This is a genomic window from Methylobacterium dankookense (assembly GCF_902141855.1).
GTDB lineage: Bacteria > Pseudomonadota > Alphaproteobacteria > Rhizobiales > Beijerinckiaceae > Methylobacterium > Methylobacterium dankookense.
Genome location: NZ_CABFVH010000042.1, coordinates 1 through 50735, shown reverse-complemented (window position 1 = coordinate 50735; position 50735 = coordinate 1). Strand labels below are relative to the sequence as shown.

Here is a 50735-nt window from a genome sequence, read left to right as displayed (position 1 = left end):
CTCGAACTCGGCCGTTAAACGCACCAGCGCCCATGGTACTGTGTCTCAAGACACGGGAGAGTCGGTCGCCGCCAGGCCTGCCCAACGCAAGACACACACCCTCGACACGAAACGTCACAGATCGAAAAGGCCGCTTCCGCAAGGAGGCGGCCTTTCGTCATTTCAGCTTCCCTTACCGATTCGTCATGCGCCGGGAAGCCTCTGGCAAGCACGGCTCGTCCAACCTGCCCGCTTTCGAGAGGGGAGGGGGCCTTGGCCGTTCCGCAGACGCACCGTTCTCAGGCCGCCCCGCCCGCTGTATGGACGGAATCCATGCGGCTTCTGATCATCGAGGACGACCGGGAGGCGGTCGCCTATCTCGCCAAGGCCTTTCGCGAGGCCGGGCACGTGGCCGACCAAGCCACCGACGGGCTCGACGGCTACGCGCTCGCCCGCGAGGGCGGCTACGACGTGCTGATCGTCGACCGCATGCTGCCGAAGCTCGACGGGCTCTCGCTGATCCGGTCGCTGCGCGAGCAGGGCGTCACGACGCCCGTCCTCATCCTCTCGGCCCTCGGCCAGGTCGATGACCGGGTGAAGGGCCTGCGCGCCGGCGGCGACGACTACCTGCCGAAGCCCTACGCCTTCTCCGAACTCCTCGCCCGCGCCGAGGTGCTGGCCCGGCGCGGCGCGCCCGCGCAAGGGACGGCCGAGGCCACCGCCTACCGCGTCGGCCAACTCGAACTCGACCGGCTCTCGCACCGGGTATCGCGGGCGGGCCAGGAGATCGTGCTGCAGCCGCGCGAGTTCCGGCTGCTCGAATACCTGATGCGCCATGCCGGGCAGGTGGTGACCCGCACGATGCTGCTGGAGCATGTCTGGGACTACCATTTCGACCCGCAGACCAACGTCATCGACGTCCACGTCTCGCGCCTGCGCGCCAAGATCGACCGCGGCTTCGAGCATCCGATGATCCACACCGTGCGCGGGGCGGGCTACGTGCTGCGGACGGATGAGCGCTGAGTTCACCGCTCCCGAGAGCGTCTTCGCCCGGTTCCAGAAGCTCTTCCGGACGACCGCGTTCAAGCTGTCGCTCGCCTATCTCACGATCTTCGCGGCCTGCGCCTTCCTGGCGCTGGGCTACGTCGCCTGGAACGCGCGGCAGGTGCTGGACGACCAGATCGTCTCCACCATCGATGCCGAGATCAACGGGCTCTCCGAGCAGTACAATGCCGGCGGCCTGCGCCGGCTGATCACCGTGGTGGAGCGGCGCTCGCGCGAGCCCGGTGCCTCGCTCTACCTCGTCACCACGGCGCTCGGGGAGCATGTCGTCGGCAACGTCTCCGAGGTGCCGGCGAGGATCCTCGAACGGCCCGGCCAAGTGGAGATCGCTTATTCACGCGGCAGCGCGGAGAGCGCCGAGCACCGGGCGATCGTGCGGATCTTCACGCTGCCCGGCGGCTTCCGCCTGCTGGTCGGGCGCGACACCGAGGAGCGCGACCGCCTGCGCGCGGTGATCGGGCGGGCCTTCGCCTCGTCCCTCGCGGTGGTGGTGGTGCTCGGCGTGGTCGGCGGCTGGCTGGTGGCGAGCCGGGTGCTCGCCCGGGTCGACGCGATGACGCGCACGACGCGGGCCATCATGGCGGGCGACCTCGACGACCGCCTGAGCGTGGCCGGCAACGGGGACGAACTCGACCGTCTCGCCCTCAACCTCAACCTGATGCTGGAGCGCATCGGCGAATTGATGCGCGGCCTGCGCGAGGTCTCCGACAACATCGCCCACGACCTCAAGACGCCGCTGACGCGTCTGCGCAACCGGGCCGACGAGGCCCTGCGCGGGGCGCGCGCGCCGGACGAGCTGCGCGCGGCCCTCGAAGGGGTGATCGAGGAGAGCGATGGGCTGATCCGGGTGTTCAACGCGCTGCTGATGATCGCGCGGCTGGAGGCCGGCAATGCCAGCGCGGTGGTCGCGCCCCTCGATCTCGGGCCGGTGGTGCGCGGGGTCGGCGAGCTCTACGAGGTGCTCGCCGAGGAGCAGGGCCTCGCCCTCGACGTGCAGGCGCCGGACGGGCTCGTCTGCACCGGCAACCGGGAGCTGATCGGCCAGGCGCTCGCCAACCTCATCGACAACGCCATCAAGTACGGGGCGGAGGGCGGGCGCATCGCCGTGTCGGCCTCGCGCGGCGAGGGGATGATCCGGCTCAGCGTCGCCGATCGCGGGCCGGGCATCCCGGAGGCCGAGCGCGGCCGCGTGCTCGACCGCTTCGTGCGGCTGGAGGATGCCCGCTCCCGGCCGGGCTTCGGGCTGGGCCTCAGCCTCGTCAACGCGGTGGCGCGCCTGCACCAGGGCGATCTCGCCCTGGAGGACCATGCGCCGGGCCTGCGGGTCGTGCTAAGCATCCCCGCAACCAACGAGGGAGGCGCGCCATGACAGCGGACGCCCTGCACGCCCGGCTGAACGCCGCGCCGGTCCTCGCCGACGCGAAGGGCGCCGAGGCGCGGCTCGCCGAGATCGCCGCCGAGCTGCCCGCCGCCTTGCGCAAGGGCCCGGCGCGGGACCTCCTCCTCGGGCTCGCCGACCATTCCCCCTTCCTCTGGGGCATCGCCCAGCGCGATCCCGCGCGGCTCGCCCGGCTGCTCGCCGATCCGCCCGAGGACAGCCTCGCCCGGCTCGTCGCCGACCAGCGCGCCGCCGGGCGGCCGGGGCCCGGGGGGCGCGTCGATCCCGACGCGGTCTCGGCGCGCCTGCGGCTCAACCGGCAGGCCCTCGCCCTCCTCGTGGCGCTCGCCGATATCGGCGGGGTCTGGCCGCTGGAGCAGGTGACGGGCGCGCTCTCGGACTTCGCCGACGCGTCGGTCGCCGGCGCCCTCGACGCCTTGCTCCTGCAGGCGGCGGAGCTCGGGCGCTTCCTGCCGAAGGATCCGGCGGACCCGCAGAGGGATTGCGGCCTCGTGGTGCTCGGGCTCGGCAAGCACGGGGCCGGCGAGCTCAACTATTCGAGCGACATCGACCTGGTGGTCTTCTTCGATCCCGAGACGGTGCCGCTCAAGGAGGGCACCGAGCCGACGCCCTTCTTCAGCCGTCTGGCGCAGGGGCTCGCCAAGCTCCTCGAAGGGCGCACCGGCGACGGCTACGTCCACCGGGTCGATTATCGCCTCCGGCCCGATCCCGGCTCGACCCCGACCGCGATCTCGCTCAACTCGGCCTTCGGCTATTACGAGACGGTGGGGCAGAACTGGGAGCGGGCGGCCTTCATCAAGGCGCGGCCGGTGGCGGGCGACATCGCGGCGGGCGAGCGCTTCCTGGCCGAGCTCAGGCCCTTCATCTGGCGCAAGTATTTCGATTTCGGCTCGATCGCCGACGTGCACGCGATGAAGCGGCAGATCCATGCCGTGCGCGGGCACGAGACGCTGGGGGTGGCCGGCCACGACATCAAGCTCGGGCGCGGCGGCATCCGCGAGATCGAGTTCTTCGTGCAGACGCAGCAGCTCGTCTTCGGCGGACGGCGCCCCTCCTTGCGCGGCCGCCGGACGCTCGAGATGCTGGCGGGGCTGGAGACCGAGGGCTGGATCGACGCCGAGGCCCGCGACCAGCTGGCCGAGGCCTATCGCTTCCTGCGCGGCATCGAGCACCGCCTCCAGATGGTGGACGACGCGCAGACGCAGCGCCTGCCGGACGACGCCGACGCCCTCGACCGCTTCGCGAAATTCGCGGGCTATGCCGACCGCGCGGCCTTCGAGGCGGCGCTCCTCGCCCAGGCCCGCCGGGTGCAATCCCACTACGCCCTGCTGTTCGAGGCCGAGCCCGATCTCTCGGCGGGGATCGGCGACCTCGTCTTCAGCGGGACGGGGGACGATCCGGGCACGCTCAAGACCCTGCGCCAGCTCGGCTTCCGCGAGCCGGAGCGGGCGGTCGAGACCGTGCGCGGCTGGCATTTCGGCCGGCGCCCCGCCGTGCGCAGCCCGCGCGCCCGCGAAGTGCTGACCGAGCTGGTGCCGATGCTGATCCAGGCGCTGTCGGGCACGCCGGACCCGGACGCGGCGCTCGCCAGCCTCGACCGCGCCTTCGGCCAGATGCCGGCGGCGGTGGAGCTCCTCACCATCCTGCGCTCGCACGAGCGACTGCGGTTGCTCTTCGCGGACCTGCTCGGCACCGCGCCGCGGCTCGCCGACACGGTGGCCTTCAGCCCGCACGTGCTCGACGCGGTGATCGATCCGGCCTTCGTCGAGCCGACGACGGATGCGGCCGTCCTCGACACGCAGTACCGGGCGCTGGTGGGCAGCCCCGCCGCGCACGAGGACTTCCTCGACCGCAGCCGCGACGCCGCCCGGCAGATGCGCTTCGTCACCGGGGCGCGGCTCCTCTCCGGCATCCTGCCGCCCTCCGGCGCCGGCCGCGCCTTCTCAGGGATCGCGCAGGCCGCGGTCGCCACCAGTCTGGAGGCGGTGATCCGCGCCTTCGAGACCGATCACGGCCGGATCCCCGGCGGGCGGATCGCGGTGCTCGGCTTCGGCCGGCTCGGCTCCTGCCAGCTCACCGCCGATTCCGACCTCGACCTCGTGGTGCTCTACGATTTCGACCCGGAGAACCGCACGAGCGACGGGCGCCGGCCCCTCGACGCGGCGGTCGCCTACAACCGCCTGACCCAGCGGCTCGTCGCCGCGCTCACCGTCCCGACCCGCCGCGGCGGCCTCTACGAGGTCGACCTGCGCCTGCGCCCCGGCGGCGGCCAGGGCATGATCGCCACGCAGCTGAAGAGCCTGCGGACCTATCTCGCCGAGGAGGTCGAGCTCTGGGAGGAGATGGCGCTGACGCGGGCCCGTGTGCTCTGCGGCGACTCCACCCTCGGGGACGAGGCCGCCGCCGCGATCCGGGAGCGGCTGGCGCAGCCGCGCGACCGGAAGGCCGTCAACCGCGAGGTCCGGTCGATGCGCGACCTCGTCGCCCGCGAGAAGGGCGATCACGGCCCGCTCGACCTGAAGCTCAGCCCCGGCGGGCTCCTCGATCTCGACTTCCTGGCGCAGAGCCTCGTGCTCGGCCACGCCGCCGAGCATCCCGACCTGATCGGCCGGGATGGGCCGGAGGTCTTCGCGCGCTCCGCGGCGCTGGGGCTCTTGGAGGCGGATGCGGCCGAGCGCCTGGGGCAGGCCTACCGCCTGTTCGACGACGTGCACCATTGGCAGCGGCTGATGGTGGAGGGCGATCCTGCCGAGGCGCCCCCCGCGGCGCTCGCCCGGCTCGCCGTCGCCGTGGGCCTGCCGGATGCGCGCACCCTGTCGGCCCAGCTCGACGCCGAGCGGGCCGGCGTGCGGGCCCTGTTCCAGGCGCTGCTGCGCTGAGACCGCTGCGGCGCAGGCCAGGTTCGAGAGGGACCGATATGGGCAAGCTTCAGCCTGGCGACGGCGCCGGTCTCGGAGGGCCGCGCGCGGACCGGCCGCGTCCGTGAGCGCGCTCCTCCTCTCCTGGCGCTTCTGGGCGCTGCTCTCGGCGGTCTTCGCGGCGCTCACCGCGATCCTGGCGAAGCTCGGCGTCGCGGGCGTGCCCTCGGAGGTGGCGACCTTCCTGCGCACCCTCGTGGTGGCCGCGCTCACCGCCGCGATCGTGGTCGCGACGGGACAGGCGGCCGCGCTCGGCCAGGTCTCGGGCCGCAGCGCCCTGTTCCTGGTCCTGTCGGGGCTTGCTACCGGCGCGTCCTGGCTCTGCTACTTCCGCGCCCTGTCGCTGGGAGATGCGGCTCGCGTCGCGCCGCTGGACAAGCTCAGCGTCGTGCTGGTCGCCCTGTTCGGCGCGCTGCTCCTCGGCGAATCACTCGGGCCGGTGAGCTGGCTCGGCGTCGGGCTGATCGCCCTCGGCGCCGTGCTGGTCGCCTACGGGGGATGATACCGCGCAGCGCCTGATGCCGCGTCCGGTTGATCGGACCGGACGCGGTATCAGCCAGCCCGCGCGGCGCCTGAGCGAAGGCGACATCCGCCATCCCGAAGGGATCGACCGGATGCCGCATGAGAGGTCGTTAACGAGTCCGCCGGATCATGGAACCCTCATACGGGAGGGATTCGGATGGACCGGCTGTATCGCGGCATCGAATCGGGCCTGCTCGGCCTCGGCTTCTGCCTCAGCTTGGCCGCCTTCGTGGCGCTGAGCGCGCCGCGCGAGATGGGGCTGCAGGTCGCCGTCACCCTGCCGATGCTCTCGGTGACGGCCGATATCGCCAACTGATACCGCGCAGTGCCTGAGCGAAGGCGACATCCGCCATCCCGAAGGGATCACCCGGATGTCGTATGAAGAGCCCGCCGCGACGGGCGCGGCGGGCTCTTGATTGCTCCCGGTGATGCCGCCTTACGAGGCGGCCCGCGCCGGCTTGCCCTGTGCTGTGGCCGACTTGCCCCGGGCGAGGTAGGTCGCGAGGCAGGCGAGCGCGATCAGGGCCAGCGCGGCCTGCGTGCCGAGCGCCTCCCAGCTCCCGTTGAAGCCGATGCTGCTGACGAAGCCGGGTACGCCCTCGTCGTGGAACGGGATGATCGTCTGCTCCTGGAATTCCTGGAAGGCCTCGCCGACGAGCTTCAGCCCCATCACGAACAGGAAGGCCGAGGTGATGACGAACATCGGCCGGAGCGGCAGGCGCAGCGCCAGCCACTGCATGGCGACGAACATCGCGGCGAGCGCCAGGGCCGCCACGCCGAGCCCCGCGAAGAGCGAGCCGTCGAAGCCGCTGTTGCTCTTGGCGAGGGCGTGCAGGAACAGGATCGTCTCGGCGCCCTCGCGGAAGACCGCCAGGAAGGCGATGCCGGCGAGCGACAGCACCGTGCTCGCCCCGAGCGCCCGCTCGGCCAGGCGGTTCAGGTCCGCCTGCCAGGCCTTCGGATCCTGCCGCACGAAGAGCCAGCCGCTCATGTAGAACATCAGCACGGCGGCCGCGAGCATCACCGCCGCCTCGAACAGGTCGTTGTGGTTGCCGTCGAAATAGGTTTCGAACACCCAGGCCATGCCGAGGCTCGCGACCACGGCGGCGCCCGCGCCGGCATAGACGGGCGTGATCTTGTCCGCGGCACCGGCCCGGCGCAGGAAGGCGGCGAGCGCCGCGATGATCAGCAGCGCCTCCAGCCCTTCCCGGAACAGGATGGTGAAGGCCTGAACGAACGTCGAGCCGTCCGCCATGATGGATCTCCAGATTGGAAGCGTTAAAAACAAGACCGGCGACGACGAGGACGGTCTTTCAAAGATTGGAACTGTTCTGAAGAGCGCGTTCGACCGCCCGAAGACTTGAGGTCCGCGGACGATCTGCTTGTCGACGCCTGCCTAGTCCCAACCCGATGCTGCGGCAAGGTGCGGGCGCGCGGGGCCCATGCGAAAAACCGGCACAGGGCGGCCATGCCGCCGCATCGCGGCCTGGAATCCGGCAGGCCTCTTGCCAGGGGAGAGAAAACCGACTATGCGCCGGCCCTCACGTTCGCTCCGGCCGGGGGCTGAACGGACGGTGCCGTCCGCGGCACAGGGTCTTCCCGATCCGTCGTCCCGTGTCTCCGCCTTCGATCAACCGCTCGGGCCATCATCACGGCTCGAAGGGCTTGGCGCCGGGCAGACGTGAACGAACCGGCCCGGCCAGCGCGCATCGTCACGCAATCTGGGCCTCATCCACGATGAAAGGCCCGAAATGCCTCTCTACGAGCACGTGTTCCTGGCGCGCCAGGACGTGACGTCCCAGCAAGTCGAAACGATGATCGACGCCTACAAGGGCGTCATCGAGCAGAACGGCGGCAGGCTCGAGAAGATCGAGATGTGGGGCGTCAAGTCCCTCGCCTACCGTATCAAGAAGAACCGCAAGGCCCACTTCACGCTCCTCAACATCGATGCCCCGCCGGCGGCCCTCGCCGAGATGGAGCGTCAGATGCAGATCTCCGAGGATGTGCTGCGCTTCATGACGATCCGCGTCGAGGAGCTGGAGCAGGAGCCGTCCGCGATGATGCAGAAGCGCGACCGCGACGACCGCAAGGATCGCGAGCGCGGCCGTCGCCGTGACGACGAGGGCTTCGGTGGCGGCTTCGGCGGCGACCGCGACCGTGGTGACCGCGACCGCGGCGATCGTGGCGACCGGGGCGACCGGTCCGAGCGCAACTTCGGGGAGAACTGAGCCATGGCTTTCGGTGCTGGTGGTGGCGGCGGCCGTCGTCCCTTCTTCCGTCGTCGCAAGACCTGCCCGTTCTCCGGCGCCAATGCGCCGAAGATCGACTACAAGGACGTGAAGCTCCTGTCCCGCTACGTCTCGGAGCGCGGCAAGATCGTGCCGAGCCGCATCACCGCGGTCTCGGCCAAGAAGCAGCGCGAGCTCGCCCAGGCGATCAAGCGCTCCCGCTTCCTGGGCCTGCTGCCCTACGTCATCAAGTAAGCCTTCTCCCTCCCCCTTGCGGGGAGGGGCCGGGATGGGGGTGGCGCAGGCGGCACCGCGACGCTCGATCCTGCACCATCCCCACCTCCAACTCCTCCCCGCAAGGGGAGGAGAGCTTCCTCGGCGGTCCCCCCGGGCCGTCATCGTTGGGGCGCAGAGCGCCTCTAACCCCGGCCGCGACGCGGATCGGCGGGACAGCGGAACCCATGACCCAGTATCTCGGAATCGGCATCGGCGCGGGCCTCGTCTCGGCCCTCCTGTTCGGCGTTCTCCTCAAGGGGACGCTGCTCGCCTTCGTGCTGAACCTCGTCTCCCCCCTCCCGATCCTGATCGTCGGCCTCGGCTGGAGCCATCGCGCCGCCCTCGTCGCGGCGGTGACGGGCAGCCTCGCCCTGGCGCTCGCGGTCTCGGCGCCGCTGGGCCTCGGCTTTGCCGCCTATCTCGCGCTGCCCGCCTGGTGGCTCGCCTATCTCGCGCAGCTCGGCCGTCCGACCGAATCGGGGGCGATGGAATGGTACCCGACCGGGCGCCTGCTCGCCTGGGTCGGCGGCACCGCCGGCATGGCCGTCGTCGTCATCGCGCTCCTGTCCTCGCCGAATCACGCGACCTACGAGGCGCAGATGCGCGAGCTCGCCGGCACCATGGTCCGGATGCAGATGCGCGAGCCCGCGGCCCAGGCCGACACGTCCAAGCCCGACACGAGCAAGACCGACGAGGCCAAGCCCGGTGCCGGCACGGGCGGCTCCGGCGAGCGGGCGCCCGGCCCGGCCGAGCTTCAGGCCGAGCTCGCCGACGCGATGGCCCGGCTGATCCCGGGGATCGCCGCGACCGGCCTCGCGCTGCTCCTCGTCTTCTATCTCTGGGCCTCGGCCCGGATCGTGCGCGCCTCGGGCCGGCTGCTGCGGCCCTGGCCGGACATCCCGGCGACCGCCATGCCGCGGCAGGTGCTCGGCCTCCTCGCGGGCGCCGTGATCCTCAGCTTCGCGCCGGGCTATGTCGGCGTGCTCGGCACGGCGCTGATCGGCTCGCTCTGCGCCGTCTTCGCCCTCCAGGGGCTCGCCGCCTTCCACGACCGCAGCCGCGGCCGGCCGGGGCGCGGGGCGCTGCTGTTCGGCCTCTACCTCATCCTCTTCGTGACCCAGGGCATCGCCCTCGTCGCGCTGACCCTGTTCGGCCTCGCCGATACCGCCCTCAACCGCCGCCGCCCCCGGGGCGGCACCGCGACCTGAGATCCTCGACAACGCAAGACAAGGACTAGACCCATGGAAGTGATCCTCCTCGAGCGCGTGGCCAAGCTCGGCCAGATGGGCGAGACCGTGAAGGTCCGCCCGGGCTTCGCCCGCAACTTCCTCCTCGCCCGCGGCAAGGCGCTGCGCGCCACCGAGGCCAACAAGAAGCACTTCGAGACGCAGCGCGCCCAGCTCGAGGTGCGCAACCTCGAGCGCAAGAAGGACGCCGAGGCCGTCGCCGAGAAGCTCAACGGCCAGAGCTTCGTGCTGATCCGCCAGTCGGGCGAGACCGGCGTGCTCTACGGCTCGGTCTCCACCCGTGACCTCGCCGAGGTGGTGACCAAGGAGGGCTTCACGGTCGAGCGCGGCCAGTTCGTGCTGAACCAGCCGATCAAGACGCTCGGCCTGCACACCGTCCCGGTGGTGCTGCACCCCGAGGTCGAGGTGTCGGTCACCGTCAACGTCGCCCGCAGCCCCGAGGAGGCCGAGCGCCAGGCCCGCGGCGAGACCGTGACCGAGCGCGAGACCTTCAACCTCGACGACCTGGGTCTCGAGGTCGGCCAGGCGCTGGCCGAGGCCGGCGAGGGCGCCGACGACCGCGGCTGAGTCTTCTCCGTGGTGCGAGGGCGCAAGCGCCCTCGCGTCCCGGCGCATGGGCGCCGACGCGCGGTCGCGCTTGCGCCCTCCGGGCGGGAGCCGCGACACGAGACGTCGGCGCCAGGGGCAATCCACAGCGATCCCGTCCCGGCCGGTGGAGAACGGGGACCGTTGCCCGCGAGGGTTGACAGGTTCTTAATTTGTTCCAGCATGAATGCCCGTCGCTTCCCCGAGCGGCGGGCGTTTTTTTGGCGTTCGGGTCCCGGGGGCCGCGGCTAAGCATCGGTCAACCATGCCGGTGCCATGGTCGGCGGATAACGCCTCAAACCGCGCGGCCCGCATGGGCCCGCCTGATCGGAGCGAGCCGATGGCCCTGCCCAATGCCCTGACGGCCAAGCTCGAAGCGGTGCAGGCGGAGTACCGCGTCCAGCCGCACAACATCGATGCGGAGCAGGCGCTGCTCGGCGCCATCCTCGTCAACAACGACGCCTATTACCGCGTCTCCGACTTCCTGCTCGCCGAGCACTTCATGGAGGATGCGCACCAGCAGATCTTCCAGGTCGCGGTGTCGCTGATCAAGGCGGGCAAGCTCGCCACGCCCATCACCATGAAGACCTATCTGGGCGATGCCGATTTCGGCGGCCAGACGGTGTTCCAGTACCTCGCGCGGCTGGCCGCCGACGCCACCACGGTCATCAATGCGGGCGAGTACGGCCGCACCATCTACGACCTCGCCATCCGGCGCCGGCTGATCACCATCGGCGAGGACCTCGTCAACGGCGCCTACGAGGCGCCCGTCGAGCTCTCGCCGCGCGACCAGATCGAATCGACCGAGCGCCGGCTCTACGAGCTGGCGGAGGCGGGCCGGTACGACGGCGGCTTCCAGAAGTTCTCGGAGGCGCTGACCACGGCCATCGACATGGCGGCCAAGGCCTACCAGCGCGACGGCAAGCTCTCCGGCATCGCCACGGGGCTGACCGACCTCGACTCCAAGATGGGCGGCCTGCAGCCCTCCGACCTGATCATCCTCGCGGGCCGGCCCGCCATGGGCAAGACCTCGCTCGTCACCAACATCGCCTTCAACATCGCCAAGGCCTACCAGGGCGAGAAGGCGCCGGACGGCAGCACGAAGACCGTCAACGGCGGCATCGTCGGCTTCTTCTCCCTCGAAATGTCGGCCGAGCAGCTCGCCACCCGCATCATCGCCGAGCAGTCCGGCGTGCCCTCCTACAAGATCCGCCGCGGCGACATCCGGCCGGAGGACTTCTACAAGATCACCGACGCCGCCCGGGACATGCAGACGATCCCGTTCTACATCGACCAGACCGGCGGCATCTCGATCGCCCAGCTCGCCGCCCGGGCGCGGCGCCTCAAGCGCCAGAAGGGCCTCGACCTCCTCATCGTCGACTACCTGCAGCTCCTCTCCGGCTCCTCCAAGAAGGGCGACAACCGCGTGCAGGAGATGACCGAGATCACCACCGGCATGAAGGCGCTCGCCAAGGAGCTCGCCGTGCCGATCATCGCGCTCTCGCAGCTCTCCCGTCAGGTCGAGAACCGCGACGACAAGCGCCCGCAGCTCTCGGACCTGCGCGAATCGGGCTCGATCGAGCAGGACGCCGACGTGGTGATGTTCGTGTTCCGCGAGGAGTACTACGTCGGCAACAAGAAGCCGCGCGAGGGCACCGAGGAGTTCTTCGCCTGGGAGGCGGAGATGCAGCGCGTGCACGGCAAGGCCGAGGTCATCATCGGCAAGCAGCGCCACGGCCCCACCGGCACGGTGGAGCTGCAGTTCGACGCCAACATCACGCGCTTCTCGAACCTCGCCCAGACCGACCGCCTGCCCGAGCATATGTGAGCGCGACCGGGCCGAATGCTGCACTGGGTTCGTCGCAGAAGCGGATCGGACCGGAGTGACCGGATACCGACACGATGTGCTATGGTTCGATCGAGCGGAGAGTGGAGAGGCGCCGTGGCGGCTCCGAGGCGGATTGCAGCCGACGACACGCGGTACGATGCGGATGTGTCGGCATGGGCATTCGAGCAGGCGGATCATCTACGCGCCGGGCGCTGGTCGCGTCTCGATGCCGCGCATCTGGCCGATGAGATCGAGGCCTTGGCCCGCAGCGAGCGTCACGCTCTGACGAGCGCCTTGCAGGTGATCTTGCTGGATCTTCTCAAGTGGGATCATCAGCCTGCCCGCAGGACGAGAAGCTGGGCAACCTCGATCCGCACCCAACGCCTCGCCGTGCTCGACGGCCTGGAGGACAATCCGAGCCTGAGACCTCAGGGTGGCGATCTCGTCGCCCGCGCCTACCGCCGAGCCCGCATCGAAGCCGCGTCCGAGACGCATCTGCCGGAGGCGATCTTCCCGTCCGCCTGTCCCTATGCGTTCGAGGAGATCATGACACGCGCGATCGTCTGGCCCCCCGAGGGTGGCGAGGTCTGAGCATCTCGCCGCCTCCATCGCGGGAGACCGCTGCGTCGGCAGGCCACGGCGCGCGCCTCACCGTCGATCTCGGAGCGATCGTCGCGAACTGGCGTCGCCTCGGCGCCGAGGCGCCGGGCATCCCGTGCGCCGCCGTGCTCAAGGCAAACGCCTATGGCTGCGGCCTCGCCACGGTCGCGCCCGCTCTGTGGCGGGCGGGCTGCCGCACCATCTTCGTCGCCCATCTCGCCGAGGGCGAGGCGGCGCGCGCCGTCCTGCCCGAGGCCGTGATCTACGTTCTGAACGGCCTGCCGCCGGGGGCGGGCCCGGCCTTCGTCCGGCGGGACCTCCGCCCCGTCCTCGGCTCGCGCGCCGAGATCGAGGAATGGGCGGCGCTCTCGCAGGGGCTGCTGCCGTCGGCGCTCCACGTCGATACCGGCATGAACCGGCTCGGCCTCTCGGTCCCCGAGGCGCTGGCGCTCGCCGGCGAGCCGCGCCTGAAGGCCGCGGGCATCGACCTCGTGATGAGCCACCTCGTCAGCGCGGAGAGGCCGCAGGAGGCGGTCAACGCCCGCCAGATCGCCGCTTTCGCAGGCCTGCGCGCCGCCTTCCCCGGCATCCCGGCCTCGCTCGCCAATTCCTCGGGCATCTTCCTGGGGGGAGGCGCCCATCACGACCTGCTGCGCCCGGGCTACGCCCTGTTCGGCGGCAATCCCTGCCCGGGCGCGCCCAACCCGATGCGGCCGGTGGTGCGGCTGGAGGCCGAGATCGTGCAGGTGCGCGACGTCGAGGCGGGCGCGGGCGCCGGCTACAACGCCCGCTGGATCGCCCCGGGGCCGCGGCGCCTCGCCACCCTGTCGGTCGGCTATGCCGACGGCTATCCCCGCTCCGCCAGCGGGCGCGGCCAAGCCCTCGTCGGCGGCGTGGCCTGCGCGATCCTCGGGCAGATCTCCATGGATCTCATCATCCTCGACGTCACCGAGGCGCCCGAGGCCCGCCGCGGTGCCCCGGCCGTGCTGATCGGGGACGCGCTCGACGTGGACGCGGTGGGGCAGGCCGCGGGCACGATCGGCTACGAGATCCTGACCGGGCTGGGTTCCCGATATGTTCGCGCTTATGTAGAGTGATATCGTTTTTCGGCTGATCGAGTCGGATCAAGCGGATCCCCCTCTCCCCGCGCGCGGGGAGAGGCCTGCCTGCACCTCGTCGTGCAGGCAGGAAGCGGAGGCGCAGCCGGAGTGGCGGTGAGGGGGCGACTCCGGAGGAGACTCCATCGGAACCGCCCCCTCACCCCCGGCTGCCGCCTTGTCGCGACGACGACGCGGTCGTCGCGACCCTCTCCCCGACCGATCGCGGGCTTGCCCGAGATCGGCACTGTGGAACCGAAGTCGGGCAGGCCCGACTTCGGGCGGGGAGAGGGGATCGATCCGCTGAATCGAGCCGCCCACCGGGAACGATGCGCGGTGGCCCGACCGTGCTGGCTCATCGACCTGCGGATTCACATGGCCAAGATCCAACAGACCTTCGTCTGCCAGTCCTGCGGGGCGGTCTACAACCGCTGGCGCGGGCGCTGCGAGGCCTGCAACGGCTGGAACACGATCGTCGAGGAGATCGCGGGCGGCCCGGGCCAGGCGGGGCCCGCCGCGACCCGGCCGGCGCGGGCGCGCGGCCGCGTCTTCCCCCTCGAGGGGCTGACCGGCGAGGCCAAGCAGGCGCCGCGCACGCCGTCCGGCATCGCCGAGCTCGACCGCGTCACCGGCGGCGGCTTCGTGCGCGGCTCGGTGATCCTGCTCGGCGGCGATCCCGGCATCGGCAAGTCGACGCTGCTCATGCAGGCCTCCGCCGCCATGGCCGCGACGGGGGAGCGCGTCGCCTACATCTCCGGCGAGGAGGCGGTGGGGCAGGTGCGCCTGCGCGCCGAGCGCCTCGGCCTCGCCAAGCACCCGGTGGAACTCGCCGCCGAGACCAATGTCGAGGACATCGTCGAGACCCTGTCGCAAGGGAAGCCGCCGGCGCTCGCGATCATCGATTCGATCCAGACCATGTGGACCGAGACCGTCGAATCGGCCCCGGGCACGGTGACGCAGGTGCGCTCCTCGGCCCAGGCGCTGATCCGCTTCGCCAAGACCACGGGCACGGCGGTGATCCTCGTCGGCCACGTCACCAAGGACGGGCAGATCGCGGGCCCGCGCGTCGTCGAGCACATGGTCGACGCGGTCGCCTCCTTCGAGGGCGACCAGGGCCATCATTTCCGCATCCTGCGCGCGGTGAAGAACCGCTTCGGCCCCACCGACGAGATCGGCGTGTTCGAGATGACGGATGCGGGGCTTGCCGAGGTGCCGAATCCCTCCGCCCTGTTCCTGGCCGCGCGCGACCATCAGGCGGCCGGCACCGCGGTCTTCGCCGGCATGGAGGGCACGCGGCCGCTCCTCGTGGAGATCCAGGCGCTGGTCGCGCCCTCGGCGCTCGGCATGCCGCGCCGCGCGGTGGTGGGCTGGGACCCGAACCGGCTCTCGATGGTGCTGGCGGTGCTGGAGGCCCATGGCGGCATCCGTCTCTCCGGCCACGACGTCTATCTGAATGTCGCGGGCGGCCTGCGCATCACCGAGCCCGCGGCCGACCTCGCGGTGGCGGCGGCCCTGGTCTCCTCGCTCTCCGGCGCGGCGCTCCCGCCCGAGACCGTCTATTTCGGCGAGATCGGGCTCTCGGGGGCGATCCGGCCGGTGGCGCAGGGGGCGGCCCGCCTCAAGGAGGCGCAGAAGCTCGGCTTCGCCAAGGCCCTGATGCCGCAGGGGCGCGAGACTGCCGACCGGGCGCTCGCCACCGAATCGCTCCGCCACATCGCCGACCTCGTGGCCGGCATCGCCGCGAGCGGGCCGAAGCGGGGACGGCGCAGCAACGCGCCGCGCTACGAGGAGGCGGATTGACGAGGCCTCCGGCAAGGAAGCCTTAACCACGGCGGCGATGCCGGCGCGGGTGGATGCCGGATTTAAGGGAACCGTTGCCTGCTTCCTGTAGGGTTCGTGGTCTGGGGCCTCGACGCGAGCGATGCAGATCGATCTTCCGACCCTCTGGTACCTGACCATCGGGACGCTCCTGCTCTCCGCGGCGATGACGCTGTGGGAGCGGCAGGCGCATCCCCGGCGCGCGCGCGAGCTCGGCCTCTGGGCCGGAGCCTGCCTCGTCTTCGCGCTGGGCTGCGTGGTCGCGATGAGCCGCCAGCACTTCCCCGGCGTCACCGGGGCGGCGCTCACCAATCTCCTGATGGTGTCGGGCTACCTGCTGGTCCTGCAGGGCGCGGCCTGGCTCGACGGGCGGCCGCGCCTCCTCCGCCCGGCCCTGGCGCTCGCGGGCCTCGCCCTCGTCTGGGCGATCGCCGGCACGCACTTCCCCGCCGCCTTCTGGAACCACGTCGCCGCGCTGCCGATCGCGCTGGCCTCCGGGCTGACCGCCTGGACCCTGCTGCGCAGCCGCACGGTCCGGGGCCTGCGCTCGCGGCCGGTCGCCGTCGCGGTCTCCGCCGGCCACGGCCTGTTCTACCTGCTCCGGGCGCTCGTCGCCCCCGTCCTCGTCGCGGCCTACGGGGAGGCGTTGCTGCCGGTCTTCGCCAAGGTCACGATGTTCGAGGCCGTGCTCTACTCGGTCGCCATGCCGATGGCGTTCCTGGCGCTCGTCCGCGAGGAGGCGCAGGGGCGGCTGCTCGCGGCCTCGCGGACGGACCACCTCACCGGGCTCCCCAACCGCCACGGCTTCTTCGAGGATGCCGGGCGCATCCTCGTCGCGCAGGCGGCAGACCGGCCCGTCTCGCTCCTCGCCTTCGACCTCGACCACTTCAAGGCGATCAACGACCGCCACGGCCATGCCGCGGGCGACGCGGTGCTCCGGCTGTTCGCGGAGGTGGCGCGGGACATGGCCGGGCCCGACGCCGTCCTCGTCCGCCTCGGCGGCGAGGAATTCGCCGCGCTCCTGCCCGGCGCGGGCGGAGGATCGGCCCGGCAGGTCGGCGAGCGCATCGCGCAGCGCTTCGCCGCGGCGGCGGCGCGGCGCGACGGCCTCGACATCCCGGCGACCGTCAGCATCGGGCTGGCCGAATCGCGCTCCGGCCCCGGCGACCTGCCGTTGCTCCTGTCGGCCGCCGACCGTGCCCTCTACCGGGCGAAGGCGCTCGGGCGGAACCGGATCGAGGTGGCCGAGCCGGCGCGCGCCGCCGCCTGACGGGGCAGGGCCGGCCTCCGTCCCGCCCGCCACGTCCCGATGCGGGACGCAATCCCCGCGCAAGGGTGACGGCCGAGGTTCGGCGCGATATACAGGCGCCGCGGCCCCGGGGAGCCGCACTCGACTGTTCGCGTGGCCGATCCCTGGACGACCCGATTCCGCTGATGCCGTTCTCCATCCTCGATCTCGTCGTGCTCGGCATCGTGGTGATCTCCGCGCTGCTCGCGGCCGTGCGCGGCGTGACCCGCGAGGTCCTCGCCATCATCGCCTGGGTCGCCGCGGCGGCGGTCGCCTGGAAGCTCCACCCGATGCTTCTGCCGACCGTGAAGCAGCACGTCTCCAGCGACACCGTGGCCCTCGTCGCCTCGATCGCGGCGATCTTCCTCGGCACCCTGATCGTCGTCTCGCTCATCACCGTGAAGGTCTCGGACGTGGTGCTCGATTCGCGCATCGGCGCCATCGACCGCTCGCTCGGCTTCCTGTTCGGCGCCGCCCGCGGCTTCCTGATCTGCGTGATCGGTTGGGTGTTCCTGTCCTGGCTGGTGCAGGGCAAGGTGCCGGACTGGGCCTCGCAGGCCCGCTCGCGCCCGATGCTGGAGCAGTCCGGCGACGCGCTGGTGGCGCGGCTGCCCGAGAATCCGGAAGGCTTCCTGAAGCAGTTCAAGAAGCCGAAGGTCGACACCCCGCCGAACGAGCCCGTGGAAGCACCCGCCGAGGATGCGCCCCAGCGCCGCAGCGACGGCGGAGCCACGACGGCGCCGCGACGCTGATCTGCGCATGCCGGCGCTTGGTTGGCCGGGCAAGAACCCTTAAGTAACCGGCTGTTCACGCGAGCCGGTGGAACGATTCCATGAAAGGGGCCGGAAGGGCCCCGGCCCAGGAATCCGGCGCGCGCCGCCGGATTCCGGCGGCAACCAGGGATCGACCTTGAGCATGTCCTACCGCGCCGTTGTCCCGCCCACCGCCGATTTCGACCTCGATGGCGATACGCTGCGCGAGGAGTGCGGCGTCTTCGGCATCTTCGGCCATCCGGATGCCGCCGCGGTGGTCGCGCTCGGGCTCCACGCCCTGCAGCATCGCGGCCAGGAGGCGGCGGGCATCGTCTCCTTCGACGGCGAGGTGTTCCATTCCGAGCGCCGCCCCGGCCTCGTCGGGGACTCCTTCTCGGACGGCGAGACCATCGCCCGGCTGAAGGGCCGCGCCGCCATCGGCCACGTGCGCTACTCGACCACCGGCGGCACCATCCTGCGCAACGTGCAGCCGCTCTTCGCGGAGCTCGCCAGCGGCGGCCTCGCGGTGGCGCATAACGGCAACCTGACCAACGCCCTCTCGATCCGCCGCGACCTCGTGCGGGACGGCGCCATCACGCAGTCGACCTCGGATACCGAGGTGATCCTCCACCTCGCCGCGCGCTCGCGCAAACCCCGCATCATCGAGCGCTTCATCGACGCGCTCCAGGCGATCCAGGGCGCCTACGCGATCGTGGCGCTGACGAACAAGAAGCTGATCGGCGCGCGCGACCCGCTCGGCATCCGCCCCCTGGTGCTCGGCGAGCTGGACGGCCGTTACCTGCTCGCCTCCGAGACCTGCGCCCTCGACATCATCGGCGCCAAGTTCGTGCGCGACGTCGAGAACGGCGAGATCGTGGTGATCTCGGAGGAGGGGATCGAGTCGATCCGCTTCGCCGAGAAGAAGCCGCTGCGGCCGTGCATCTTCGAGTACATCTACTTCGCCCGGCCGGACTCGGTGGTGAACGGCAAGAGCGTCTACGCGGTGCGCAAGAACATCGGTCACGAGCTGGCGCGCGAGACCGCGGTCGAGGCCGACGTGGTGGTGCCGGTGCCCGATTCCGGCGTGCCGGCGGCCCTCGGCTTCGCGCAGGAGACCGGCCTGCCCTTCGAGATGGGCATCATCCGCAACCACTATGTCGGCCGCACCTTCATCCAGCCGACCCAGTCGGTGCGCGAGCTCGGCGTGCGCATGAAGCACTCGGCCAACCGCGCGGCCATCGAGGGCAAGCGCATCGTGCTCGTGGACGACAGCCTCGTGCGCGGCACCACCTCGGTGAAGATCGTGCGCATGATGCGCGAGGCCGGCGCCCGCGAGGTGCATTTCCGGATCGCGAGCCCGCCGATCACGCATCCGGACTTCTACGGCATCGACACGCCGGAGAAGGAGAAGCTGCTCGCGGCCACCCACGACCTCGAGGGGATGCGCAAGTATATCGGCGCCGACTCGCTCGCCTTCCTCTCGATCCCGGGGCTCTACCGGGCGATGGGCGAGGAGGCGCGCGACGGCGCCTGCCCGCAATACACCGACCATTGCTTCACCGGCGACTATCCGACGGGGCTGACGGATCTGGCCATCGCCGGGCCGAAGCGCTTCGCGCTGCTCGCCGAGGCGGACTGATTTCATGACCGATCCCATCGTGGGCAAGAGCCTCGACGGCCGCGTGGCCGTCGTCACCGGCGCCTCGCGCGGCATCGGCCGCGCCGCGGCGCTCGCGCTGGCGGAGGCCGGCGCGCACGTGATCGCGGTGGCGCGCACGCAAGGGGCGCTGGAGGAGCTCGACGACGCGATCCGCGCGCGCGGTTCGAGCGCGACCCTCGTCCCCCTCGACCTCACCGATTACGACGGGATCGACCGGCTCGGCGCCGCGATCAACGAGCGCTGGAAGCGCCTCGACGTCGTGGTGGGCAATGCCGGCATCCTCGGCAACCTGATGCCGGTGGGGCACGTCACGCCGAAGGTCTGGGACCAGGTGATGGCGATCAACGTCACCGCGAACTGGCGCCTGATCCGCTCCTTCGACCCGCTGCTGCAGATGTCGGATGCGGGCCGCGCGATCTTCGTCTCGTCCGGTGCGGCGGCGAAGTGCCGGGCCTATTGGGGGCCGTACGCCGTCTCCAAGGCGGCGCTCGAGGCGCTCGTGCGCACCTACGCGGCCGAGACCGTCAACACGAAGATCCGGGCCATGCTCCTCAATCCGGGGCCCCTGCGCACCAGCATGCGCGCCGCGGCGATGCCGGGCGAGGACCCGCTGACGCTGAGGACGCCGGAGGATCTCGCGCCCCATCTCGTGCGCCTCGCCGCGCCGGACTGGAACGAGACCGGCAAGATCTACGATTTCCCCAGCGACCGGGTTCAGGAGTTCCGCATCCCCGCGTAAGGGAGAGCGGGCCGAGCCGGCCCGTTCCTCCTGTTCCAGGGTGCGTTCCATGATCGACGTCCGCTGCATCTGCGCCATCGGCCAGCGGGGCCAGCTCGGCCTCAACGGGCACCTGCCCTGGGAGGGCAACACCGATCCGCTCTTCGTCGAGGACGTGACGCGCTTCTTCGCGCTGACCATGGGCCACGTGCTGATCGCCGGCCCGAAGACGGTGGCCTCGGTCCCCGAATTCGCCTTCAAGGACCGCACCATCGACGTGATCCGCTCGCACGAGGATCCGGAACAGGTGCTCAAGCGCTATCCCGGCCGGCGCATCTTCGTCGGCGGCGGCATCGCGGTGTGGAACGTCTACGCCCCCTACATCCAGCACTGGGACGTGACGCGCCTGCCCTATGACGGCGAGGCCGACCGCTGGTTCGACCCGGCTTGGCTGGTGGGCGGGCCGCTGCGCACGCCGTAGGGCGGCACCTTTCGCATCCCTCGCGCGTTGCGCGCACGCGTCCCCGAGGGTTTCGATGAGTTCAGCGTCCTACCGCTTCGGCATCGAGGAAGAGTATTTCCTGGCCGATGCCGAGACCCGGGGCACGCCCCGGCGCTCGGTCAAGCCGTTCCACGTGGAGGTGGCCGAGCGCCTGCCCGAGACGGGGCGCGAGCTGCTGCAATGCCAGGTCGAGGTCTGCACGCCGCCGGTGACGGATTTCGCCGCCGCGCACGAGAGCCTCGCGGGCCAGCGCGCGGCCCTCGCCGACCTCGCCGCCAAGCACGAGCTCCTCGTCTTCGCGGCCGGCACGCATCCGGTGGCCGACTGGGCGCGGCAATTGCCGACCAAGGGCGACCGCTACCGCGGTATCCTGCGCGATGTCGGCCTGGCCGGGCGGCGCAGCCTGATCTGCGGCATGCATGTCCATGTCGAGGTGCCGGAGCCGGCGGCGCGCATCGACCTGATGAACCGGCTGCTGCCGTTCCAGCCGCTGCTCTTCGCCCTCTCGGCCTCGTCGCCCTTCTGGCAGGGCAAGCCGACGGGGTTGCTGGCCTATCGCCTCAGCGCCTTCGGGGAATTGCCACGCACCGGCCTGCCGGAGCTGTTCGCGGGGTTCGAGGCCTACGAGCGCTACGTCCGCATCATGACGCGGGCCGGCTCGATCCAGGATCCGAGCTTCCTGTGGTGGTCGCTCCGGCCCTCGATCAAGTTCCCGACGCTGGAGCTGCGCATCGCCGATTCCTGCACGCGGCTGGAGGATGCGCTCACCATCGCCGCCCTGTTCCGCTGCCTCGTGCGGCTCGCCGTGCGCCGGCCGGATCTCCATGCCGGGCTCGACGGCGTCTCGCGGGCGCTCGCCGAGGAGAATCTGTGGCGGGCCCAGCGCAGCGGCGTCGGGGCCGAGCTGATCGACGAGGCACGAGAGGAGGCCCTTCCCTACGCCCGGACCCTCGACGACCTGCTCGACCTCGTCGCCGAGGATGCGGCGGCCCTGGGCTGCGCCCGCGAGGTGGCCCATGCCCGCACCATCGTCGCGGAGGGCACCAGCGCCGACGCGCAGGTCGCCGCCTTCGAGGCTGCGCGCGAATCCGGGCTCACCAACCGGCAGGCCCTCGACGCGGTGGTGGACTGGCTCTCCGAGATCTCGCGGGGGCGCGTCAGCGCAGCAGCATCAGCAGGTTGAAGGCGCTCAGCCCGACGATCAGCAGGCCGACCGTGATCATGAGGGCGCGGGGCGGCAGGGCACGCACCAGCAGCGCGGCGAACGGCGCGGCGAAGAGGCCCCCGATCACGAGCCCGGCGATGGTCGTGACCGCGGTGAGGCCGCCGAGCAGGGTCAGGGAGAGGCCGCTCGTCACCGCCACGAAGAACTCGGCCGCGTTCACCGAGCCGATGGTGGTGCGCGGGTCCTGGCCACCGCCGACGAGGGAGGTGGTCACCACCGGCCCCCAGCCGCCTCCGCCGACCGCGTCCACGAAGCCGCCGGCGAGCGCCAGCGGCGCGACATAGGTCGGCGGCTTCCGGCGCAGGCGGACCGTGCCGAACGCCTTGATCAGGATGGAGAGCCCCATGACCAGCAGGTAGGCGGTGATCCAGGGCTTGAGCGTGTCGCCCGCGACATTCGTCAGCAGGTACGCGCCCCCGACGGCCCCGGCCATGCCGGGCAGCAGCAGGCGCCGGAACAGGGCGCGGTCGACATTGCCGAGCCGCCAGTGCGACAGGCCCGAGAAGCCGGTGGTGAAGATCTCGGCCACGTGCACCGAGGCGGAGGCCGCGGCGGGCGGCACGCCGGCCGCGAGCAGGAAGCTCGTCGAGGTGACGCCGTAGGCCATGCCGAGCGCCCCATCGACCACCTGCGCGAACAGGCCGACGGCGGCGGCGATCCAGAAGGCGCGGTCGGAGAGCGTCGCGCCGGCCGCGCGGGCGGCGCCCGCCCAGTCGCCGCTGCCATAGACCTCCACCGCGACGACGATGCCCACGAGCAAGGCCGCGGCGAGGCCCGCCGCCACGAGCCGGGCCTGGCCGTTCGAGAGGCGCGCCGTCTCGGGCGCGGCCGCAGCGGGATCGGATGACGACATGGACGGTCCGGCACGGGGATGGGCGCCGGGAGATAGCCGCCCGGCCCGTCCCTGCAAGGGGCAGTCTCTACGACATCCGGGTGATCCCTTCGGGATGGCGGATGTCGCCTTCGCTCAAGCGCCGCGCGGGCTTGCTGATACCGCGTCCGGTCTGATCAACCGGACACGGTATCAGACGACATCCGGGTGATCCCTTCGGGATGGCGGATGTCGCCTTCGCTCAAGCGCCGCGCGGGCTTGGCCGAGACCGCGTCCGGGCTGATCAACCGGACGCGGTCTCACCCGGTGGGCGGGCGTCCTACGCGATGGCCCGGGGCCCGGTCGAGCGGGGAGCGAACGCCCGGGCAGGCACCTCAGGACGTCTTGCGCAGCCGCGTCGGCAGGGCGGGCCGGGCTGCCGGGCGCTCGGCGGCCGCGGCGCGGAGCTTCGCCGCCTCGGGGGCGTGGTGCGGCTGGTAGGCCTCAATGGGGCCGGCGCGGTCGCGCAGGCTCTGGTCGGTCACCGCCGCGACGAGGTCGCGGGCCGCCGCGCGGCTGGTGGTGCGGAACAGGCGCACCAGCTCGAACACCCGCTCGGCCGAGCGGGCCACGCCCTCGTTGAGGGTGAGAAAGACGTAGACCGCCTCCTCCTCGTGGAGGTCGACGGCGCGCAGGCACAGGGTAATCAGGTCGTAGCGGCTGCCGGGATCGGCGGCGGCGGTCAGGAAGTCGCGGGGCAGGCCCAGCGCCTCGGCGAGCGCGCCGACGAAGCCCGTCACGTCGCGCGCCGCCGACAGGCCGGTGAGGACGGGCCCGAGCCCGCGCGGCGGGGGCGGGCAGGGCCGCAGGGCCGCGGTCGCCTCCACGCTCTCGCAGATCGCGTCGCGGCGGATCGGGTCGGCATGGAGGAAGAGCGGCGCCATCTCCGCCGCCGAGAGATCGGGCCGGGTGAGCAGCAGGTGGGCGAGGTCCGGGTCCCGGCGGCCGCGGCGGACGAGGTCGTCGGCGGCCCGGCCGCGCAGGGTGATGCCGGTATTGGCCGCGAGCACCCGGTCGATCGCCGGCTCGGCCCGGCGGGCCAGATCCTCGACGGTGGCGCGCTCCAGGCCCGGCCGGGCGGCGATCGCGCCCGCGATGTCGGCGCCGTCGGCGAGCGCCGCCTCGATCAGGCGCGGGGTGAGATGGGGCACACCGGCCACCACGGCGTCGCGCACCGGGCCGCCGCGGGCGGCGAGGGCGGCGAGGACGGGCTCCGGGGTGCCGGGAAAGGGGCCGAGCTTCTCGGCGACGATCAGGGCCGTCTCGTCGTCCACGGTCGGGATCAGGCCGCAGGCCAGCGCCTCGAAGGAATCCCGCTCCGCCCGGTCGCGGCTCTCCGCCTGCACGAACAGATCCGTCTGCACCCGCAGGATCACCGGCTTCAGGTCGAGATGCGCGACGCGCGACAACTCGATGAGCCCGGACAGGTCCGGCGCAGCGTCGACGGAAGGGGGCATGGCACTTCGGATACGCAGGACTGAGGCTAACCGCAGGCTAACGAGACCGGCGTGAATCGATCTTTAAGCGGGGCCGCGGCGTGTCGTGCCGTCCTGCACCAGCCGCCCGGATCCAAGTGGAATCGCCTCTGACAAAACAATTTCAAGTTGTGATCGATCGAAGGAGGATCAACCTCGTGTCGCTTCTCCCCAGCTCGGCCGCAATGACACGGCCAAGCTTGTCCCCCGATCGGGGGCTGCCGATCCGGCCATACGAGGTTGGACCATGATCTTCGTCGCCGTGTTTCTGCCCTGGCTCGCCCTCATCCTCCGGGGCCGGCCCTTCCAGGGCATCCTCTGCCTCATTCTCCAGATCACGCTGATCGGCTGGCTGCCCGCCGCGATCTGGGCGGTGCTCGTGGTCAACAACGACAACCAGGACCGCCGTCACCGCGAGATGCTGAACGCGATGCAGCGGTAGGAACGCCGCGCGGGTTTGTTCGAGCGGTCCTCGAAGGAGCCCTCCAGCAGGCTCCGAGATCCCGTGATGCCATTTCCGGGTGATCGCTTCGGCGGTCCACACGCGCCCCCCTCTCCCCGCCCGGATCTCGGGCCTGCCCGAGATCCGCACCGGGGAACCGAAGTCGGGCAGGCCCGACTTCGGGCGGGGAGAGGGGATCCGCGGTGGCCGATACGATGAACCGGAGACCGTGCGGGACCTCCGTCAGGCCGTGACGGGCGGCTTCACTTCAGTGGCGGGGAGGCCGAGCAGGGCCGCGAGCTCGGGCCCGGATCCGTCCTCGATCAGGTCCGCCAGGGTGTAGCGGTCGAGGATGCCGAGGAAGGCGGAGAGCGCCTCACCCAGGATCCGCCGTAGCCGGCAGGGGGCCGTGATGGCGCAGGCACCCTCGCCGAAGCACTCGACGAGGGCGAGGTCCTCCTCGGTCAGGCGCACCACCGCGCCGATGCCGATCTCCGCCGGGGGCTTGGCCAGCCGCAGGCCGCCGCCGCGCCCGCGGATGGTGCGGACGAGCCCGAGCCGCCCGAGCTGGTGCACCACCTTGGTCAGATGATTCTCGGAGATGCCGTAGGCGCGCGCGACCTCGGCGATCGAGCTCTGCCGCGGCTCGTTCAGGCCGACAAAGATCAGCGTGCGCAGGGCATAGTCGGTGTAGCGGGTCAGGCGCATGTCAACTCCGGTATGCTCCTTAAGGTACGCCTCGCTTGCACCGTTTTCACCGCCCCGCTAAAAGGTTTATGTCAAATGCACCTTTGAGAGTCGACGATGCCCACCCCACTTGCCCCGGCCACCATCGCCCTCGTCAAGGCCACCGTTCCGGCGCTGGAGGCGCACGGGTTGACGATCACGCGACGGATGTACGAGCGCCTGTTCGAGAACGCGGAGATCCGCGACCTCTTCAACCAGTCGCATCACGGCGAGACCGGCTCGCAGCCGAAGGCCCTGGCCCAGGCTGTGCTGGCCTATGCCCGCAACATCGACAATCTCGGCGTGCTGGCGGGCGCGGTCGAGCGCATCGCGCAGAAGCACGTCGCCCTCAACATCCTGCCCGAGCACTATCCGCACGTGGCCAACGCCCTGCTCGGCGCGATCGGCGACGTGCTCGGCGAGGCCGCGACGCCGGAGATCGCGGCCGCCTGGGGCGAGGCCTATTGGTTCCTCGCCGAGATCCTGATCGGGCGCGAGGCGGCGATCTATCGCGAGCAGGCGGCCAAGCCCGGCGGCTGGAACGGCTGGCGCGACTTCCGCGTGGAGAGCGTGACGGCGGAGAGCGAGACGATCCGCTCCCTCGTTCTGGTGCCCGTCGACGGTGCGCCGGTGCTGCGCCACGAGCCGGGGCAGTATCTCGGCTTCCTGTTCGACCTGCCCGGCCACGGCGTGCTGAAGCGCAACTACTCGATCTCCTGCGCGCCGAACGACCGCGCCTACCGCATCACGGTGAAGCGCGAGGGCCGGCCGGGCGAGCCCGCGGGCATCGTCTCGAACTGGCTGCACGAGACGGTCGCGCCCGGCACGGTGCTGAAGGTGGCGCCGCCCGCGGGCGACTTCGTCCTCGACCGGGACGGCGAGGCGCCGGTGGTGCTGGTCAGCGGCGGCGTCGGGCTCACCCCGATGGTGAGCATGCTGGAGACGGTCGCCGCCACCGCGCCGGGCCGCCCGGTCTGGTTCGTGCACGGCGCCCTGAACGGCCGGGTCCACGCCCTGCGCGAGCGGGTCCGTGCCCTGACCGATGCCAATCCGAACCTGCGCCGGCAGGTCTTCTACGCCGAGCCGGTGGCCGAGGATCGCGCGGGCGAGCATTACGACGCGTCGGGCCTGATCACCGCGGACTGGCTGGTGCGGCACACGCCGCATGCGGCGGCGACCTATTATCTCTGCGGCCCCAAGCCCTTCCTCACCGCCCTGGTGAACGGGCTCCTGCGCCGCGGCGTGCCGGCCGAGCGCGTGCGCTACGAGTTCTTCGGCCCGGCCGACGAGATCCTCGAGGCGCCGCTCGCGGCCTGATCCGGTCTCCGGTTCATCGGATCGGCCACCACGGATCCCCTCTCCCCGCCCGAAGTCGGGCCTGCCCGACTTCGGTTCCCCGGTGCGGATCTCGGGCAGGCCCGAGATCCGAGCGGGGAGAGGGGGGCGCGCGCTCCCGGCCGAAGCGATCAGCCAGAAATGGTATCAATCGCCGTCCGCCGGAGGCGTTGATTCCGATCCTGGGTCGGGATCAACGCGTTTCGGCATGAGACGCGCCCGCCCCGAGCACCCGGCCCACCAGCATCCGGGCGAGCACCCGCGGCGTCTCCGGCGTCAGCGCCGCGAGCTTGCCGGAGGTCGAGAGGGCGGCGAGCCCGTGGAGCGCGGCCCAGAGGGCCGCCACCACCCGCTCGCGCTCGGCCGGATCCGGGAGGAGGGGGGCGAGAACCCGGCCGACGAGGCCGGTCGCCTCCGCCAGCGCCCGCGGATGCTCCTCGGGAATCGCCGTGCCGGGCGCCGGCACGTATTCGTGCACGAGGCTCCACACCGCCGGATCCGAGGCCACGAAGGCGAGATAGGCCTCGGCCAGGGCCAGGGCGTTGGCCTGCGGCGGCGCCTCCGGGTCGAGGGCCGCTTCGAGGGCCGCGTGCAGCCGGGCGATGGTGCGCGCGTTCACCCGCAGCACCACCTGATCGAGATCGCCGACCGCGTTGTAGATCGAGTTCGGCGCGTAGCCGATGGCCGCGGCGAGCGGGCGCATGCCGAGCCCGCGCAGCCCCGATTCCCGGACGATGCCCTCCGCGGCCGCCGCCACCAGGGCCTGGAAGCCTGCCCGGTCGTGCTCGCCCCGCGGGCCCGCCGCCCGCGTCCGCCGCGGCTTTCCCATGCGTCTCCCTCCGGAACCCGTGCGCCCCCGCACCCGGCGGACGCGTAGATTGCACGGCGTGCAAAATCAAGCTTGCGGAGGATCCGGCGCGGCGTAATTTGAACGTCGTGCAAACAGGCGGGAAGGCCGGCTTCCGTGAAACGGAGCGTTGGGACCTTCCGCCCGAGATTTGACGCAACCATACGCGCTGGGCCAGTCATGGCGCAGCCGGAGAGACCGCCATGTTCCGATCGCTGATGACCGCGCGGCGTTTCGCGCCGCTGTTCTGGTGCCAGTTCTTCTCGGCGTTCAACGACAATTTCCTGAAGAACGCCCTCGCCTTCCTGATTCTGTTCAAGGTCGGGCAGGAGAGCGGCGGCCATGCCGGCGTGCTCGTCACGCTGGCGAGCGCTGTGTTCATCGGGCCGTTCTTCATCCTCTCCGGGCTCGGCGGCGAGCTCGCCGACCGCTACGACAAGGCGCTGATGGCGCGCCGGCTCAAGTTCGCGGAGATCTTCGCGGCGGCCACGGCCGTGCTCGGCTTCGTGCTCCACTCGGTGCCGGTGCTGTTCGTGGCGCTCGGCCTGTTCGGGGTGATCGCGGCCCTGTTCGGCCCGATCAAGTACGGCATCCTGCCCGACCACCTGAAGCGCGAGGAGCTGCCCGCCGGCAACGCGCTCGTGGAGGGCGCGACCTTCCTGGCGATCCTGCTCGGCACCATCGTGGCGGGGCTCGCCAGCGCCATGGGCGGCTCGGGCCTCGCCTTCGGCGCCCTGATCATGGGCTTCGCCGTGCTGTGCTGGCTCTCGGCCCGGATGATCCCGGCCACCGGCGAGGGCGCGCCGGACTTGCACGTCGACCGCAACGTCGCCCGCTCCACCGCGGCGCTCCTGCGCGACATCTGGGCCGATACCCGGCTCTGGCGCGGCTCGGTCATCGTGAGCTGGTTCTGGCTCGTCGGCGCGGTGGTCCTGTCGCTGCTGCCCGTCCTGGTGAAGGAGCGCTTCAACGGCTCCGAGACCGTGGTCACGCTGCTGCTCGCCGTGTTCTCGGTGGGCATCGCGCTGGGCTCCGGCCTCGCCTCCTGGCTGGCGAGCGGGCGCATCGTGCTGCTGCCGACCCCGGTCGGCGCCGTGCTGATGGGCGTGTTCGGCCTCGACCTCGCCTGGACGGTGGCGAGCCTGCCCCCGGCCTCCGGCCCGATGCTGGACGCGTTCGGCTTCCTCGGCACGGCCGAGGGCCTGCGCGCGGCGATCGACTTCCTGGGCCTCGCGACGGCCGGCGGCCTCTACATCGTGCCCTCCTTCGCCGCGGTGCAGGCCTGGACCGACAAGGCCAAGCGCGCCCGGGTGATCGGCGCCGTCAACGTGCTCACCGCCGCCTTCATGGTGGGCGGCACCCTGGCGCTCGCCGTCCTCCAGGGCCTCGGCCTCTCGATCGCGACGCTGCTCGCGCTGGTGGCCGTGCTGAACCTCGTCGTCGGCGCCGTGATCTTCGCGACCCTGCCGACGAGCCCGTTCCGCGACGCGCTCTCGATCCTGTTCCGGGCCTTCTACCGGCTGGAGGTGCGGGGCCTCGAGAACGTCGACAAGGCGGGGCCGAACGCCATCGTCGCGCTCAACCACGTTTCCTTCCTCGATGCGCCGCTCGCCCTGTCGCTCCTCGACACCGAGCCGGTCTTCGCCATCGACCACGGCATCGCGCAGCGCTGGTGGGTGAAGCCCTTCCTGAGGATCACCAAGGCGATGCCGCTCGATCCCACGCGGCCGCTCGCCACCCGCACGCTGATCAACGCCGTGAAGAGCGGCGAGACGCTGATCATCTTCCCCGAGGGCCGGCTCACCGTCACCGGCAGCCTGATGAAGGTCTATGACGGCGCGGGGCTCATCGCCGACAAGTCCGGCGCGATGGTGGTGCCGGTGCGGATCGAGGGGCTGGAGCGCACCGTGTTCTCGCGGCTCTCGCGCAGCCAGGTCCGCCGCAAATGGTGGCCGAAGGTGGTCGTCACGATCCTGCCCCCGGTGCGGCTCGAGGTCGATCCGGCCCTGAAGGGCAAGGCGCGGCGCCAGGCGGCGGGCGCGGCCCTCTACGGGATCATGTCGAACCTCGTCTTCCGCACCACCGACTTCGACCGCGGCGCCATGCAGGCGCTGTGCGAAGCCGGCGAGCGCCACGGCTGGCGGCGCGTCGCGGTGGAGGACCCGGTCACCGGCTCGCTCACCTACGGCCGCCTCGTGATGGGCGCCAACATCCTCGCCCGCAAGCTGATGCCGCTCTGCGCGCCGGGCAAGGCGATCGGCGTGATGCTGCCGAACGCGAACGCGGCCGCCGCGACCTTCTTCGCGCTCAATTCCAGCGGCCGCGTGCCGGCGATGATCAACTTCTCGGCGGGCGCCGCCAACATCCTCTCCGCCTGCAAGGCGGCGGAGGTGACGAAGATCCTCACCTCCCGCGCCTTCATCGAGAAGGGCCGCCTCGGCGCCATGGTCGAGGAGGTCGGCCGGCAGATCGAGATCGTCTACCTGGAGGACGTGCGCGCCACGATCGGCACGGGCGACAAGATCCGCGGCCTGCTCTCGCCCCGCGCGCCGCTGGTGCGCCGCCGCGGCGACGATCCGGCGGCGATCCTGTTCACCTCCGGCTCCGAGGGCGCGCCGAAGGGCGTGGTGCTCGCCAACCGCAACATGCTGGCCAACACCGCGCAGGTGGCCGCCCGGATCGATTTCGGGCCGACCGACAAGGTCTTCAACGTGCTGCCGGTCTTCCACGCCTTCGGGCTGACGGCGGGCCTCGTCCTGCCGCTGGTCTCAGGGGTGCCGGTCTATCTCTACCCGTCGCCGCTGCATTACCGGATCGTGCCGGAGCTGATCTACGGCTCGAACGCCACCGTCCTGTTCGGCACCGACACCTTCCTGCGCGGCTACGCCAAGGCCGCCAACGCCTACGACCTGCGCTCCCTGCGCTACGTCGTGGCCGGTGCCGAGGCGGTGAAGGCCTCCACCCGCCAGACCTGGTCCGAGAAGTTCGGCCTGCGCATCCTGGAGGGCTACGGCGTCACCGAGTGCGGGCCGGTGGTCGCGCTCAACACGCCGATGTTCAACCGCTTCGGCACGGTCGGCCGCATCCTGCCCGGCATCGAGTGGCGGCTGGAGCCGGTGCCCGGCATCGAGGAGGGGGGCCGTCTCTCGGTGCGCGGCCCCAACATGATGCTGGGCTACCTGCGCGCCGACAAGCCCGGTGTGCTGGAGGCCCCCCCGGAGGGCTGGCACGACACCGGCGACATCGTGGCGATCGACCCCCTCGGCTTCGTCACGATCAAGGGCCGCGCCAAGCGCTTCGCCAAGATCGCGGGCGAGATGGTCTCGCTCGCCACCGTCGAGGCGCTCGCCGCAGAGCTGTGGCCGGAGATCCCGAGCGCGGTCGCCGCGGTGCCGGACGCGCGCAAGGGCGAGCGGCTGATCCTGTTCACCGAAGCCAAGGATGCGACGCGGGCCGCCTACCAGAGCTTCGCCAAGGGCCGCGGCGCGCCGGAGATCGCGATCCCCGCCGAGGTGGTGGTGCTCGACAGGATCCCGATGCTCGGCACCGGCAAGGTCGATCAGGTCGGCGTGGTGAAGCTCGCCCGCGAGCGCGCGGCGCAGGCCGAGGCGGCGTGAGGGGGGCGGGGCCTTCGCCCCGCCTTCGCCGGCCTACTTGTCGTGGTGCCCCGCCGCGATGCGGTCGGTCAGCGCCATCAGGATGCCCGAGACCACGAAGACCATGTGGATGCCCACCAGCCAATAGAGCTCCCGGTCGGTATAGGCCTTCACGTCCATGAAGGATTTCAGGAGCTGGATCGCCGAGATCGCCACGATCGAGGACATCAGCTTCAGCTTCAGCCCGGTGAAGTCGATCGTGCCCATCCATTCGGGCCAGTCCTTGTGGTCCGTATGGTCGAACTTCGAGACGAAGTTCTCGTAGCCCGAGAACATCACGATGATCAGCAGCGAGGCCGTGAACGAGAGGTCCACCAGCGTCAGCACGCCGAGGATGGTCTGGGCCTCGTTCGACTCGATGGCGTGCAGGATGAAATGCGCGAGTTCCTGCAGGAGCTTCACGAGCAGCACCACGAGGCCGATCGCCAGCGCCCCGTAGAACGGTGCCAGCAGCCAGCGGCAGGCGAACAGGGCTCGCTCGAACGCGCGTTCCAGATTGTGCATCTCACCCCCAATCGGTCGGATCGGCCGGGATGTGGCACGCTCAAGCTACAGCGGCAAGACGAGGCCGGGCTCAGGCCGCGCGCCGCTCCCGTTCGAGAAAGCGGAACAGCGGCGCGGCATTGGCGTGGGCCACGTTGAAGCGCAGGAAGGCCGTGGGCTCCTGATGCGCCCGGAAGAGCTGGCCGGGCGCCAGCATGATCCCCTCCGCGGCGGCGCGCTGGGCGAGGCCCGGCACGTCCGGGCAATCCTCGAAGCCGGCCCAGAGGAACATCCCGTTGGTCGGCCGGTGGAACAGGCGCATGCCGACGCCGATGAGCGCGTCGGCCACGCTCTTCTGCTCGGCGGCGAGCTTCTCGCGGAGCCGCGCGATGTGCAGGCGGTAATGCCCCTCGGCGAGGATCGCGTGGACGAGGCTCTCCGCGATCTCGGAGCTCGTCAGGCCCATCGCCATCTTCAGGTGCAGCAGGCGCTGCGCGTTCTCGGGGCTGCAGGCGAGGTAGCCGACCCGGAGCGAGGGCGAGATCGTCTTCGAGAAGCTGCCGACATGGATGACGCGGCCGAGCTGGTCGAGGCTCGCGAGGCTCGGCGCCGTCTCCGCCGCGAAGGAGGAGAAGATGTCGTCCTCGACCACCAGCATGTCGTGCCGCTCGGCGATGCGCAGGATCTGGTAGGCGGTGCCCGGCGCGCAGGCCGTGCCGGTCGGGTTGTGGAAGTTGGTGTTGGTGAAGAAGAGCTTCGGGCGGTGGCGCTCGGCCAGCGCCTGGAGCGCGGCGACGGAGGGGCCCTGCACCGTGCGCTCGACGCCGACGATGCGCACGCCCATGGCGTGGAGCAGGGGATAGAGGTTGCAGTAGCCGGGATCGTCCACCAGGGCGACGTCGCCGGGTTGCAGGAAGGCGCGCATGGTCAGGTCGAGGGCCTGGCTGGCGCCGTGGGTCAGCACGATCTGGTCGGGCTCGCAGCCGATGTCGCGCTGGGCGAGCAGGAGCTGGATCGCCCGGCGTAAAGGAGCGTAGCCGAGCGGGTGGCCGTAGCGCAGCACCAGCCGGTCCGGCCGGCGGGCGAGGCCCGACAGGGCCTGCTTGATCCCGTCGGCGAAGAGGTGGCTGTCGGGCAGCCAGCCGCAGCCCGCCTTGATGGTCGGCGCGTCCTCCTCGTAGACCCGCTGCAGCAGCCAGCCGGAATCGAGCGAGACCGGGACGGGGCGGCCCCGCGCGGGCCGGCGCTCGGCCGGGCGGGGCGGGATGAGGCGGGCCGAGACGAAGTAGCCGCTCGCCCGGCGCGCCTCGAGCAGCCCGTCGGCGACGAGGCGGTTATAGGCGTTCGACACGGTGAGCGTGCTGACCCCGCACTGCGCCGCGAGCTTGCGCACCGAGGGCAGGCGCGCGCCCGGCGCCAGACCGCCGCCGCGGACCCGCTCCGAGACGGCCTCGACCAGCTGCGTGACGAGCGGCGTCGCGCTGTCCGGATCGAGGGTGAACATAGACAGTGTCCGTCTGCGGGCAGGCCGCTTCCCTAGCCTGGATCATCCCCGCAGCAAAGCCGAGAGGGGGATAGCGCGCGGAGAGGCCGAACTGTCGATATCCTGCTGCCGATACAGCTGCGCGCCTCAGGGTCGGAACTGTCGATAGGCAGGCAGCCCCGTTCCGGGCGATAACGGGGCATCCCAATCGGACCGGATGCGAGGACGGCATGGACCAGCATATCGAGGCGCAGGGCGACGACCGCCAGCTCAACGTCGAGCCCTACTGGCTGCCGTCCCCCCCCAACCGCCACTTCAAGGCCGATCCGAGCCCGCGCATCCTCGTCTCGGCCAAGGGCGCCTATTACCGCACGGCGGAGGGGCACGAGCTGTTCGACAGCCTGTCCGGCCTGTGGTGCTGCCCCATCGGCCACGGCCATCCGCGCATCGTCGAGGCCCTGACCCGGCAGGCCCAGACCCTCGACTATTGCACCGCCTTCCAGATGAGCAATCCGGTCACCCTGCGGCTGGCCGAGCGCATCGCCGACATGGCGCCCGAGGGGCTCGACCACGTCTTCTTCGCCAATTCCGGCTCGGAATCGGTCGACACCGCCCTCAAGATCGCGCTCGGCTACCACCGCCTGCGCGGCGAGGCCGGACGCTTCCGCATGATCGGGCGCGAGAAGGGCTATCACGGCGTCGGCTTCGGCGGCATGTCGGTCGGCGGCATGGTCGCCAACCGCAAGATGTTCGCGACCGCGATGATCCCGGGCGTCGACCATCTGCGCCACACCCACGACTATGCCGAGATGGCCTTCTCGAAGGGCCAGCCGGAATGGGGCGGCCACCTCGCCGACGACCTGGAGCGTCTGGTGGCGCTCCACGATGCGGCGACGATCGCCGCCGTCATCGTCGAGCCGGTCCAGGGCTCGGCCGGCGTGATCGTGCCGCCCGTCGGCTACCTGCAGCGCCTGCGCGAGATCTGCACCAAGCACGGCATCCTGCTGATCTTCGACGAGGTCATCACCGGCTTCGGCCGCATGGGCGCGCCCTTCGCCGCCCAGCGCTTCGACGTGATCCCGGACATGATCACCTTCGCCAAGGGCATCACCAACGGCATCGTGCCGATGGGCGGCGTCATCGTGCGCAAGGACATCTACGAGACCTTCATGCAGGGCCCGGCCGCCGCGGTGGAGCTGTTCCACGGCTACACCTATTCCGGCCACCCGCTCGCCGCGGCGGTGGCGCACGCCACCCTCGACGTGATGGAGGAGGAGGACCTGTTCGGCCGCGTGCGCGAGCTGGAGGGCGTGCTGGAGGGCGCGGTCCACGACCTGCGCAGCGAGACCGGCCTGCGCGACATCCGCAATATCGGGCTGACCGCCGCGATCGACCTGGAGCCCCGCCCCGAGCCGGGCGCCCGCGCGCGGGCGATCTTCGAGCGCGGCCTGCGCGAGGGCATCCTGCTCCGCTTCACCGGCGACACCATCGCCATGGGCCCGCCCTTCATCTCCACGCCCGACGAGATCCGCCGCATGGTCGAGATGCTGCGCGGGCTGATCCGCGCGGAGCGCTGAGGGGCACTCTCCCTCCTCCCTCAAAAGGGGGGAGAGCATCGGGCCGCCCTCAGGATCCGATGAGGGCTCGGTCGAGCACGCGGGCGACATGCTCCGCCTGCCGGCCGAGGCCGTCGTGGATCTGGTGGCGGCAGCTCGTGCCGTCGGCCACCACCAAGTCGTCCGGGCCCGCCTGGCGCAGGGCCGGGAACAGGGACAGTTCGGCCATCGCGAAGGACACGTCGATCGTGTCGGCCCGGTAGCCGAAGGCGCCGGCCATGCCGCAGCAGCTCGACTCGATCACGCGGACGTCGAGGCCCGGCACCCGGCGCAGCACGGTCTCCACCGGCCCGAACGCCCCGAACGACTTCTGGTGGCAATGCCCGTGCAGATGCGCGACCCGGCCGCCCTGGTGGGCGAGGTTCAGGTCGATCCGGCCCGCCGCGAGGTCGGCGGCGAGCAGCTCCTCGAACAGCACGGCCTGCCCGGCGAGCGCCCGGGTCTCGGCGCCGGGCAGGAGCGCCAGGAACTCGTCGCGGAAGGTGAATAGGCAGGAGGGCTCGAGCCCGACGATGCGCGCCCCGGCCTGCGCATAGGGCAGCAGCGCGTCGAGGGTCCGCCGCGCCTCGGCCCGGGCCCGGTCGGTCTGGCCGGAGGCGAGATAGGTCCGGCCGCAGCAGAGCGGGCGGCGTCCCGTCGCGGGGCCGACGCGGTGCAGGCGGTAGCCCGCGGCGCGCAGCACCCGCTCGGCGGCCTCCAGGTTCTCGCGCTCGAAGGCGCGGTTGAAGGTGTCGCCGAACAGGACGATGTCGCGGAAATCGCCGCTGACGTCCTGCGGGTGGGCGAACTCGCCGTCCTCCCGCCAGGGCCGGCCCCAGCGCGGCAGGGAGCGGCGGGCGGAGAGGCCGGCCATCTGCTCGGAGAGCCGGGCCAGGCCCGGCAGGCGGTCGCGCAGGTTGAGGAGGGGCGCGAGCCTGCCCGCCACGCCCGCATAGCGCGGCAGCTCGGCCACCAGCCGCTCCCGCAGGGGCAGGCCGTGGCGGGCATGGTAATGGTGCAGGAACTCGATCTTCATCCGGGCCATGTCGACGCCGGTGGGGCATTCCCGGCGGCAGGCCTTGCAGGAGACGCAGAGGTCGAGCGTCCGCTTCAGCTCGGGGCTGGTGAAGGCGTCCGGCCCGAGCTGGCCGGAGATGGCGAGCCGCAGGGTGTTGGCGCGCCCGCGCGTGAGGTGCTGCTCCTCGCCCGTCGCCCGGTAGGAGGGGCACATGGCCCCGCCCGCGAGCTTCCGGCAGGTGCCGTTGTTGTTGCACATCTCGACCGCCGGGCCGAACCCGCCCCAGTCCGACCAGTCGAGGACGGGCTTGGCCGGCGCCTCGACGCGGTAATCCGGCTTGAACCGGAACAGGGCGCGGTCGTCGAACTTCGGCGCGCGGACGATCTTGCCGGGGTTGAGGCGGTTCTCCGGGTCGAACCCGTCCTTCACCGTCTCGAAGGCCCGGGTCAGGCGCGCGCCGAACAGCGGCTCCACGAATTCCGAGCGCGAGATCCCGTCGCCGTGCTCCCCGGAATAGGAGCCGTGATAGCGGCGCACCAGCTCGGCGGTCTCCTCGGCGATGGCGCGCATCCGGGCGACGTCGCCGCCCTGCTTCATGTCGAGGATCGGCCGCACGTGCAGGCAGCCGACCGAGGCGTGGGCGTACCAGGTGCCGCGGGTGCCGTGCTTGGCGAACACCTCGGTGACGGCATCCGTATAGTCGGCGAGGTGCTCCAGCGGCACCGCGCAATCCTCGATGAAGGAGACCGGCTTCGCGTCGCCCTTCATCGACATCATGATGTTCAGGCAGGCCTCGCGGACCTCCCAGACGGTGCGCTGCCGGGCCGGCTCGACCACCTCGACCACCGCGTCCGGGAAGCCGTGATCGCCCATGCAGGCTTCGAGGCGCCTGAGGTCCCGCCTCAAGGCGCCGAGGTCGTCGCCTGCGAACTCCGTCAGCAGCAGGCAGTTCGGCCGGCCCCTGGTGATGTCGGCGAGCGTCGTGCGGAACAGCGGGATGTCGGCCCCCAGCACCAGCACGTTGTTGTCCACGAGCTCGACCGCCACCGGCGCGAGGTCGACGATGGCCTGCGTCGTCTCCATCGCGGCCCGGAAGGAGGGAAAGTGGCACACGCCCATCACCCGGTGCGCCGGCAGCCGCGAGAGCTTCAGCGTCACCGCCGTGGTGGCGGCGAGCGTCCCCTCCGAGCCGACGAGGAGATGGGCGAGGTTCGGGCGCGGCTCGATCAGGCTGTCGAGGTTGTAGCCGCCGACCCGGCGCTGCACCTTCGGATAGACCCGCTCGATCTCCTCGCGGTGGGCGCCGGCCAGGGCCAGCATGCGCCGCGCGAGGTCGGCGGCCCGGCCCGAGCCGGTGACGCCCTCCGCATCGTTGCCGGTGAGGCCGAAGCCGAAGGGCTCGCCGTCGTGGAAGAGCGCCTCGAGGCCGAGCACGTTGTCGCTCATCTTGCCGAAGCGCAGGGAGCGGGCGCCGCAGGAATTGTTGCCGGCCATGCCGCCGATGGTGCAGCGGCTCGCGGTGGAGGGCTCGACGGGGAAGAACCAGCCATCCGCCTTCACCCGGGCGTTCAGCCGCTCCAGCACGATACCGGGCTCGACCGTGACGGTGCCGGCCTCCGGATCGTAGGCGCGGATCCGGTTGAAGTGGCGCGAGCAGTCGAGGATCAGCCCCGCGCCGATCGGCTGCCCGTTCTGCGAGGTGCCCCCGCCCCGCATGACGACCGGCACGCCCTGCTCGCCCGCGATCGCCAGGCAGGCGGCCACGTCCTCGGCATCCTGCGGCAGGACGATTCCGGTCGGCATGATCTGGTAGATCGAGGCGTCGGTGCTGTAGCGCCCGCGGCTGAAGGCATCGAAGCGCACCGTGCCCCGCACCGCCCCGGCGAGGCGCCGTTCCAGTTCCGCGGCCTCAGCCGAGGGGCCGTTCGTCGGCCGGGCGCTTGCTCCCATGGTCTCGCCTTCGATCTGGGCCAGGAGCGTGTTCTATAAGACCTGCGCCGGGCGCGGTCTGCCCGGCGCCGTTGCCGCATGCCGCGAGAGAGTGACCGTGACCGTCGATCTGTTCAGCGATACCCAGACCCGTCCGACGCCCGGCATGCGCGAGGCCATGGCCCGGGCCGAGGTCGGCGACGAGCAATCGGGCTCGGACCCGACCACCAACGCGCTCTGCGCGCGCGTGGCCGACCTCCTCGGCATGGAGGACGCCGTGTTCATGCCCTCGGGCACGATGTGCAACCTCGCCGCGATCCTGGTCCAGACCCGGGCGGGGGACGAGATCATCGTCGACGACCAGTCCCACATCTACAACACCGAGGCCGCGGGCGCGGCGGCGATCGGCGGCGTCTCGGTCCGGCCCCTGCCGACGCGCAACGGGCTCTACACGCCGGAGCAGGCGGAGGCGGCGATCCGCACGCCCCAGCGCACGGCGCCGCGCTCGGCCCTGATCTCCATCGAGCAGACCACGAGCTTCTCCGGCGGCTCGATCTGGGATCTCGGGACCATGCGCGCGATCCGCGACATCGCGCGGGACCGGGGCCTCAAGGCGCATATCGACGGGGCGCGGCTCCTCAACGCGGTCGCCGCCACCGGCATCCCGGCGCGCGCCTATGCGGAGGGGTTCGACAGCGCCTGGATCGATCTCAGCAAGGGGCTCGGCTGCCCGGTCGGCGCCGTCCTGTGCGGGACGAAGGCCTTCGTCACCGAGGCGTGGCGCTGGAAGTACCGGCTCGGCGGGGCCATGCGCCAGAGCGGCGTGCTGGCGGCGGCCGGGCTCTACGCCCTCGACCACCATCTCGACCAGCTCGCCGAGGACAACGCCAATGCCCGCCGCCTGCGCGAGGGGCTCGAAGGCGCGCCGGGCCTCGCCTTCGAGCCGGAGGCGGGGCAGTCGAACATCCTCAGCTTCTCGGTGGCCGGGCTCGACGTGCCGGCCGCCGTCTTCGCGGAGGCCTGCCTCGCGCACGGGGTGCGCATACGGGCGATCGGCGAGCAGATCCGCGCCACCACCCATCTCGACGTGGACTGTGCCGGCATCGCCCGCGCCGTCGCGGTGATCCGCGCGCAGGCCGACGCCTTCGCAAGGACCAGGGATTCCGAAGGGACAAGTCCCTTCGGTGGGGTGTCGGGGCGAAGCCCTGACGGGCATTTCCAGGGCTCCGCCCTGGACCCGCGAAAGGGGTGACCCCTTTCGAAACCCGGATTCAGTAGAGGGCGGGCAGGCGCACGTTCGGGATCTGGAAGGGGCCGAACAGGAGGCGCCCGTCCACGAGGCGCAAGGGGGGCAGCGGCTTCAGCGGCGCCTCGCCCGGGACCGCAGCCTCGGCCCCGCGCGGCTTGGCGAGGCTGCCGAGGAGGCCGCCGATCAGGTTGCCGACGAGGGCGCCGCGATCGGCGCCGTAGCGCTGGCCGACGAGGCCGGCGACCAGCCCCTCGACGCCCGCGGCGCGCAGGTCGATCTGCCCGGCCGGGCGGTGGGCCTCGTCGATGTCGAGGCTGCCCTTGGCCTGGACGCGGTTCGCGCCCTTCACCAGCGACAGGCCCGCGATGTCGAGGCTGCCCTCGGCCTGACGCCATTTCTCCAGCTCCCGCGCCACGGTGCCGGTGCGCAGCACGGTCGCCCGGGTCAGGGTCGCGTCGAGGGCGAGGTCGGCCGGGTCGCGGTTACCGACGAGCGCGTCGGCGATCGGCGCGAGCGCCTGGGTGAGGCGCAGGCTGATATCGACCGCCCCGTCGCTGTCGAAGCGGCCGGGCGTCGGGCGGGCATGCAGTTCCAGATGCTGGGCCGCGACCGAGACGGGCTCCGGCACGGCCCCGGCCACGTCGATCTGCGGCCCGTCGACCGCCAGCGAAGCGCGCAGGAAGCCGTCCGCCGTGCCGTGGAAGCTGCCGCGCAGGGCGGTCCAGCGGGCCTCGCCGGTCAGGTCGCCCTGGCGGACCTGGAACGGGCCCGCCGCCTCGAACAGGGCGTGGCGCGGCTGGTAGATCTGGACGACCGCCGTGAGCGGCCCGAGGGTGAAGCCGCCATCCGAGCGGGCCAGCGCCAGCGAGCCGCAGCGCAGCTCCAGCCGGAAGGGGTAGCCGGTGATCGAGCGGTCGGCGCAGGTCCAGGCCCGGCCCGCGGCGGCCTCGCGGGCGAGCCAGCCGTCGATCTCGCGGCCCGCCCGGTCGCGGACGTAGAACCAGCCGGCCGACCAGAGCGCGACGACGAGGCCCAGCAGGATGAAGGGCAGGAACAGGCCGAGGCGGCCGCGCCGCCGGCTTGCGGGAGGCGGGGCCTCGGAGAGGCCGCCGGCCGGGTTCGCGCCGTTCTGCGCCATGAATCCTCGCCTCGTCGCCGCCGGCACGGGGCCGGCCCGTTCCCCCTCCCGCAATGCGCGGGACGATGCAAGGGGCGGCAAGGGACGGCGATGTGCGCGGGGTACCGGCCGGTTCAGGCTCCCTCGACCGACAAATCCTCGACGATGGCGGCGCGGGCAGCCTCGTTCTCGGCGAGGCGATGGACGTGCATCTCGGTCGCGCCGGAGGTCCGGACCCGGGCGAGCCAGGTGCGCTGCAGGTGCTCGCGCGGGCTCTCGCCGGAACTCGCCACCGAGACGAGCTGGGCGATGCCGGCGGTGTCGCGCCGCACGGCCATGACCACGGCCTCGCCGATCTCGGAGAGGTCCGGCTGCTCCTCGATGGCGTGCACGCCCACCACGTAGCGCTTGCCCGAGCGGCCCCGCCAGGCCGAGAGCGCGAGGGCTGGGCTGCCGCGCAGGCCGGCCGTCGTTCTGAGGCGTTCTTCCCGCACGTCCTGCCTCCGTGTGCGATCGTCCTTCAGGTCGCGGAGCGCGGCCGACCAGGACAGGGCTCGTTTGTTCGCCATTTGTTCTGTTCTACCCTGCGTTCTCCACAGGCGTCAAGGCCGCCGGATCACAGGCCTGAGATGGGATTCCCCGCGGCGCGCGCAAGCGCGCGCGAGCCCGCGGCGGCACTCTGCCGCGTGCGGTAGCGCACGTCCGCGACGGGGATCAGGCGGCCGGGGTGCCGGCCGGGGTCTCGCCCTGCGGGCCGGGCACCGGATGGCCGTTCGCGGCGAGCTCCGCCCGTCCGGCATCGAGCAGGGCGTTCGAGGCGGTCTCGATCCGCTCCAGCATCTCGGCATGGAAGGCGGCGCGCTCCATTCCCGGCTGGATCGGCGGCAGGACCTCGATCACCGCCGTGCCGGGCCGGCGCAGGAAGCCGCGGCGGGGCCAGAACAGGCCGGTATTGAGCGCCACCGGCAGGCAGGGCACGGCGAGCGCCGCGTAGAGGTGCGAGAGGCCCTGCTTGTAGACCGGCGGCGCGTTGGTCGGCCGGCGCGTGCCCTCGGGGAAGATGATGATCTGGCGCCCATGCGCGATCGCGTCGGCGGCGGCCGTGTTCATCAGGGCCATCGCACGGCTGCCCTTGGAGCGGTCGATCGCGATCATCCCCCCGCGCGCGAAGTACCAGCCGACGACGGGGACGAAGAGCAGCTCCCGTTTCAGGATGTAGGCGAATTCGGGAAAGATCGTGCAGAGGGCCAGGGTCTCCAGGGCCGACTGGTGCTTCGCCGCGACGAGGATCGGCCCCTTGGGGATGTTCTCCAGGCCGCGGAACTCCACCCGGATGCCGGCCGCGACCCGCAGCAGCCAGATCCCGCCGCGGGCCCAGAGCCGGGCGACGCCGAGCACCGGGCGCCGGGCCACGAGGGCCGGCAGGCAGCCGAGCGCGACGATCGTGGTCAGCGCGTAGAAGCCGAGGTTGAAGGCGAGGGAGCGGAGGAAGAGCATGGGGACCCGTGCGGACGCGCGGGTCCCTTTAGCTCGCCTTCGCTCCGCGGACCAAGTCCGACCTCAATATCCGTCCGCCAGCGTGCTGCGCTGGCGCGGGTCGGAGGAGCCGGCGAGCAGGCCGTCGAGGCGCATCACGGAATTGGCCGAGCCCGAGGTGGCGCCGACCTTCACCGCGTGGCCCCGGGCCTTGAGCAGGGCCAGGGTGTCGGGGGAGAGGCCCTCCTCGGCGAGCAGCACGTCCGGGCGCCACTGGTGGTGGATGCGCGGGGCGGTCACCGCCTCGGCGAGGTTCATGCGGAAGTCGATCAGGTTCACGATGACCTGCAGCACCGTGGTGATGATGCGGCTGCCGCCGGAGCTGCCGGTGACGAGGAACAGGCGCCCGTCCCTGAACACGAAGGTCGGCGTCATCGAGGAGAGCGGGCGCTTGCCCGGCGCCACCGCGTTCGCGTCGCTGCCGACCAGCCCGTAGGCGTTCTGCGCGCCGGTCTTGGCCGAGAAGTCATCCATCTCGTTGTTGAGGAGCACGCCCGTGCCCTCGGCGATCAGGCCGATCCCGTAGGAGAAGTTGAGGGTGTAGGTGTTGGCCACCGCGTTGCCGGCCGCGTCCACCACCGAGAAATGCGTGGTCTGGTCGGATTCGTAAGGGAGCGGGTCGCCGGCCCGGATCGCGTCGGCGGGGCGCGCCCGCTGCGGGTCGATGGCGGCGCGCAGGCTGGCGGCGTAGCCCTTCGAGAGCAGACCCCTCACCGGCACCTTCACCCGGTCCGGGTCACCGAGATAGGTCGCGCGGTCGGCATAGGCGGGCTTCATCGCCTCGGCGAGGGTGTGCAGGGCCGCGGCCGAGCCCGCGCCCATCCCGGCGAGATCGAACCCCTCCAGGATGTTGAGGATCTGGATCAGGTGGATGCCGCCCGAGGAGGGCGGCGGCATCGAGACGATGTCGTAGCCGCGATAGGAGCCGCGCACGGGCTTGCGCAGCTCGACCGCGTAGCCCGCGAGATCCTCCGGCGTCATGACGCCGCCGGCCGCCTTCACCGCGGCGGCGATCCGCTCCGCGACCGGCCCCCTGTAGAAGGCGTCCGGCCCGCGCTCGGCGATCGTCCGCAGGGTGTCGGCGAGGTCGGTCTGGACCAGGGTCTCGCCGCGGCCGCGCACGCGCTCGCCGTTGAAGAACACCGCCCGCGTCGAGGGCCAGCGGCCGAGGAGCCCCGCCACCTGCGGCAGCGAATCGGCCAGGCCCCCCTCGACGCCGATTCCCTCGCGGGCGAGGCGCTCGGCCGGGGCGATCAGGTCGGCGAGGCTGAGTGTGCCGGAGCCGTAGAGCCGGTGCGCCTCCGCGAGGCCCCGCACGGTGCCCGGCACGCCCACCGCCTTTCCGCCGTTGGTCGAGGCGTCGCGGTCGGGCTCGCCGTCGGCCTTCAGGAACATGTCGGCGGTGGCGGCCTGCGGCGCGGTCTCGCGATAATCGATCGCCACCGTCTCGTTGCGGTCGGCGAGGTGGACGAGCATGAAGCCGCCGCCCCCGAGATTGCCCGCCTGGGGCAGGGTCACGGCCAGCGCGAAGCCCACCGCCACCGCCGCGTCCACCGCGTTGCCGCCCCGCTTCAGCACCTCGATGCCGATCCGCGTCGCGCGCGCCTCCTGCGAGGCGACCATGCCGCGGGGGGCCAGCGCTGGCAGGATCCGCGCCTCCTGGGAGGGGATCGGGACGGGGTCCCGGGCCGCGGGCGCGCGCTCCTGGGTCGCGGGGGGGCGCTCCAGCACCGCGGGCGCCTGCGCGGCGGCGGGCGCCGCGGCAAGCAGGGCGAGGAGGATGAGCGCGGCGCGGGCCGGGCGGTGGGTGAGCGGGCCGGGCATGGCGGCAAGATAGGGCGTTCCGCCGGGAAGGGGACGGCCTGCAAGCGGGGCGCGGTCCGGTGTCACGATACCGGCCGCACGCACAACGCTGTGTTGCGCCCGGCGGGGCTGACGAATAAGGAAAAGCGTCAGCCCACCGAAGGCGCGGCGCTTTTCGCCGCCGCGCAGCCTCGGGAGGATCGGGCGGGACCGCCGCGTCCCCGCCACGTCCTCTCCCCGATGCAGAGGCGCTTTTCGCCCGCGGAGCCCGCGGAACCGAGGATGGCAGCCGTGCCCCTGCCGGGGTCGGCCTGCGGGAGGAAGTCTGCCGATGCGTGTGGTCGATCTCGACCGGGATACGGTCAAGAAGGGGCTCGCCGACGGGACGATGCTGGTGATCGACGTGCGCGAGCCCCACGAATACGAGGGCGGCCACATCCCCGGCGCCGTCACGCACCCGCTCTCCGCCTTCGATCCGGCCGCCCTGTCCGACCTGATCCGGCAGGACGGGCGGCGCCCGGTCTTCGCCTGCGCCGCGGGCGTGCGCTCGCTCCACGCGCTCCACGCCATGCAGAGCGCCGGCCACGCCACCGAGGAGCATTACCGCGGCGGCTTCAAGGACTGGTACGCCGCCGGTGAGGCGGTTGAGTAATCCGCATACCCACCCGTTTCGGCCGGGACGAATCGGCGAAACGGCCACGCCGTGTGCGATGCCGCACAACCCGGTTCCGCGCGAGGGACTAGGGCGCAGGAGCCGGACCCGGCCCGCGCCTGCCAGCGTGCGGGACATCGTCTCGGAACCCTCAGACCACGCATCCCCGCCCGCAGGCTTCGCCGCGGCCGGCGGGCCGATGCTCAGGGACCACACCATGCGCAGCCGGCTCGTCCGCCTCCTCCCGCTCCTCGCCGTGCTCGCCGCGTATCCCGGCGGCGCGGCCCTCGCCCAGGCCCCCGGCGGTCCGCCGCCCAAGGTGACGGTGGCCAAGCCCGTGGTCCGCGAGATCGTGGAGCAGGACCAGTATACGGGCCGGTTCGACCCGATCGAGTTCGTCGAGGTGCGCGCCCGCGTCACCGGCTATCTCGACAAGATCCAGTTCACGGACGGCGCCACGGTGAAGAAGGGCGACGTGCTCTTCGTGATCGACCGCCGGCCCTACAAGGCGGCCCTGGAGCAGGCCCAGGCCGCGCTGACCTCGGCCAAGGCGCGCCTCTCCTTCACGCAGACGGACCTGGAGCGCGCCCAGACGCTGTCGCGGGGCGGCAACATCTCCGAGCAGGTCACCGACCAGCGCCGGCAGGCCTCGCAGACGGCGCAGGCGGATGTCGACAGCGCCGAGGCGGCGCTCCGCAACGCTCAGCTCAACTACGACTTCACCGAGGTGAAGTCGCCGATCGACGGGCGCACCAGCCAGCGGCGCGTCACGGAAGGCAACATCGTCATCACCGACCAGACGATGCTGACGACGATCGTCTCGCTCGACCCGATCTATTTCGGCTTCACCGTCGACGAGAAATCCTTCCTCAAGTACCAGGCGAGCCTCGGCATCGGCATGGGCCAGACCCAGCGCGGCAAGGGCGTGCCGATCATGATCGCCCTCACCGGCGAGCAGAAGCCGACCCGCAAGGGCACCCTCGACTTCGTGGACAACCGCGTCGACAACCAGACCGGCACGGTGCTGCTCCGCGCCACCGTCGAGAACCCGGACGGGTTCATCAAGCCCGGCCTGTTCGGCATCGTCTCGATGCCGGCGACCAAGCCCTTCCAGGGCGTGATGCTGCCCGACGAGGCGATCTCCGCCAACCAGGACAAGCGCATCGTCTACCTCGTCTCCGAGGACGGCACGGTCTCGGCCCGCGAGGTCAAGCTCGGTCCCAAGGTCGACGGCTACCGGGTGATCCGCGAGGGGCTGAAGGGCGACGAGACCGTGGTCATCAACGGCCTCGCCCGCGTCCGCCCGGGCGCCAAGGTGACGCCGGAATCGCAGACGCTGCCCCCGAGCAGGACCTGAGCGGGCCGCGCCCCGCGCCATGACAGCCAAGGGCCGCACCCGCGGGGCGGGAGCGGCCCTCACGACACGCAAGGGACGCGAGGCGGCGCCTTCGGGAGGCCGGCCGAGAGGTTAGACCGATGCGCTTTGCCCATTTCTTCGTGGACCGGCCGATCTTCGCCTCGGTCACCTCGATCATCTTCCTGCTTCTCGGCTTCGTCGCCTACGAGACGCTGCCGGTCTCGCAGTACCCCGAGATCGTGCCGCCGACCGTGACGGTGCGCGCCTCCTTCCCCGGCGCCAACGCCGAGACGGTGGCCGCGACCATCGCGACGCCGATCGAGCAGGAGGTCAACGGCGTCGACAACATGCTCTACATGACGTCGTTGTCCACGAACGACGGCAACATGCTGCTGACGGTGACCTTCAAGGTCGGCACCAACCTCGATATCGCGAACGTCCTCGTCCAGAACCGTCTCTCGGTGGCCCAGCCCCGCCTGCCGCCGGACGTGCGCAACCTCGGCGTCACCGTGCGCAAGGCCTCGCCCGACCTGATGCTGGTCGTGCACCTGCTGTCGCCGAACAAGACCTACGACCAGAACTACCTGGCCAACTACATCTACCTGAACATCCGCGACGAGCTGCTGCGCCTCGACGGCGTCGGCGACATCACGATCTTCGGCGGCAACGAATACGCCGAGCGCATCTGGCTCGATCCCCAGAAGCTCGCCGCCTACGGCCTGACCACCAACGACATCACCACGGCGCTGCAGGAGCAGAACGTGCAGGTGGCGGCCGGCGCGCTGAACTCGCCGCCCGCGGCGACGGGCCAGGCCTTCCAGCTCGTGGTGCAATCGCAAGGGCGCTTCCAGACGCCGGAAGAGTTCGCGGAGGTGATCGTCAAGGCCTCCGACGGCCGGCTCGTGCGGGTGAAGGACGTGGCCCGCGTCGAGATGGGCCAGAAGGACTACACGACGAACTCCTTCCTCAACGCGACGCCGGCGGTGGGCATCGGCGCCTTCCAGCGCCCCGGCACCAACGCCCTCGATGCGGCCGCCTCCGTCCGCAACGTGATGGAGAACCTGAAGAAGAACTTCCCGCCGGACGTCGAGTACCGCATCGCCTACAACCCGACGGAGTTCATCGAGGAATCGATCCACGAGGTCTACAAGACCCTGTTCGAGGCGGTCGGCCTCGTCGTGATCGTGGTGCTCGTCTTCCTCCAGAGCTGGCGCACGGCCCTGATCCCCGTGCTCGCGATTCCCGTCTCGCTGGTCGGCACCTTTGCGGCGATGGCGGCCTTCGGCTTCTCGCTCAACAACCTGACCCTGTTCGGGCTGGTGCTCGCCATCGGCATCGTGGTCGACGACGCCATCGTCGTGGTCGAGAACGTCGAGCGCAACATGGCCGAGGGGCTCTCGCCCGGCGAGGCCGCGCACAAGACCATGGACGAGGTGGGCTCGGCCGTCGTCGCCATCGCGCTGGTGCTGGCGGCGGTGTTCATTCCGACCGCCTTCATCCCCGGCATCTCGGGGCAGTTCTACAAGCAGTTCGCGCTCACCATCGCGGCCTCGACCCTGATCTCGGCCTTCAACTCGCTGACCCTGTCGCCGGCGCTCTGCAAGCTGCTCCTGAAGCCGCACCACGCGCATGCCAAGCCGAAGTTCTTCCTCACCCGCTTCGTCAACTGGCTGGCGAGCCTGTTCAACCGCGGCTTCGACTGGCTGTCGCACGGCTATTCGCGCACGATCCACGGGCTGACCACCTACACGATCGGCCTGATCGCGATGCTGCTCGTCTACGCGGCGGTGATCGCGGGCACGCTCCACCTCGCCCGCACCACGCCCACGGGCTTCATCCCCGACCAGGACCAGGGCTACCTGATCGGCGTGGTGCAGCTCCCCTCCGGCGCCTCGCTCGACCGCACCACCGAGGTGGTGAACCGCGCCGCCGCGGAGGCCCGCAAGATCGAGGGCGTGACGAACACCGTCATCATCGCGGGCTTCGACGGTGCCACCTTCACCAACACCACCAATTCGGGCGTGATGTTCATCACGCTCGCGGGTGCCAAGGAGCGGGCGACCAAGGGCCGCTCGGCCGCCGTCATCACCGGCGACGTGCTGAAGGCGACCGCCAACATCCAGGAGGCCCGGATCATCGTGATCCCGCCCCCGCCCGTGCGCGGCCTCGGCCAGGGCGGCGGCTTCAAGATGCAGATCGAGAGCCGGCAATCCTCGGCCATCGGCCCGCTGCTCGCCAATGTCGGCGAACTGCTCGGCCAAGCCAACCAGAGCAAGGATGTGACGCGGGTGTTCACCACCTTCGGCAACGACACGCCGCAGCTCTATCTCGACATCGACCGCACGGTGGCGCGGATGCTGAACGTGCCGCTCGGCAACGTCTTCTCGACGGTGCAGGCGGCGCTCGGCGGCGCCTACGTCAACGACTTCAACACGCTCGGCCGCATCTATCAGGTGCGCGTGCAGGGCGACGCGCAGTTCCGCGTCTCCAAGCAGGATATCGAGCAGCTCAAGGTGCGCTCCTCCACCGGCGCCCTGGTGCCGATGGGCACGCTCGCCACGATCCGCGAGATCACCGGCCCGCAGATCGTGCAGCGCTTCAATCTCTACTACTCGGTGCCGGTCCAGGGCGTGGCCCAGCCCGGCATCTCCACCGGCCAGGCGCTCGACGCCATGGAGGAGATCGCCAAGAAGAGCCTGCCCGACGGATATTCCTACGACTGGACCGAGATCGCCTACCAGCAGAAGGCGGCCGGCGGCACGGCGATCTACGTCTTCGCGCTCGGCGTGCTGCTCGTCTTCCTCGTGCTCGCCGCACAGTACGAATCCTGGGCGCTGCCGCTCGCGATCCTGCTGGTGGTGCCCACAGGCGTGCTCGCCGCCCTGTTCGGGGTGCAGCTCAGGGGGCAGGACAACAACATCCTGACCCAGATCGGCCTGATCGTGCTCATCGGCCTCGCCGCCAAGAACGCCATCCTGATCGTGGAATTCGCCCACGACATCGAGGAGAACGAGCGCAAGGGGCCCGTCGAGGCGGCGGTCCAGGCCTGCAAGCTGCGCCTGCGCCCGATCCTGATGACGGCCTTCGCCTTCATCCTCGGCACCCTGCCGCTCGTGATCGCCACGGGCCCGGGCGCCGAGATGCGCCAGGCGCTCGGCACGGCGGTGTTCTTCGGGATGATCGGCGCGACCTTCTTCGGCCTGTTCCTGACGCCGGTCTTCTACGTGGTGATCCGCCGCTTCGTGATCTGGATCGCCAAGAAGCGCGGCAAGGACCCGCATGCCGAGGAGCCCGGCCACGGCCATCCGAGCCCGGCGCACTGATCCGGGGTCGAATCCAAGGTCGAACCCGACGACACGAACCCGCCGGCCGCGAGGCCGGCGGGTTTTTTATTAGCCCCCGCTCGGGCTGCGTTCAGGCGCGCGGCCTGATACCGCTCTCGGAACGATCCTCGAGCCGCGAGCTGAGTCCCGTGCCCGGTTACCTGCCCTTCGCGGGCGCCCTGAAGCTGCCCGCCTATACCTGCGACAATTGCGGCTTCTGGCAGCGCCATTTCGAGGCGCCGCCCGCCTGCCCGATGTGCCTGGACGCCCGCCACGTGGTGCCGCAGGACGGCTGGCGCTTCCGCACGGCGGCGGAGGCGCAGGCCGCCTTCCCCTGCCACTGGCAGGAGCTGGAGCCGGGAATCTGGCGCTTCTGGAACGAGCCCGTCTCCGGCATCGGGCCATCCGCCTACCTGATCCGGACCGAGAACGGGAATATGGGCTTCGAGGGCTGCCCGGTCTTCAGCGAGGCGGCCCTCGACCAGATCGAACGGCTCGGCGGCATGCAGGTGCTCTCGGCCTCGCACCCGCATTCCTACGGCGCGCTGGTGCAACTGCAGGACCGCTTCGATCCAGAGCTCTGCCTGCCGGCGGCCGACTTCACCTGGAGCGCGGCGCTGCAGGTCTCCTGGCCCTACGACGACTTCCTCGAGCCGCTGCCCGGGCTGGAGCTGCACCGGACCGCCGGCCATTTCGACGGGCATGCGGTGCTGTTCGACCGCGAGCGGAAGATCTGCTTCTGCGGCGACGCGCTGAAGTTCGAGCTCGATCCGGCGGATTTCCGCCGGGCGCGGACCATCTCGGCCCACAAGGCCTTCGTGCGCGGCGTACCGCTGACCGTGAACGAGCTGCGCCGCTACCGCGACGTGTTCGAGCGCCTCGACTTCACCCAGACCTGGACGCCCTTCGAGCCGGCCGCCAATGTCGGCCGGGCCGAGGTGCTGGCGCTGATCGATGCGATGCTGGGCAGCCGGCCCCACGCGGCACCGGTGCCGCTGGAGGCGTTGCGGACGTAAGGGGTAATCCGCCCGGGGTCTCCCGCCCCAGGTCGGGCAGGTCCTCGAAGCGGGCCGGATGAAGGGAATTCGGCTTCCAGGGATGCAGGTGAGCCGCGACGTGCCCCCTCTCCCGAACGGGAGAGGGAACCCGCGCCTCGTCCGCGAGGCGTTGTGCGAACGGACAGGCTCCCGCCAGGATGCGGGAGAGGTCCCTCAGCGCTTCGTGTTCGCGGCCGTCTGCCCGAACATCACCTTCTTGGCGTCCTCGCTCATGGTCTGGCCGAGGTTCGGGTTGACCTCCGGTCCCCTGGCGTAGGCGGCGACCGTGCCGGCGCGGTCGCGCACGCTCTCGAACCAGCGCTTCAGGTTCGGGTGGTCGTCGAGGTTCTGGCCCTGCTTCTCGTAAGGCACGATCCACGGATAGCAGGCCATGTCGGCGATGCTGTAGTCGGTGCCGGCCACGTAGGGGCGGTCGGCGAGCCGCCGGTCGAGCACGCCGTAGAGGCGGTTGGTCTCGTTGAGGTAGCGGTTGATCGCGTAGGGCACCTTCTCGGGCGCGTATTGCGAGAAGTGGTGGTTCTGGCCGAGCATCGGCCCGAGGCCGCCCATCTGCCAGAACAGCCATTGCAGCACCTCGGCCCGGCCGCGGATGTCGGCGGGGAGGAAGCGCCCGGTCTTCTCGGCGAGGTAGAGCAGGATCGCGCCCGATTCGAACAGCGCGATCGGCGCGCCGCCGCCCGCGGGCGCGTGATCGACGATCGCGGGCATGCGGTTGTTCGGGGCGATCGCCAGGAAATCCGGCTTGAACTGCTCGCCCGCCCCGATGTTCACCGGCTGGATCCGGTAGGGCAGGCCGGTCTCCTCCAGGAACATCGTGACCTTGTGGCCGTTCGGCGTCGGCCAGTAGTGGAGATCGATCATCGTCGTCCTCGTGCATCCCCCTCGCGCAGCCGGAGGTGGGTCGCGGGGAGAGCGGGGTCAAGCGGGCAGGATCAGCCTTGCCGCTGCGCCGCGGAATCCGTAAAACGCAGGCGTGGCGGGGTGTAGCGCAGTCTGGTAGCGCACCTGGTTTGGGAGCATCGGGGCTAAGCCCCCTTAACCTCCTGTGCCGACAGCGGAATGGCCGTTTCCGGTTC

At 71.2% G+C, this 50735-nt stretch carries 41 protein-coding genes and 1 rRNA gene; 29 read left to right on the top strand and 13 right to left on the bottom strand.

Annotated elements, in window-relative coordinates; all coding sequences use genetic code 11:
• The 6 genes from rrf to MTDSW087_RS30380 all read left to right on the top strand — a co-directional run.
• A 5S ribosomal RNA gene (gene rrf, locus MTDSW087_RS31460) occupies positions 1-77 on the top strand; the annotation flags it as partial.
• Positions 78-312: 235 nt separating this feature from the next.
• Complete coding sequence (locus MTDSW087_RS23240) at positions 313-1002, top strand: response regulator transcription factor (protein ID WP_144767246.1); 690 nt, start codon at positions 313-315, stop codon at positions 1000-1002.
• Complete coding sequence (locus MTDSW087_RS23235; protein WP_144767245.1) at positions 992-2410, top strand: sensor histidine kinase; 1419 nt, start codon at positions 992-994, stop codon at positions 2408-2410. Before MTDSW087_RS23240 ends, MTDSW087_RS23235 begins: the two co-directional genes overlap by 11 nt.
• The gene (locus MTDSW087_RS23230) at positions 2407-5319 is read left to right on the top strand and encodes a bifunctional [glutamine synthetase] adenylyltransferase/[glutamine synthetase]-adenylyl-L-tyrosine phosphorylase (RefSeq protein WP_144767244.1); all 2913 of its coding nucleotides are present in this window, start codon (positions 2407-2409) and stop codon (positions 5317-5319) included. Before MTDSW087_RS23235 ends, MTDSW087_RS23230 begins: the two co-directional genes overlap by 4 nt.
• A gap of 103 nt (positions 5320-5422) precedes the next feature.
• Entirely contained in the window at positions 5423-5860 is a 438-nt protein-coding gene (locus MTDSW087_RS23225; RefSeq protein ID WP_144767243.1) for an EamA family transporter, read from the top strand.
• Between the two features lie 177 nt (positions 5861-6037).
• On the top strand, positions 6038-6196 hold the full coding sequence (locus MTDSW087_RS30380) for a hypothetical protein (RefSeq protein WP_186383970.1): 159 nt from the start codon (positions 6038-6040) through the stop codon (positions 6194-6196).
• Positions 6197-6316: 120 nt separating this feature from the next.
• Here MTDSW087_RS30380 and MTDSW087_RS23220 read toward each other — a convergent pair whose 3' ends face one another.
• On the bottom strand, positions 6317-7135 hold the full coding sequence (locus MTDSW087_RS23220) for an FTR1 family protein (protein ID WP_144767242.1): 819 nt from the start codon (positions 7133-7135) through the stop codon (positions 6317-6319).
• A gap of 496 nt (positions 7136-7631) precedes the next feature.
• Between MTDSW087_RS23220 and rpsF the strand changes: the two genes are divergently transcribed.
• From rpsF to MTDSW087_RS23145, 14 genes are all read left to right on the top strand, one after another.
• On the top strand, positions 7632-8108 hold the full coding sequence (rpsF, locus tag MTDSW087_RS23215; RefSeq protein ID WP_144767241.1) for a 30S ribosomal protein S6: 477 nt from the start codon (positions 7632-7634) through the stop codon (positions 8106-8108).
• A 3-nt stretch (positions 8109-8111) separates the two neighbouring features.
• The gene (gene rpsR, locus MTDSW087_RS23210) at positions 8112-8363 is read left to right on the top strand and encodes a 30S ribosomal protein S18 (protein ID WP_066921788.1); all 252 of its coding nucleotides are present in this window, start codon (positions 8112-8114) and stop codon (positions 8361-8363) included.
• Between the two features lie 206 nt (positions 8364-8569).
• A complete protein-coding gene (locus MTDSW087_RS23205) occupies positions 8570-9592 on the top strand; it encodes a DUF2232 domain-containing protein (RefSeq protein WP_144767240.1) in 1023 nt (340 codons plus the stop codon).
• Between the two features lie 33 nt (positions 9593-9625).
• The gene (gene rplI / locus MTDSW087_RS23200; RefSeq protein WP_144767239.1) at positions 9626-10198 is read left to right on the top strand and encodes a 50S ribosomal protein L9; all 573 of its coding nucleotides are present in this window, start codon (positions 9626-9628) and stop codon (positions 10196-10198) included.
• Between the two features lie 358 nt (positions 10199-10556).
• Positions 10557-12044: a replicative DNA helicase gene (locus MTDSW087_RS23195; RefSeq protein WP_144767238.1), complete on the top strand. Its 1488-nt coding sequence runs from the start codon at positions 10557-10559 to the stop codon at positions 12042-12044.
• 114 nt (positions 12045-12158) lie between these two features.
• Positions 12159-12635: a DUF29 domain-containing protein gene (locus MTDSW087_RS23190; protein ID WP_186383969.1), complete on the top strand. Its 477-nt coding sequence runs from the start codon at positions 12159-12161 to the stop codon at positions 12633-12635.
• A 2-nt stretch (positions 12636-12637) separates the two neighbouring features.
• The gene (alr, locus tag MTDSW087_RS23185) at positions 12638-13741 is read left to right on the top strand and encodes an alanine racemase (RefSeq protein WP_144767248.1); all 1104 of its coding nucleotides are present in this window, start codon (positions 12638-12640) and stop codon (positions 13739-13741) included.
• 375 nt (positions 13742-14116) lie between these two features.
• Positions 14117-15541, top strand: a complete 1425-nt coding sequence (gene radA, locus MTDSW087_RS23175; protein ID WP_144767236.1) for a DNA repair protein RadA — start codon at positions 14117-14119, stop codon at positions 15539-15541.
• A gap of 121 nt (positions 15542-15662) precedes the next feature.
• The gene (locus tag MTDSW087_RS23170; RefSeq protein ID WP_144767235.1) at positions 15663-16829 is read left to right on the top strand and encodes a GGDEF domain-containing protein; all 1167 of its coding nucleotides are present in this window, start codon (positions 15663-15665) and stop codon (positions 16827-16829) included.
• Positions 16830-16993: 164 nt separating this feature from the next.
• The gene (locus tag MTDSW087_RS23165) at positions 16994-17599 is read left to right on the top strand and encodes a CvpA family protein (RefSeq protein ID WP_144767234.1); all 606 of its coding nucleotides are present in this window, start codon (positions 16994-16996) and stop codon (positions 17597-17599) included.
• Between the two features lie 163 nt (positions 17600-17762).
• Positions 17763-19238: an amidophosphoribosyltransferase gene (gene purF, locus MTDSW087_RS23160; protein WP_144767233.1), complete on the top strand. Its 1476-nt coding sequence runs from the start codon at positions 17763-17765 to the stop codon at positions 19236-19238.
• A 4-nt stretch (positions 19239-19242) separates the two neighbouring features.
• Positions 19243-19998, top strand: a complete 756-nt coding sequence (locus MTDSW087_RS23155; RefSeq protein WP_186383968.1) for an SDR family NAD(P)-dependent oxidoreductase — start codon at positions 19243-19245, stop codon at positions 19996-19998.
• A gap of 49 nt (positions 19999-20047) precedes the next feature.
• A complete protein-coding gene (locus MTDSW087_RS23150; protein WP_142582982.1) occupies positions 20048-20458 on the top strand; it encodes a dihydrofolate reductase in 411 nt (136 codons plus the stop codon).
• Positions 20459-20513: 55 nt separating this feature from the next.
• The gene (locus MTDSW087_RS23145) at positions 20514-21662 is read left to right on the top strand and encodes a carboxylate-amine ligase (protein ID WP_144767232.1); all 1149 of its coding nucleotides are present in this window, start codon (positions 20514-20516) and stop codon (positions 21660-21662) included.
• Here MTDSW087_RS23145 and MTDSW087_RS23140 read toward each other — a convergent pair.
• Both MTDSW087_RS23140 and MTDSW087_RS23135 read right to left on the bottom strand, forming a co-directional pair.
• The gene (locus MTDSW087_RS23140; RefSeq protein ID WP_144767231.1) at positions 21637-22557 is read right to left on the bottom strand and encodes a sulfite exporter TauE/SafE family protein; all 921 of its coding nucleotides are present in this window, start codon (positions 22555-22557) and stop codon (positions 21637-21639) included. The two genes, MTDSW087_RS23145 and MTDSW087_RS23140, sit on opposite strands and share 26 nt — an antisense overlap.
• Positions 22558-22910: 353 nt before the next feature.
• On the bottom strand, positions 22911-24032 hold the full coding sequence (locus MTDSW087_RS23135; protein WP_144767230.1) for a DUF2336 domain-containing protein: 1122 nt from the start codon (positions 24030-24032) through the stop codon (positions 22911-22913).
• A gap of 265 nt (positions 24033-24297) precedes the next feature.
• Here MTDSW087_RS23135 and MTDSW087_RS23130 point away from each other — a divergent pair, with 265 nt between their 5' ends.
• Positions 24298-24492 (top strand): YqaE/Pmp3 family membrane protein, encoded by a 195-nt coding sequence (locus tag MTDSW087_RS23130; protein ID WP_144767229.1) that lies wholly within the window; start codon positions 24298-24300, stop codon positions 24490-24492.
• 243 nt (positions 24493-24735) lie between these two features.
• On the opposite strand, the gene MTDSW087_RS23125 is transcribed toward MTDSW087_RS23130, so the two are convergent.
• Complete coding sequence (locus MTDSW087_RS23125; protein WP_144767228.1) at positions 24736-25200, bottom strand: Rrf2 family transcriptional regulator; 465 nt, start codon at positions 25198-25200, stop codon at positions 24736-24738.
• Between the two features lie 96 nt (positions 25201-25296).
• Here MTDSW087_RS23125 and hmpA point away from each other — a divergent pair, with 96 nt between their 5' ends.
• A complete protein-coding gene (gene hmpA, locus MTDSW087_RS23120) occupies positions 25297-26535 on the top strand; it encodes an NO-inducible flavohemoprotein (protein WP_144767227.1) in 1239 nt (412 codons plus the stop codon).
• A 211-nt stretch (positions 26536-26746) separates the two neighbouring features.
• On the opposite strand, the gene MTDSW087_RS23115 is transcribed toward hmpA, so the two are convergent.
• Positions 26747-27382 (bottom strand): TetR/AcrR family transcriptional regulator, encoded by a 636-nt coding sequence (locus MTDSW087_RS23115; protein WP_144767226.1) that lies wholly within the window; start codon positions 27380-27382, stop codon positions 26747-26749.
• Positions 27383-27603: 221 nt separating this feature from the next.
• On the opposite strand from MTDSW087_RS23115, the gene MTDSW087_RS23110 reads away from it, so the two are divergent.
• On the top strand, positions 27604-31017 hold the full coding sequence (locus tag MTDSW087_RS23110) for an acyl-[ACP]--phospholipid O-acyltransferase (RefSeq protein WP_144767225.1): 3414 nt from the start codon (positions 27604-27606) through the stop codon (positions 31015-31017).
• Positions 31018-31050: 33 nt separating this feature from the next.
• Here the strand turns inward: MTDSW087_RS23110 and MTDSW087_RS23105 are convergent, their stop codons facing one another.
• The gene (locus tag MTDSW087_RS23105; RefSeq protein WP_144767224.1) at positions 31051-31560 is read right to left on the bottom strand and encodes a TIGR00645 family protein; all 510 of its coding nucleotides are present in this window, start codon (positions 31558-31560) and stop codon (positions 31051-31053) included.
• A gap of 70 nt (positions 31561-31630) precedes the next feature.
• Positions 31631-33043 carry an aminotransferase-like domain-containing protein gene (locus tag MTDSW087_RS23100; RefSeq protein WP_144767223.1) on the bottom strand — a complete coding sequence of 471 codons (1413 nt, stop codon included), beginning with the start codon at positions 33041-33043 and terminating at the stop codon, positions 31631-31633.
• Between the two features lie 209 nt (positions 33044-33252).
• Between MTDSW087_RS23100 and aptA the strand changes: the two genes are divergently transcribed.
• Positions 33253-34599: an omega-aminotransferase AptA gene (gene aptA / locus MTDSW087_RS23095; RefSeq protein ID WP_144767222.1), complete on the top strand. Its 1347-nt coding sequence runs from the start codon at positions 33253-33255 to the stop codon at positions 34597-34599.
• 49 nt (positions 34600-34648) lie between these two features.
• Here the strand turns inward: aptA and MTDSW087_RS23090 are convergent, their stop codons facing one another.
• Complete coding sequence (locus tag MTDSW087_RS23090) at positions 34649-37585, bottom strand: FAD-binding and (Fe-S)-binding domain-containing protein (protein WP_144767221.1); 2937 nt, start codon at positions 37583-37585, stop codon at positions 34649-34651.
• A gap of 97 nt (positions 37586-37682) precedes the next feature.
• Between MTDSW087_RS23090 and MTDSW087_RS23085 the strand changes: the two genes are divergently transcribed.
• Positions 37683-38816 (top strand): threonine aldolase family protein, encoded by a 1134-nt coding sequence (locus MTDSW087_RS23085; protein ID WP_280525287.1) that lies wholly within the window; start codon positions 37683-37685, stop codon positions 38814-38816.
• 19 nt (positions 38817-38835) lie between these two features.
• Here MTDSW087_RS23085 and MTDSW087_RS23080 read toward each other — a convergent pair whose 3' ends face one another.
• The 4 genes from MTDSW087_RS23080 to ggt all read right to left on the bottom strand — a co-directional run bounded on the left by MTDSW087_RS23080 (position 38836) and on the right by ggt (position 43290).
• Complete coding sequence (locus MTDSW087_RS23080) at positions 38836-39951, bottom strand: DUF2125 domain-containing protein (protein WP_144767219.1); 1116 nt, start codon at positions 39949-39951, stop codon at positions 38836-38838.
• A gap of 113 nt (positions 39952-40064) precedes the next feature.
• Positions 40065-40499, bottom strand: coding sequence for a hypothetical protein (locus MTDSW087_RS23075; protein ID WP_144767218.1), 435 nt, complete (start codon positions 40497-40499; stop codon positions 40065-40067).
• Positions 40500-40644: 145 nt separating this feature from the next.
• The gene (locus MTDSW087_RS23070; protein ID WP_144767217.1) at positions 40645-41427 is read right to left on the bottom strand and encodes a lysophospholipid acyltransferase family protein; all 783 of its coding nucleotides are present in this window, start codon (positions 41425-41427) and stop codon (positions 40645-40647) included.
• A 63-nt stretch (positions 41428-41490) separates the two neighbouring features.
• Positions 41491-43290 carry a gamma-glutamyltransferase gene (gene ggt, locus MTDSW087_RS23065; protein ID WP_144767216.1) on the bottom strand — a complete coding sequence of 600 codons (1800 nt, stop codon included), beginning with the start codon at positions 43288-43290 and terminating at the stop codon, positions 41491-41493.
• A 310-nt stretch (positions 43291-43600) separates the two neighbouring features.
• Between ggt and MTDSW087_RS23060 the strand changes: the two genes are divergently transcribed.
• The 4 genes from MTDSW087_RS23060 to MTDSW087_RS23045 all read left to right on the top strand — a co-directional run bounded on the left by MTDSW087_RS23060 (position 43601) and on the right by MTDSW087_RS23045 (position 49617).
• Positions 43601-43921 carry a rhodanese-like domain-containing protein gene (locus MTDSW087_RS23060; protein ID WP_144767215.1) on the top strand — a complete coding sequence of 107 codons (321 nt, stop codon included), beginning with the start codon at positions 43601-43603 and terminating at the stop codon, positions 43919-43921.
• A gap of 217 nt (positions 43922-44138) precedes the next feature.
• The gene (locus MTDSW087_RS23055; protein WP_144767214.1) at positions 44139-45278 is read left to right on the top strand and encodes an efflux RND transporter periplasmic adaptor subunit; all 1140 of its coding nucleotides are present in this window, start codon (positions 44139-44141) and stop codon (positions 45276-45278) included.
• Between the two features lie 119 nt (positions 45279-45397).
• The gene (locus MTDSW087_RS23050; RefSeq protein ID WP_144767213.1) at positions 45398-48601 is read left to right on the top strand and encodes an efflux RND transporter permease subunit; all 3204 of its coding nucleotides are present in this window, start codon (positions 45398-45400) and stop codon (positions 48599-48601) included.
• 149 nt (positions 48602-48750) lie between these two features.
• On the top strand, positions 48751-49617 hold the full coding sequence (locus MTDSW087_RS23045; protein ID WP_144767212.1) for an MBL fold metallo-hydrolase: 867 nt from the start codon (positions 48751-48753) through the stop codon (positions 49615-49617).
• A gap of 195 nt (positions 49618-49812) precedes the next feature.
• On the opposite strand, the gene MTDSW087_RS23040 is transcribed toward MTDSW087_RS23045, so the two are convergent.
• Entirely contained in the window at positions 49813-50520 is a 708-nt protein-coding gene (locus MTDSW087_RS23040) for a glutathione binding-like protein (protein ID WP_144767211.1), read from the bottom strand.
• Positions 50521-50735: the final 215 nt, after the last annotated feature.

Coding starts and splice junctions, on each gene's coding strand:
- MTDSW087_RS23240 (WP_144767246.1), top strand. CDS start 313: ATGCGGCTTCTGATCATCGAGGACGACCGGGAGGCGGTCGCCTATCTC.
- MTDSW087_RS23235 (WP_144767245.1), top strand. CDS start 992: ATGAGCGCTGAGTTCACCGCTCCCGAGAGCGTCTTCGCCCGGTTCCAG.
- MTDSW087_RS23230 (WP_144767244.1), top strand. CDS start 2,407: ATGACAGCGGACGCCCTGCACGCCCGGCTGAACGCCGCGCCGGTCCTC.
- MTDSW087_RS30380 (WP_186383970.1), top strand. CDS start 6,038: ATGGACCGGCTGTATCGCGGCATCGAATCGGGCCTGCTCGGCCTCGGC.
- MTDSW087_RS23220 (WP_144767242.1), bottom strand. CDS start 7,135: ATGGCGGACGGCTCGACGTTCGTTCAGGCCTTCACCATCCTGTTCCGG.
- rpsF (WP_144767241.1), top strand. CDS start 7,632: ATGCCTCTCTACGAGCACGTGTTCCTGGCGCGCCAGGACGTGACGTCC.
- rpsR (WP_066921788.1), top strand. CDS start 8,112: ATGGCTTTCGGTGCTGGTGGTGGCGGCGGCCGTCGTCCCTTCTTCCGT.
- MTDSW087_RS23205 (WP_144767240.1), top strand. CDS start 8,570: ATGACCCAGTATCTCGGAATCGGCATCGGCGCGGGCCTCGTCTCGGCC.
- rplI (WP_144767239.1), top strand. CDS start 9,626: ATGGAAGTGATCCTCCTCGAGCGCGTGGCCAAGCTCGGCCAGATGGGC.
- MTDSW087_RS23195 (WP_144767238.1), top strand. CDS start 10,557: ATGGCCCTGCCCAATGCCCTGACGGCCAAGCTCGAAGCGGTGCAGGCG.
- radA (WP_144767236.1), top strand. CDS start 14,117: ATGGCCAAGATCCAACAGACCTTCGTCTGCCAGTCCTGCGGGGCGGTC.
- MTDSW087_RS23170 (WP_144767235.1), top strand. CDS start 15,663: ATGCAGATCGATCTTCCGACCCTCTGGTACCTGACCATCGGGACGCTC.
- MTDSW087_RS23165 (WP_144767234.1), top strand. CDS start 16,994: ATGCCGTTCTCCATCCTCGATCTCGTCGTGCTCGGCATCGTGGTGATC.
- purF (WP_144767233.1), top strand. CDS start 17,763: ATGTCCTACCGCGCCGTTGTCCCGCCCACCGCCGATTTCGACCTCGAT.
- MTDSW087_RS23155 (WP_186383968.1), top strand. CDS start 19,243: ATGACCGATCCCATCGTGGGCAAGAGCCTCGACGGCCGCGTGGCCGTC.
- MTDSW087_RS23150 (WP_142582982.1), top strand. CDS start 20,048: ATGATCGACGTCCGCTGCATCTGCGCCATCGGCCAGCGGGGCCAGCTC.
- MTDSW087_RS23145 (WP_144767232.1), top strand. CDS start 20,514: ATGAGTTCAGCGTCCTACCGCTTCGGCATCGAGGAAGAGTATTTCCTG.
- MTDSW087_RS23140 (WP_144767231.1), bottom strand. CDS start 22,557: ATGTCGTCATCCGATCCCGCTGCGGCCGCGCCCGAGACGGCGCGCCTC.
- MTDSW087_RS23135 (WP_144767230.1), bottom strand. CDS start 24,032: ATGCCCCCTTCCGTCGACGCTGCGCCGGACCTGTCCGGGCTCATCGAG.
- MTDSW087_RS23130 (WP_144767229.1), top strand. CDS start 24,298: ATGATCTTCGTCGCCGTGTTTCTGCCCTGGCTCGCCCTCATCCTCCGG.
- MTDSW087_RS23125 (WP_144767228.1), bottom strand. CDS start 25,200: ATGCGCCTGACCCGCTACACCGACTATGCCCTGCGCACGCTGATCTTT.
- hmpA (WP_144767227.1), top strand. CDS start 25,297: ATGCCCACCCCACTTGCCCCGGCCACCATCGCCCTCGTCAAGGCCACC.
- MTDSW087_RS23115 (WP_144767226.1), bottom strand. CDS start 27,382: ATGGGAAAGCCGCGGCGGACGCGGGCGGCGGGCCCGCGGGGCGAGCAC.
- MTDSW087_RS23110 (WP_144767225.1), top strand. CDS start 27,604: ATGTTCCGATCGCTGATGACCGCGCGGCGTTTCGCGCCGCTGTTCTGG.
- MTDSW087_RS23105 (WP_144767224.1), bottom strand. CDS start 31,560: ATGCACAATCTGGAACGCGCGTTCGAGCGAGCCCTGTTCGCCTGCCGC.
- MTDSW087_RS23100 (WP_144767223.1), bottom strand. CDS start 33,043: ATGTTCACCCTCGATCCGGACAGCGCGACGCCGCTCGTCACGCAGCTG.
- aptA (WP_144767222.1), top strand. CDS start 33,253: ATGGACCAGCATATCGAGGCGCAGGGCGACGACCGCCAGCTCAACGTC.
- MTDSW087_RS23090 (WP_144767221.1), bottom strand. CDS start 37,585: ATGGGAGCAAGCGCCCGGCCGACGAACGGCCCCTCGGCTGAGGCCGCG.
- MTDSW087_RS23080 (WP_144767219.1), bottom strand. CDS start 39,951: ATGGCGCAGAACGGCGCGAACCCGGCCGGCGGCCTCTCCGAGGCCCCG.
- MTDSW087_RS23075 (WP_144767218.1), bottom strand. CDS start 40,499: ATGGCGAACAAACGAGCCCTGTCCTGGTCGGCCGCGCTCCGCGACCTG.
- MTDSW087_RS23070 (WP_144767217.1), bottom strand. CDS start 41,427: ATGCTCTTCCTCCGCTCCCTCGCCTTCAACCTCGGCTTCTACGCGCTG.
- ggt (WP_144767216.1), bottom strand. CDS start 43,290: ATGCCCGGCCCGCTCACCCACCGCCCGGCCCGCGCCGCGCTCATCCTC.
- MTDSW087_RS23060 (WP_144767215.1), top strand. CDS start 43,601: ATGCGTGTGGTCGATCTCGACCGGGATACGGTCAAGAAGGGGCTCGCC.
- MTDSW087_RS23055 (WP_144767214.1), top strand. CDS start 44,139: ATGCGCAGCCGGCTCGTCCGCCTCCTCCCGCTCCTCGCCGTGCTCGCC.
- MTDSW087_RS23050 (WP_144767213.1), top strand. CDS start 45,398: ATGCGCTTTGCCCATTTCTTCGTGGACCGGCCGATCTTCGCCTCGGTC.
- MTDSW087_RS23040 (WP_144767211.1), bottom strand. CDS start 50,520: ATGATCGATCTCCACTACTGGCCGACGCCGAACGGCCACAAGGTCACG.